The following is a 56,732-nucleotide window of genomic DNA, read 5'->3' as shown; positions in this document are numbered from 1 at the left end:
GCTGCGGTGGGACGCCGACCACGACCGGATCCGCCCGGTCGAGACGCCTGAGGAACTGCTGTCGGTTCCGGCGGTGAAGCTGCTCGCCCGGGCCGGTGAGCAGGACCCGGACACGTTCGTCGAGCTGATCGGCGCGGCGGTGGCGGGGTTGGCCGAGGCCACGCACTCGTCGTACTCGGGCCTGGTGGAGATCTCCGCGGCCGGGGTGACCAAGGCCGCCGGGCTCGACTGGTACTGCGATCGGCTCGGCGTGGCCGCCGCGGACGTGCTGGCCTTCGGCGACATGCCCAACGACGTGCCGATGCTGACTTGGGCCGGGCGCGGCGTGGCCGTGGCCAACGCGCACCCCGCCGTCCTCGCGGTCGCCGACGAGGTGACCGGGGCGAACTCCGAGGACGGCGTGGCGGCGTACCTGGAGAAGATCTTCGGGGCGGACTGACCGACCAGGTCAGAGGTACTGGCCGGTGTTGTGGCCCTCGCCACCGCCCGGTTGGCCGACACCCGGCATTCCGGGCACGACCCCGCCGGGGCCGCTGGGCAGCGCCTGCCGGCCGCCGCGCATCTGCTCCAGCTGCACCCGCGCCGCCATCTGCTGGGCGACGAGGGCCGCCTGGATGCCGTGGAACAGGCCCTCCAGCCAGCCGACGAGCTGGGCGTGCGCGATCCGCAGCTCGCCCTCGCTCGGGGCCTTGTCCTCCGTGAAGGGCAGCGAGATGCGCTCCAGCTCGTCGCGCAGCTCGGGGGCGAGGCCCTCCTTGAGCTCGACGATCGAGCGCTCGTGGATCTCCCGCATCCGGTTGCGGCTGGCGTCGTCCAGCGGGGCGGCCTTGACCTCCTCCAGCAACTGCTTGATCATGCTGCCGATCCGCATCACCTTGGCCGGCTGCTCGACCAGGCGGGTCGGGTCCTCACCCTGCCCCTCATCGGTCTGCATGGTGCCGATCGGCCGGCCGTCCGGACCGACCACCACCACGGTGCCGGAGTGGCCGGAGTCGTCGGGGCCGGGCTGGTCGTTCTGCTCAGCGGAGCGCGCTTCGGTCATGGGGTCCATCTTTACCCAGTCGACCCGAACCATGCCGCCCGGGACCGACTCCCTGGACCGAACCACCCGGGCGGGGCGCGCTACCGTCGCGCCATGCCTGCCGATCCCCGCGCCGTACTGACCCGGCCCGCGCCGGAGCCGGACGTGACGGTGGCCTACGGCGACCACCCGGACCAGGTCGCCGACCTGCGCCTCCCGACCGGTGCCGGCCCGGCCCGGCCGCTTGTCGTCGTGGTGCACGGTGGTTTCTGGCGGGCGGAGTACGACCGCCGGCACACGGGGCGGCTTGCCGCCGCGCTCGCGGCCGACGGCTATCCGGTGGCGCAGTTGGAGTACCGGCGTACCGGGCAGCGGGGCGGCGGCTGGCCAGGCACGTTCACCGACGCGCTGGCCGGGATCGCGGCGCTGCCGGAGCTGGCCGCCGAGGCCCTGCCCGGCCGGGTGCGCCGGACCGCGCCGATCCTCATCGGTCACTCCGCCGGCGGCCACCTGGCGTTGTACGCGGCGGCCACCGCGCCGTCGACGGTGGGTGGGGTGCTGGCCCTGGCCCCGGTGGCCGATCTTGCCGAGGCGTACCGGCTGGATCTGGACTCCGGTGCGGTGGCCGCGCTGCTCGGCGGCGGCCCGGCGGACTTCCCGGACCGGTACGCGGCAACCGATCCACGATCATTGGTACCGATAAGGACACGGACAGTAGTCGTGCACGGCTCGGGGGATCAACAGGTACCGGTGACGATGAGCAGGGAATTCGTCGTGGCAGCTCGTGCCGCAGGATCCGATATCGCCCTTGTTGAGCTGCCCGGATGTGAGCATTTCGGGCTGATCGACCCGGAGTCTTCGGCGTGGCCGCAGGTGCTCGATGTGTTGCGGTCCTTGCACGATGATCACTAGCCATTGACGCAGCGTCGCGAAGCAGGTAGAACGCCGGAGGGGCGTGTCCTGCCCTGCAACGCTCCTGGAAGGAACTCGGTGTCGCAGATGAATCGCAGGCGGGCGCTCCAACTGATGGCCGCGCTCGGTACGACCGGGTTCGCCGCCGCGTGCGGCTCCGACACCGAGGACAAGCCGACCGCTCCCAAGAGCTCGATCAAGATCGGTCTGATCGCGCCGAAGGCCGGCGGCTTCAAGTCCATCGGTGACGACATCACCAACGGCTTCCAGCTCTTCCTCGACCTGCACGGCCAGCAACTGGGCGGGCATCCCGTCGAGCTGCTGACCGCCGACGAGGGCGACAACGCCAACACCGGCAAGGCCGCCGTCGAGAAGCTGCTCAAGCAGAACGTGCTGGCGCTGACCGGCGTGGTCAACTCGGCGGTGATGGTAAACATCCGCGACACCGTGGAGGAGGCCCGGGTCCCGCTCATCGGCTCGAACGCCTCGCCGAGCACCCTGCAGAGCGTCGTCTACATCTGGCGTACGTCGTACGTGCTGGACGAGGCCGGTCGGGCGCTGGGCCGGTACCTGCGCGACCAGCTACCGGCGAACGGCCGGGTCGCGATCATCGTGCCGGAGAACGTGGGCAGTCCGGACGTCGTGCGGGGCTTCAAGCAGGAGTTCCCCCCCGGCGACCCGCGCATCGCCAACCCGGTGACCACCACCAGCCCGACGCCGAACCCGGGCAAGGCCACCTACCAGGCGGACATCGAGAAGGCGCTGCGCAAGGACCCGACCGCCGTCTTCTGCTTCTTCGCGGGCGCGGCCGCCGTGGAGTTCATCAAGCAACTGCGCGACCAGTTCGACGGCCCCATCTACGCGCCGGGCTTCCTCACCGAGGGCAGCGTGCTGGAGAGCCTGGGACGGGACGCGCTGGGCATCCAGACCGCTCTCAACTACTCGGCCGACCTCAACAACACGTCGAACCGGGTCTTCGCCTCCGCCTACCGCAAGAAGCACCAGACCACGCCGACGACGTACGCGATGGCGTCGTACGACGCGGCTCAGGTCCTCGACCAGGCGATCCAGCTGACCGGTGGTTCGCCCACCCCGCAGCAGGTCAACCTGGCGCTGGGCCGGATCGGCCAGATCGACAGCCCGCGCGGCATCTGGCAGTTCAACCAGCCGCGTACGCCGCAGCAGAAGTGGTACCTGCGGGAGGTCCAGCGCGACGGTCAGGTCATGTCGAACGTGCTGATCAACGAGCTGGCCACGCTCGGCTGAACCGCCGACCAGAAGCAGCAGCAGGGGCCGGCCTCCGACGGGAGGCTGGCCCCTGCCGTACGCGGCAGTGTTCGGGTCAGTGCCGCAGTTCGGCGATGCAGCACTTCACGCTGCCGCCGCCCTTCTTGAGCTCGGCCAGCTCGACCGGCACCGGGGTGTAGCCGGCGGCCTTGAGCTTGCCGGCCAGCCGGGTGGCCTCGCTGTTGAGCACCACGTTCGCGCCGTCGCTCACCAGGTTCAACCCGAAGGCCATGGCGTCCTCGTCGTCGGCGATCACCGCGTCCGGGAAGAGCTGGGTGAGCACCCGCTGGCTGGCCGCCGAGAACGCGCCCGGGAAGTAGACGACGTTCGCGTCGTCGAGCGCGGCGAGCGCCACGTCCAGGTGGTAGAAGCGGGGGTCGATCAGCCGCAGCGACACCACCGGCCGGCCCAGCACCTCCTGCGCCTCGGCGTGCGCCGCGATCTCGGTACGGAAGCCGTGCCCGGCCAGGATGAGCCCGCCGTGCGCCTCCGGCACGTACGCGAAGTCACCCTCGCCCTCGTTGGTCTCGCTCGGCGCGACGAACCGCCAGCCCTGCTCCGCGTAGAACGCGTGGTGCGCGGCGGCCTCACCGGCCCGCTGCTCGTGCTTGAACCGGGCGCCGTAGACGCTGCCGTCGACCACGAAGGCGCCGTTGGCGGCGTACACCATGTCGGGCAGTCCGGGCTCCGGCGTGAGCAGGTGCACCTCGTGGCCGAGGCCGACAAGCGTCTCGCGCAGGCGGTCCCACTGCTTGACGGCCAGTTCCCGGTCCACCGGGGTGGTGACGTCCATCCACGGATTGATCGCGTACTCGACCGCGAATTGCTCGGGCGAGCACATGAGATATGTCCGCTTTCGCGAGACTCGCTGCTGGTTCACGGTCACCAAGAGTAGGTACCGTTGAACTTTGGTAACAGCCACAACCATTGCTTCCCAGAGGCGGAACGTTGCAGATAGACGCCGTTGACCAGCGGATCATTGCGTTGCTCGTCGCCGACGCCCGCGCGTCGTACGCCGACATCGGCACCCGGGTGTCACTCTCCGCCCCGGCGGTCAAGCGCCGGGTGGACCGACTACGCGCCACCGGCGTGATCAGGGGATTCACCGCCGTCGTGGACCCGGCCGCCGTGGGCTGGACCACCGAAGCGTTCGTCGAGCTGTTCTGCGCCGGCCGGACCACCCCCGCGCAGATCGGCGTGGCCGCCCGTCGGCACCCGGAGGTGGTGGGCGCGTACACCGTCTCCGGCGAGGCGGACGCGCTTGTGCACCTGCGGGCCGCCGACATCGCCCACCTGGAGGCGGCGCTGGAACGGCTGCGCGCCGAGTCGTTCGTGACGTCCACCCGCAGCACCATCGTGCTGTCCCGGCTGGTCGAGTCCCCCGGCGTCGGGCCGTCCACCCGAGCTTGACCTCAAGCGCAGTTGAGGTGTTGGACTCGTGGCGGCCTGGTACGACACGAGGGGGACTTCATGCGGGCGATCTGGTTACGTGAGTTCGGCGGCCCCGAGGCCCTGGTGCCCGGCCCGACGCCCGACCCGGCGCCCGGCCCCGGCCAAGTGCTCATCGACGTCGCCCATGCCAACATCACCTTCGTCGAGACGCAGCAGCGCTCGGGACGTCCCGGACCGTTCCGGGTCACCCCACCGCTGATCCCCGGCAACGGCGTCGGCGGGGTGATCGCCGCCGTCGGGCCGGACGTCGACCCGGCCCGCATCGGGCAACGGGTGGTAAGCGCCACCGGCGGCTCCGGCGGGTACGCCGAACGGGTCGTGGTGGACGCGGCCGCGCCGATCGAGGTGCCGGCCGGGCTGGCCCTGGACGCTGCCGTGGCGCTGCTGGCCGACGGGCGTACCGCCGCGATGCTCGTCGACGCGGTAGACGTCCGCCCCGGTGACCGCGTGCTGGTCGAGGCAGCCGCGGGCGGTGTGGGTAGCCTGCTCGTCCAACTCGCGGCGCGGGCTGGCGCACGGGTGATCGGCGCGGCCGGGGGGCCACGCAAGGTGGAACTGTTGCCCGACCTGGGCGCCGAGATGGCAGTCGACTACCTGCTGCCCGGCTGGGCCGACGGGATCCGGGACACGCTGGGTGGGGTCGACGTCGTCCTCGACGGCGTCGGCGGGTCCATCGCCCGGACGGCGTTCGAGCTGCTCGACCCGGGCGGCCGCATGGTCAGCTTCGGGTTGGCCAGCGGCGAGTGGTCCCCGGTGCCACCGGAGGCAGCCGCCGCACGCCAGGTCACGCTGGTCCGGCCGGACGTGCCGCCCGCGCGGCTGCGGGCGCACACCCTCCAGGCGCTGGCGGACGCGGCGGCCGGCCAGCTCCGGCCGCTGATCGGCCAGCGCTTCCCGCTGGAACGCGCCGCCGACGCGCACGCCGCCATCGAGGCGCGCGCGACGGTCGGCAAGACCCTGCTGGACGTGGCCTAGAGCCCTACAGGTACATGCCGGTGCGAGGCTCCGACTCGTCGCGCCGGACCGGCTTGTCACCCTCACCGAAGAACCGCTTGCCACCGAACTCGCCGTGCAGGCGGTCGTCCAGCTCGTCGGCGAGGCCGGTCATCACCTGCACCGCAAGCATGAGGTGGGTGGCCTGGAAGTTGCGGCCGAAGACCGGGATGGAGGCCCAGACCGTGTCGTCCGCGCAGTAGAGGCGACCGATCGGCATCCGGTTGGTCAGCTCCGACAGCTTGACGTAGAGCCGTTCGGTCGGCTCCACCTCGGTGAGCACCGGAGAGAAGACGTCCACCAGGGGCGGGTTGTCGCGCACCCGCACGAAGACCATCGCCGAGCCGGCCCGGATGGTGATGTCACCGTCCGAGTCGATCTGCAACCGCTCGGCGTCGGACTTCAGCATCGTGGACACCACCGTGCGGACGCGGTCCGCCAGATCGAGCACGTCGTCCCGCTCGGTCTGCGCGGCGGCCGCCTCGGCCAGCGCCTCCTCCAGGTCACCCTCGACGTCGGAGTCCGGCCCGAACTCGCTACGCGCGGTCCCCAGCGGCTCCACCGTCAACGGCTCACCCTCGGCGTCGTTGACCACGTACACGAGGAAGGCCGGGTGCGGGGCGCCGTACACGTCGCGCAACGTGCGGGACAGCAGCGGGGCGATCCGGGCGGCCTCCGCCGTCGTACCGTCCAGCCCGAACGAGCCGCCGGAGCCGGCCACCACACCGGGCGGTGACCAGCCCAGCGCCACCATGTCCGCCACCGCGGCACGGTCCAGCCGGTAGCCCTGCGGCAGGGCGGCGTTGCCGACGGCCCGAGCGGAGAGCCCGCCGTCGCCGTTCACCTCGACGCTTATCGAGTAGACGGCATCCCCCGTGCCCGAGGCGGTGGGGTCGAGGGTCAGTTCGAGGTGCGCGCCGGCGGGCAGCTCCCGCAGCCGCAGGGCGAGCATCCGGGCGAACTCCCGCCACGCCTCCGTCACCTTGGCGCGCAGGTCGGTGGTGCTGGGCTCGTCGAGCAGGATCGACTCCGCCGGCTCGGATGCGCCGTCGGGCTCACCGTCCGGCGCCGAGGGGTGGTCAGCCGTCATGATCGCCTCCGTCCGTCACGATCACCCTACCCACGCCGTCCGGGCGTCGAATCAGCCCGGACCGGCATCGGACACCGGCCGGCCGGCAGCCGTCCGTCCGCTCGCCATCGCGACGGCCTGGTCGTGGGACTACCGCCGGGCCGGTCAGGTGGTGGGATCCTCGGGTCAGGTGGTGGGATCGTCGGACGGGGCGGTGGGATCGTCGGGGTCGGCGCCCAGCCGGACCGGCCAGTCGGCAGCGAGGGCGCTGAGCCGGGCCGCAGCGGCCGCCGGGTCGGCACCCCTGCCGACGGCCAACCCGAGCAGGTACGCGGTGACCGGCGCCCCGGGCCGCAGCACCTGGTGGGCGACATCGCGGGCCAGGTCCAGCACCGCCGACACCGGCACCTCGGTCGGGTCCAGACCCACCTCGGCGCAGGCTGCCGTGACCCAGTCGTCAAGCACCGTCATCGCACCCACTCCTCAGCCCGGCGTACGTCCTCGTCAGTGTCGCAGTCGAACCAGGGCGGCGGACCGTCACCGGCCCACGGCACCTCCCGGACGACGAGACCGGCCAACAGCCCCCGTACCGGAGCACCGGCCAGGCTGCCGCCCCGCTCGGTGGCCAGCCGGGCCAGCCCGGCCCGCAGCGCGGCGACTCGCCACACTCCACACAGCGACTGCCGCCGACCGTCCGCGTCGACGAAGCACACCCCGTCGTCGGCCGGATTAAGGTGGGTGAGCAGGTCGCCGATCGCGGCGCGGGTGAGCAGTGGGAGGTCGGCGGCGAGCAACGCGACAAGCGTCGTGTCGGGGTCGAGCAGTGCCAGCCCTGCTGCCGTCGCGGCGACCGGCCCGCCGCCGGGAGGATCCTCGCGGGTGACCCGTACACCGTCCGGAACGTCGTCACCCGGCCCGACCAGCACCCGTGGCGCGGCATCGCCCACGGCGGCCAGCACCCGGTCACGCATCGACAGGCCACCGACCGGAAGCGCGGGCTTGTCCACCCCGCCCATCCGTCGGGCGGCCCCACCCGCGAGCACCACGGCGGCGTACGTCCCCATTCGGTCACGGTAGCTGTAGCGACGGCCGTGCGGCGCGCGCCGCCGGGTGCCCTGAGCTACCTGATGCCCCGGCGTCGGCTTGCGCTGGCGGGTGCCTGGTGACGGCGGCCGTGCGAACGTGCCGGGGTGGGGTGCAGGATGGCGGGATGGGACGGGCGACTGACCGACGGGGCGTGCTGCGGATCGACCTGGACGCGACGGCCGACGGTCGCGCAGCCGTCCGACGGCCGGACACCCTTGCGGTGGAGGAGCCGCTGGAGATCCGAGTCGGCGCGGCCGGCCCCGGCCGCCGGAAGCCCTTGGCGGTCACCATGCGTACCCCTGGTGACGATCTGGACCTGGCGATCGGGTTCCTGCTGACCGAGGGGCTGATCCGGTCGACAGACGATGTGCTGACCGCCCAGCTCTGCGCCGGCGCGGAGACTCCGAACACGTACAACGTGGTGGACGTGGTGCTCGCCCCCGGCGTGCCGGAACCGACCACCGACCCGTCCCGGAACTTCTACACCACCAGTTCCTGTGGGGTGTGCGGCAAGGCGAGCATCGACGCGATCCGGACGCGGTCGCTGTTCGACGTCACGGCTGACCCGCTCACCGTGCCGGCCGCCCTCCTCGCCGAACTGCCCGACCGTTTGCGCGCCGCCCAGCGCGCCTTCGACCGCACCGGCGGGCTGCACGCGGCGGGCCTGTTCAGCCCGACCGGCGAGCTGGTGGTGCTGCGGGAGGACGTGGGCCGGCACAACGCCGTGGACAAGGTGATCGGGTGGGCGGTGCGGGAACGCCGGCTGCCGCTGACCGGGCACCTGCTGCTGGTGTCCGGCCGGGCCAGCTTCGAGCTGACCCAGAAGGCGTGGATGGCCGGCCTGCCGCTGCTGGCGGCGGTGTCCGCGCCGAGCACCCTCGCCGTCGAGCTGGCCGAGGAGGCGGGCATGACGCTTGTCGGCTTCCTGCGCGGCCCGACCATGAACGTCTACGCCGGCCCGCAGAGGATCACTGTCGACCAGCCGGCTTGATCGACTCGGGTTCGCTGATCTTGGGGTGTCCCGGTTGCGGGGATACCCCGAGTTCCATGAAGTGGAGCCGACCGCAGGGGTCGACACGTGGGCGACGGCCGGCGGTGGGCCCGTCAGCGCCGGCCACGTCGACGCCGCTTTCGTGGCCGCACGACGCCGGGCATCCCGACCGACGGCCAGCCGTCCAGCTCGGACGGCGGTACACCGCGCCGGAGCAGGTCGTCCAGGAGCAGGGCCAGCGAGTAGTCGGGGTGCAGGCCCAGCGTGCGCTCCAGCGCGACAGCAGCCAGCGCCCCCTGCCCCGCTCGCCAGGCCGCGAACGCCAACAACGAGCCCGGGGCGGCGGTCAGCTCCGGCTCGGCCCGGCGCAGCACGTCGGTCCAGAGGGCGATGTCCCGGTCACGACCGTCGGTGCGCTCCCAGGCGTGGTCCCGCACCGGCAGGTGACTCAGCAGCAGGCTCAACCAGGCCACCTCGTCGTCGTCGAGCCGCTCACCGCGCCGCTGCCGACGTTGCGCATCGCGGACCGCCGCGACACCGGCGGAGCGCAGTGCCCGCCCGCCGAGCAGGTCGCTCGCGGGTGCCTGCTCGACCAGCTCGACCAGTCGCCGTTCGGCACGCACGGTGGCCGCGCGCAGCGCATCGCGGGCCGGGCCGTCCACCGGCGACACCTGCGCCGCGAGGGCCGCCCGGTCGGGCAGCGCGACCTGACCGGCGAACACAGCAGACGCGGTCACCGGGTTGGCCGTCGGGTCGTAGCGCCGGCCCTCGGGTGGGCAGCAGGCCGCCTCGGTGCACAGGTAGGACCACCACCGGCCGTCGGTCACCCGCAGCGCGTCGAGCACCTCCAGGCCGAGGCCGGTCAGGGCGGCCCGCACCGCGTCCACGCTCGGGGTGACCCGGTCGGGCGGCCCGTAACCCACGACGGTGGCGGCCTCCGCGCCCTGTCGATGGATCACCCCGGCCAGGTGCCGGGCGCGGTCGGCCGGGTCCGTGCCAGGATCGGGCAGGTCGGCGCGGGCGGCGAAGATGATCTGCCGGCCGCGTAGGGCCACCGCGACCACGCTGTCGGCGGGATGGAAGCCGAGCAGGTACGGCACGGCGGCGAGCAGGTCGGCGGGTGAGCGGACGGAGAGCTTCGCACGTTCGGTCGAGGTCATGCCGGCAGCCTGCGGCGAGCCCACCCGGCCGCGCGGCCCCTGTGGATGACACGCGGCTTATCCACAATTACTGAGCGTATTCATGCAGGTGGACGCGTTTCGATGTGCTCACACGGCGTCGCGGTGTCGTCGGCAGCGGCTACCGTGCGCTGATGGACCTGGCGTACCTGCGCGCGCACCCGGCACACCTGCCGACGTTCCGCACCCATCAGCGACTCCGCGAGACGCCTGTCGCCGGGGGAAACATCTGCGCCGCCGCCCGGCTCACCCTGGACGACGGTCACTCGGTCTTCGCCAAGTCCTGGCCGGAGCGGGCCGAGCGTCCGGTGCCCGAGGGCTTCTTCGCCGCCGAGGCCGCCGGGCTGCGCTGGCTGCGGGAGGCAGACGCGATCGGCGTACCCGAGGTGATCGTGGCGTTGCCCGACCTGCTGGCGCTCGACTGGGTGGAGCCCGGCGAGCCGACGCCGGAGGCGGCCGAACGCTTCGGTCGGGAGCTCGCCGGCCTGCACCGGGCCGGCGCACCGGCCTTCGGTGCGGCCTGGGCCGGCTTCATCGGCGCGATCGAGCAGGACAACACCGCTGACGACGGCCCCTGGTCGACCTGGTTCGCCAGGCGTCGACTCGCCCCCTACCTGCGGCTGTCTGTCGACGGCGGCGCGCTCGGCAGCGCCGATGCCGCGCTTGTCGAGCAGGTGATCGACCGGGTCGGCGAGTTCGGCGGAGACGAGCCACCGGCACGGGTCCACGGCGACCTGTGGCCGGGCAACGTGCTGTGGGGCGTCGACGAGCGGGCCTGGCTGGTCGACCCGGCGGCGCACGGCGGCCACCGCGAAACCGACCTCGCCCAACTGGCGCTCTTCGGCGGCGTCGCGTACCTGGATCGGGTGCTGGCCGCCTACCGGGAGAGTTGGCCGCTGTCCGACGGTTGGCGCGATCGGGTGCCGCTGCACCAGCTGCATCTGCTGCTCGTGCACACCGTGCTGTTCGGGGCGGGCTACCGCGATGCGGTCGTCGAACTCGCCCGAGCCGCCCTGGGCAGCGTCGAGCGCGCTACGGTCGACCGGTGACTGTCGCCCCGCGGACCGACGGCGTCCTCGTCGACCGGTACGGCCGTGTCGCGCGGGACCTGCGCGTGTCCCTCACCGACAAGTGCAACCTGCGCTGCACGTACTGCATGCCGGCCGAGGGGCTGCCCTGGTTGGCCGGCCCCGAGCTGCTCACCGACGAGGAGATCGTCCGGCTGGTCCGGGTGGCCGTCGAACGGCTCGGCGTGACCGAGGTGCGGTTCACCGGCGGGGAGCCGCTGATCCGACCCGGGTTGCTGGGCATCGTGACCGCGGTCGCCGCGCTCGACCCCCGCCCACGGATCTCGCTCACCACGAACGGCATCGGTCTGGACCGGCTGGCACCCGCACTGCGTACGGCCGGCCTGGACCGGGTGAACGTCTCGCTGGACACGCTGGACACCGCCCGGTTCACCCAGCTCACCCGCCGTCCCCGCCTCGACGCGGTGCTGGCGGGGCTCGCCGGGGCGGCCGCCGCCGGGCTCCATCCCGTGAAGATCAACTCGGTGTTGATGCGCGGCGTCAACGAGGACGAGGCACCCGCGCTGCTCCGCTTCGCGCTCGACCACGGCTACCAACTGCGGATCATCGAGCAGATGCCGCTGGACGCGCAGCACGGCTGGGACCGGAGCACGATGGTCACCGCCGAGGAGATCCTGGCCTCCCTGCGTACCCAATTCGATCTCGGTCCCGACCCGACCGAGCGCGGCGCGGCGCCCGCCGAGACCTGGCTGGTCGACGGCGGCCCGGCCCGGGTCGGTGTGATCGCCAGCGTGACCCGGCCCTTCTGCGGCGACTGCGACCGCACCCGGCTGACCGCCGACGGCCAGATCCGCGCCTGCCTGTTCGCCACCGAGGAGTCCGACCTGCGGGCGGCGCTGCGCGGCGGCGCGACCGACGACGAGGTGGCGCAGCGGTGGCGCACCGCGATGTGGGGCAAGCGCGCGGGGCACGGCATCGACGACCCCACCTTCCTTCAGCCGACCCGTCCGATGTCCGCGATCGGGGGTTGACCCGTGGAGCCGAGACCGCTTACCGTCCGCTACTTCGCCGGTGCGCGCGCCGCCGCCGGCCTCGCCGAGGAGGCCACTCCCGCCGGCCGGTCACTCGACGACCTCACCACCGAGTTGGCCCAGCGGCACGGCGACCGGCTCGCCGCCGTGCTGCGGGTGGCCAGTTTTCTCGTGGACGGCGTCGCCTGTCATGATCGTCGGGCACCCCTGCCGGGCGGGGCCACGATCGATGTCCTGCCCCCGTTCGCGGGCGGCTGAGGGGGGCGCACAATGTTGGCGGTTCTGGGGTTCATGGGCGTCCTGGCGCTGGTCACCGGTCTCATCCACCTCTACCTGTGGAAGCGCCTCATCCGGGACACCACCACGCCGGGTCGCTGGCGACGGACCGGCGGGATCGTCGCCCTGGTTCTGGCGGTCCTCGTACCGGCCACCCTCGTCGGCACGCAGGCCGGCCTCTACTGGCTCGCCTGGCCCGGCTACCTGTGGCTCGCGGTGATGTTCTACCTGCTGGTCACGCTCGTCGTGCTGGAAGTGCCGATGCTCGTCGCCCGGCTCGTGCTGCGCCGCCGGGTGACCGCCGCCGAGCCGACCACCGCCGCGCCCGAGCCGGCGCTGGTCGGGGCCGCCGGTCCCGCCGATCCGCCGGCCACCGGCGCCGTCACGGCGCCGGACCACGACCCGGCCCGCCGGCTGCTGCTGGCCCGCGGCGCCGCCATCTTCGCCGGCCTCACCGCCACCGGCATCACGGGGTACGGCGTCCGCACGGCACTCGGCCCGCCCCAACTCGACCGGGTGCAGATCCCGCTGAGCAAACTCCCGCGCAGCATGGACGGCCTCCGCATCGCCACCGTCTCGGACATCCACCTCGGCCCGCTGCGCGGGCGTGCGCACACCGAGCGGATCGTCGCCGCGATCAACCGTCTCGACGCGGACCTGGTCGCGGTCGTCGGTGACCTCGTCGACGGCTCGGTCGCCGAGCTGGGCCCGGCCGCCGCGCCGCTGCGTGACCTGCGCTCCCGGTACGGCAACTTCTTCGTCACTGGCAACCACGAGTACTACTCCGGGGTGGAGGAGTGGGTCCAGGAGGTGGACCGTCTCGGCCTGCGGGTGCTGCAGAACCGTCGGCAGGAGATCCAGGCCCGGGGCGGTGTGCTCGACCTGGCCGGCGTGAACGACCTGGACGCGGACCCGGCGGGCACCGGCCTCGCCGCCGGGCCGGACTTCGCCGCCGCCCTCGGTGACCGCGATCCGAGCCGCCCGGTCGTCCTGCTCGCGCACCAGCCCCTCGCCGCGAAGCAGGCGGCCCGCTACGGCGTGGACCTGCAACTCTCCGGGCACACCCACGGTGGGCAGGTGGTGCCGTTCAACCTGGTCGTCGGCCTGGCACAGCCGGTGGTCAGCGGCCTCGGCGAGGTCGACGGCACGAAGGTCTACGTGACAAACGGCGCCGGTTTCTGGGGCCCGCCCGTGCGGGTGGGCGCCAAGCCGCAGATCAGCCTCGTCGAGTTGCGCTCGGCATAGCGGACGTCACGTCCGCGCGTGGCGGAAGGCGGCCCGCGCGGCGGGCGTGACAGGATGCGGCGTGCCCCCGTTCAGCGCCGTACCCCCCGGTGGCCTCCCGCCCTTCGTCGCGGACCTGCACATCCACTCGAAGTACTCGCGCGCGTGCAGCCGTGACCTGACGTTGCCGACCCTCGGGTGGTGGGCGCGACGCAAGGGCATCGCCCTGCTCGGCACCGGCGACTTCACCCACCCCGCCTGGTACGACCATCTCGCCGAGACGCTGCGGCCGGCCGAGCCGGGCCTCTACCGGCTAGACCCGGAGGCGGAGCGCGACATCGCCCGCCGACTGCCGCCGCGACTCGCCGGCACGACCGACGCGGACGCGGTCCGGTTCATGCTGAGCGTGGAGATCTCCACCATCTACAAGCGGGACGACCGGACCCGCAAGGTCCACCACCTGATCTACCTGCCCGACCTGGAGTCGGTGGCCCGGTTCAACACCGCGCTCGGTCGGATCGGCAACCTCGGCTCCGACGGCCGACCGATCCTCGGCCTGGACTCGCGGGACCTGCTGGAGATCACCCTGGAGGCGAGCCCGGACGGCTATCTCGTCCCGGCGCACATCTGGACGCCGTGGTTCTCCGCGTTGGGCTCGAAGTCCGGCTTCGACGCGATCGCCGACTGCTACGCCGACCTGGCCGAGCACATCTTCGCCGTGGAGACCGGCCTCTCGTCCGACCCGGCCATGAACTGGCGCGTCGGCAGCCTGGACGGTTACCAGCTCGTCTCCAACTCGGACGCGCACTCGCCACCGGCCCTGGGCCGGGAGGCGACAGTGCTGACCGCCGAGCGGGACTACTTCGCCGTCCGGGAGGCGCTGCGTACCGGCGACGGGCTGGCCGGCACCATCGAGTTCTTCCCGGAGGAGGGCAAGTACCACGCGGACGGGCACCGACTGTGCGGGGTCAACTGGACCCCGGAGCGCACCCGGACGGCCGGCGGGCGCTGCCCCGAGTGCGGCAAGCCCCTCACCGTGGGCGTCCTCAGCCGGATCGAGGAGCTGGCCGACCGCCCCGAGGGGCACCGGCCGGCGCACGCCCGGGACGTCACCCACCTGGTGCCGCTCGCCGAGATCCTTGGCGAGATCAACAAGGTGGGCGCCCGCTCGAAGAAGGTCGAGGGCCGACTCAACGAGTTGCTCGCCGCACTCGGCCCCGAGCTGGAGATCCTGACCACGACGCCGTTGTCGGACATCGCGCAGGTCGGCGGGGAGCTGCTCGCGGAGGGCATCGGGCGGTTGCGCCGCGGCGACGTACGCCGGGTGCCGGGGTACGACGGCGAGTACGGGGTGATCACCCTGTTCGACCCGGCGGAGCTGGGCACGGGCGCGGGCACGGCACAGGAGACGCTCTTCGACGTACCCGTGCCGGCGCAGCGGCGGCCCGCGGAGCCGGCGGCGAAAGCCACGGTCAAGCGCCCGGCGGCGGCCAAGGCGGAGCCGAAGCGCAAGCCGGCGCCCGCGCCGCCGATCGCGTCGCCGCCGTCACCGCACGAGCCGTTCGAGCCGATGCTCTCCGGGATGGAGGAGGTCGGCACCGGCCTGCTGGACCGCCTGGACGCCATGCAGCGGGTGGCAGCGTCCGCGCCCGGTGGGCCCCTGCTCATCGTGGCCGGTCCGGGCACCGGCAAGACCCGGACGCTCACCCACCGGATCGCGTACCTGTGCGCGGAGCTGAACGTCTTTCCCGAGCACTGCCTCGCGATCACCTTCACCCGACGGGCGGCCGAGGAACTGCGCCACCGCCTCGACGGTCTGCTCGGCCCGGTCGCCGAGGACGTCACAGTGGGCACGTTCCACGCGCTGGGGTTGACCATCCTGCGGGAGAACGCGGACGCGGCGGGCCTGCCGGCCGGGTTCCGGATCGCCGACGACGCCGAGCGGGCGGCGGCTCGCTCGGAGGCGGGCGACGATCTCGCCGCCTACACGGCGCTGCTGCGCAAGCAGGACCTGGTTGACCTGGACGAGCTGGTGAGCCTTCCGGTGGAGCTGCTGCGGGCCGACCGCAAGCTGGTCGAGCGGTACCGGGACCGTTGGCGGTGGATCTTCGTCGACGAGTACCAGGACGTCGACGCGGTGCAGTACGAGCTGCTGCGCCTACTCAGCCCCGCCGACGGCAACCTCTGCGCGATCGGTGACCCGGACCAGGCGATCTACTCGTTCCGGGGCGCCGACGTCGGCTACTTCCTGCGTTTCTCGCAGGACTTCACGGACGCCCGGCTGGTCCGGCTCAACCGCAACTACCGTTCGTCCGCCCCCATCCTGGCCGCCGCCGTGCAGGCCATCGCACCGTCCTCGCTGGTCCGGGGCCGGCGGCTGGACCCGGCGCGACTCGATCCGGAAGCCCCGCTCGTCGGGCGGTACCCGGCGGCGTCCGTCGCCGAGGAGGCCGACTTCGTGGTGCGTACCGTCGACGAGCTGGTCGGCGGCCTGTCCCACCGTTCGCTGGACTCGGGCCGGATCGACGGCCGGTCCACCTCGCTGTCGTTCTCCGACATCGCCGTGCTGTACCGCACCGACGCGCAGGCCGCCCCGATCGTGGACGCCCTGACCAGGGCCAACATCCCGGTGCAGAAGCGCTCGCACGACCGCCTGCGGGACCGGCCCGGCGTGGCGGCCATCGCCCGCGAACTGCGGCACGCCGACGGGCTGGCCGGCTCGCTTGCCGCCCGGGTGCGCCTGGCCGGACAGGTGGTCGCCGAGCGGTTCGCGGTGCCCACCCTGGACGGCGCGGGCAGCACCGTCCGCCCCGACGACGTCCGCTCGGCGGTGGACCTGCTGACCCCGCTGGCCCGCCGCTGCGGCGACGAGCTGGAGACCTTCCTGTCGCAGCTGGCCACCGGCGCGGAGGTGGACGCGCTCGACCCGCGCGCCGAGGCGGTCACCCTGCTCACCCTGCACGCCGCGAAGGGCCTCGAGTTCCCGGTGGTCTTCCTGGTCGGCGTGGAGGACGGGCTGCTGCCGCTGCGCTGGCCGGGCTCGACGCCCGACGAGGACGCGGTAGCCGAGGAACGCCGACTCTTCTTCGTCGGCCTGACCCGGGCCCAGGACCGGCTGTACGTCAGCCACGCCGCCCGCCGGACCCGCCACGGCGTGGAACGCGACTGCGCGCCGTCGCCGTTCCTCGCCACGATCGACCCGGGCCTGTTCGAACGGTTCGGCGATACCGAACCACGCCGCCCCAAGGACCGCCAACTCCGCCTGATCTAACCCCCACCCTTCTCGGTTGATCATGAAGTTGTTGCCGACCACATCGGCGTGTCGTGGCAACAACTTCATGATCGACGCGGTGGTCCGACGGCCACGCGCGGGGGTTTGGGGCGGAGACGAGGGGGTCAGGGTAGGAGGGTGGCTAGCCACGCTCCCGCCAGCAGGGCCGGGCCGACGGGCAGCAACGTGTCGCGGCGGATCTTTCGGGCCGCCAGCAGGCCGAGAACCAGGGCGCCGTGCAGCAGATGCGGCAGGAGCAGCCCGGCCAGCAGGGCGTCGCGACCCAGCCAGCCGAGGGGCAGCCCGAGGACCGCGGCGAGTTTCACGTCCCCGAAGCCCAGCCGGGACCCCGGCAGCAGGGCCAGCAGCACGTGCGCCGCACCGGAGACAGCCGCGCCCACAAGCGTGCCGACCAACCGCCCGGGGGTGCCGGACAGCAGAGCCGCCCCGGTCAGGCCGCCGAGCGCCAGCAGGCCGGCGACCGCGACCAGCGGATCGGGCAACCGCAGGCACGCCAGGTCGACCACGGCCAGCACCAGCCCCACCGCCGCCACCGCGAGGAGGACCGGCAACGCCGGGTCGTCACCGCGGGCGCCGACGAGCCCGGCGAACACCACGGCCGCGACCACCGGGCTGAGCCAACCGCCGCGCCGAGGCCCCGGCCGGCTCGGCGCACTGCCGAAGCGCCGGGCAATCCGGGGTACGGCGATTCCGACCACCGCCCCCAGCAGCGCGGCCGGCACCAGCGCAGCGGCCGACATGGGCCGGACGTTACCGCCGCTCCGCCGTCGACGCGGTCCCCGATCGTGGTCCCGCGCCTTTCCGGCGCGGGCGTTCCGTGCTCACCACCAGGGCCACCCCGGCGACGATGACCGCCCCGCCGAGCAGCACCTGCGGGGTGATCGGCTCGGACACCAGCAGCGCCCCGAGCGCCACCGCGACCGCCGGGTTCACGTACGCGTACGTCGAGACCAGCGAGATCGGCGCGTTCTGCAGCAGCCAGACGTACGCGGTGAAGGCCACCAGCGAGCCGGCCACCATGAGGTAGCCCAACGCCAGCCAGGACCGGGTGCTGACCGTCGTCGGGTGGAACTCCCGCAGCTCGCCCCGGCCGGCGGCGACGACTGCCAGCGCCACCGCGCCGGCCACCATCTCGTACACCGTCGCGACGAACGGGTCGCTGGGCATCCCGATCCGTCCGGACAGGAACGACCCGACCGACCACGCGACGGCCCCCGCCACCACCGTCAGCGCGCCGACCAGCGGCACCGCGTCCGCGCTGCCGGCGGGCAGCACCAGCAGGACCAGCCCGACGAAGCCGAGCGTGACCCCGGCGAACGTCCAGACCCCGGGCCGGTCCCCGGTGGCCGAGCGCAGCAGCACCACGAGCAGCGGCACGGTCGCCACCAGCAGTGCCGCGATTCCGGACGGCAACGCCACCCCGGGCGGCCCGGATTCGGCGAGCACCACCAGGCCGTTGCCACCGGCGAGCAGGAGCACCCCGACCAGCGCGGCGGCACCGAGCTGCCGACGCCGCACGCGGAGCGCGCCCGGCCCGCGGCGCAACCGCAGCACCACCGCCAGCACCAGACCGGCGACGGCGAACCGCAGGGCTGCCGACAGCAACGACGGCAGCGTCTCCACCGCGACCCGGATCGCCAGATAGGTGGAGCCCCACAGCAGGTAGACCACGATCAGCGCGGTCCAGACCAGGGTTGGCGCGGTGGCCGCGCGGCGGCCCGACAGGGCGGCGGCGCTCGGCGGGGATGAGCTCATCGGTGGACCACGCTACGGTGACCTCGGAGTCCGCGTCGCGCATTGGTGGCCGGCCTCTCACCACTTGTGCAGGAGGGCGGCATGACGAACTACGGACCACCCGGTGAGGGCTTCCGCGGCCCGTGGCGTGGGCAGCGGCCCGACGAGACGCCCGGCCGGCCGCCACAGCAGCCCTATCCGCCGGCCCCCGAGCCCTACCCGCCGACGGTGCACTCCTACCCGCCCGCACCCCAGGAGCGCCCCGGGTCCTACGGCGACTCTCCAGCGGGACCCTACGGCGGAGCGCCCTCGTACGACGGTGAGCGCGGGACACCCTACGGTGCTGGTCAGCCGGGTGCGCCCTATGGCGCCGAGCCCGTCGGTGCGCCCTACGGGGGCGGACGGTACGGCGGGGAGGCCGGAGCACCCTACGGTGGCGCGTACCGGCCGGCCGAGGTGAACATGCCGTACGGCGGGGAGCCGTACCGACCCGACGGCGGCCCCTACGGCGGTGACCAGTCCCCGTCACCGAGCAGGCGCGGGCGGGGTCCGCTGATCGCGGTGGTGGCCGTCGTGGTGCTGCTGGCGGTGGCGGGCGGCGCGTACTGGTTCCTCGCTCGCTCTGACGATCCGGCGACCCCGGTGGCCGCGCCGACCGGTTCGGCCGGTGTCGGGGAGCCCAGCGCGGACGTGACCGAGCCGGCCGGGCCGGTGCCGAGCGCCGCCGCGCCGGAGTCGTCGGCCGATCCGCGGTTCGTCAAGGTCGGCCAGTGTGTGCGCAACGACGGGGCGGCCGGTGGCAAGCCCAAGCTGCTGATCAGCGGCTGTGCAGCCAAGTCGTACGAGGTGCTGCGCCGGATCGACGGCGCGACAAGCGGTGAACGCGACGCCGAGGCGAAATGCGCCAAGGTCGAGGGCTACACCAACTGGTACTTCTTCGACAGCGAGCTGGACACCCTCGACTTCGTCCTCTGCCTGAAGCAGCGCTGATGCCTGACGCAGCGCTGACCACCCACCCCTGGGGATGAGATGACGACCTACGGACCATCGGGTTCCGGGCAGCCGGACGACCCGTACCAACGCCCGCCGACCGGCCCGGACGGCACGTCACCTGTCGACGAGACGGTCCCCCAGTGGGGGCCGCCGCCTCCGCAGCCACCGCAGTGGGGTCCCCCGGCGCAGCCCGCACAGTGGGGTCCCCCGGCCCAGCCCGAGCAGTGGGGTCCCCCGGCGCAGCCCGAGCAGTGGGGTCCCCCGGCGCAGCCCGCGCAGTGGGATGCGCCGCCCGGGCCTTTCCCACCCGCCGGGCCCACCCCCGGCCAGCCGGCGCCGTGGGCCCCGCCGCCCACCGGCGGGTACGGGATGCCACCCGCCCCACCGTCGCCCGGCGGGTACGGGATGCCACCGGCCCCGCCGGCGAAGAGGAGCGGCGGGAAGATCGCCCTCATCGTCGTGCTGGTGGTCCTGCTCCTGGTCTGCCCCTGTCTCGGCCTCGCCGGCTGGGCGCTGTGGAGGGCCGCCGACAGCGACAGTGACTCCGCCGCACCCGCCCCGTCGGTGAGCGCACCCGTCGTCCCCCCGGTCCTGCCCAGCGATCTTCCGAGTCCCAACCTGCCGTCCCCGGACGAGGAGGAGTTCGCCAAGGGGGACTGCGTGGTCAACGACGGCAGCGAGGACAACGCGGCCCTGCGCAAGGTGCCATGTGGCCCGAACACCTACCAGGTGCTGCTGCGCATCCCCGCGACCGCCGACGGAAACCGGTGCAAGACGCTCGCGCCGCAGGCGACCGCGAACTACGTGCACGACAACACGATCGACGTGCTCGACTACGTGCTGTGCCTGAAGAAGCGGTAATCGCTTCCGCAAACTAGGGCTGTCTAGCGTGGACGCTAGACAGCCCTAGTTTTGTCTCGACGGCCTCGACACGCCGGTAGCCTCATCTATCCATGTCTAGCTTCGCAGCTAGAGGGCCCGATATTGTGCGATGCGTGGATCCGGTCCGCAATCCGTACGCCCCGGGCGCCGGCCAGCGCCCGCCCGAACTCGCGGGACGGGGGCGGGAGCTGGACGTCTTCGACATCGTGCTGGAGCGCATCGCCCGGGGGCGGCCCGAGCGCAGCCTCATGCTCACCGGCCTGCGCGGCGTCGGCAAGACCGTCCTGCTCAACACCCTGCGTTCCCAGGCCATCAACCGACTCTGGGGCAGCGGCAAGATCGAGGCCCGCCCGGACCAGTCACTGCGCCGCCCGGTCGCCGCCGCGTTGCACATGGCGGTCCGCGAACTCGCACCCCGGCACCGCGCCCCGGATCGGATCGACGCCTTCCTCGGGGTGCTCAAGGCGTTCGCCCAGCGATCCGCGCCGACCGGCCGCGCCGGGGCCGCATCGAAGCTGCGCGACCGCTGGCAACCCGGCATCGACGTGCCCGCCGCCACCGGCCGAGCGGACTCCGGCGACATCGAGATCGACCTGGTCGAGCTGTTCAGCGATGCCGCCGCTGTGGCCAGCGACGTGGGCACCGGCATCGCGGTCTTCATCGACGAGATGCAGGACGTGGGGCCGGAGGACGTCTCGGCTCTCTGCGCCGCCTGCCACGAGCTGTCCCAGATCGGTGCGCCGCTGATCGTCGTCGGCGCCGGGCTGCCGCACCTACCGGCGGTGCTCAGCGCCGCCAAGTCGTACTCGGAGCGGCTCTTCCGTTACCAGCGCATCGACCGGCTGGACCGGATCGCCGCCGACCAGGCGCTCTGCGCGCCGGCCGAGCGCGAGGAGGTGGAGTACGAGCAGAAGGCACTCGACCTGCTCTACGAGAAGTCCGGAGGCTACCCCTACTTCGTCCAGGCGTACGGGAAGGCGACCTGGGACCACGCGCCACGGTCACCGATCACCGCCGCCGACGTGCGGGTCGCCGCACCCGAGGCCGAGGCCGAGCTGGCGGTCGGCTTCTTCGGCTCCCGGTTCGAGCGGGCCACCCCGGCCGAGCGCGAGTACATGCGGGTCATGGCCACGCTGTCGCTCGTGGAGGGCGACTCCGGCGGTGCGGTCCGCGACGACATGGACGCCGCGGTGCCCACCGCCGAGATCGCCCGCGCCCTCGGCCGGAAGCCGGCCAGCCTCTCCCCGGCCCGCGACGCGCTGATCAAGAAGGGGCTCATCTACTCGGGCGAGCGGGGCACGGTGGCCTTCACCGTTCCGCACTTCGGCAGGTACCTGCGTACCCAGCCAACCTGAGCGCCGCGCCCGCCGACGGTCAGACCCTGGACCAGGGCGCCGGGAAGACCACCTCGCCACGCGGCGGTGGCCCCTCCTCGCTGGTGGACGGCGGCAGCACCAGCCCCTGCCAGGGCTCCCCAAGCCCGGCCCACGGGCTGGTGAGACCCAGCTCGGCGGCCGGCCCGAAGCCGAAACGGCGATAGAAGGCCGGGTCACCGAGGACCACGACCAGCCGTTCGCCCAGCTCGGTGGCGGCGTCCAGAGCGGCCTGCACCACCGCGCTGCCGTGACCGACCCGCTGTCGGTGCGGCGCGACAGCCACCGGCCCGAGCGCCAGGGCCGGCGCGACAGCACCCCGATCGGGTCGGACCCGCACCCGGGTGAGCAGCGCGTATCCGACGACCTCGCCGCCGTACTCGGCGACCATGGCCAGCTCGGGCAGCCAGGCGTCGGTGCCGCGCAGGTCGTCGACCAGCCCGACCTCCGGCGGCGTCGGCACGTCCGGGCGAGCGAACGCCGAGGCCATGACCCGACGCACCGACCCGGTGTCGGCCGGGCCTTCGGGGCGGAGCCGCAGCGTCGTCATCCGCGCGACGTTACCCGTGACGGCCCGTCCATCAGCGATGGTCGCTCGAATCGGCGTGGCGAACGTGCACACCGACCGATACGGATCCGGCGGTTGCCGGGGTAGCAAACGCCGCGACGGGGTATGACTGATCCATGACGCCCGTACGCTCCCTTGCCCGCGCCATGCTGAGCGGCATCTTCGTGGTCAGCGGGTACCGCAACCTCCGCAACCCGCACCGACTGGCCGAGGCCGCCAAGCCGGTGACCGACAAGGTCGCGCCGATGCTCAAGAAGGCGCACCCGAGCTTTCCCACCGAGACCGAGACGTTGATCCGGCTCAACGCGGCGGTGCAGGTCGGCGCCGGGCTGCTGCTGGCCACCGGACGATTCAGCCGGCCCGCCGCGCTGGTCCTCGCCGGCACGCTGGTGCCGGTGACCGTCGCCGGGCATCCGTTCTGGAAGAACGACGACCCCATCGCCAAGAACAACAACGAGATCCACACCCTGAAGAATCTCGGGCTCTTCGGTGGCCTCCTGCTCGCCGCCGCCGACACCGGCGGCAAGCCGGGCATCCGCTGGCGTACGGGTCACCGCATCGGCCACTCTCGACGTTCCATGCAGCGCGCCGTCCGCACCGCCCGCCGCGAGGCCCGGATCGCCGTTCGCTCGGCGGCCACCGCGCGTCGACTCCCCGGCTGACCTGCCTCGATGCGCTTCGGTGTCACCCCCATCCCCCGCTAAGGCCGCGAATTACCTGAACCACCCGGTAGGCGTTAACGCGGTGGAAATGTCAAAAACATGTGTGGGATCGGACACGGTCGCATAACGCGGGAGGCACTGACGTGAGGCGCCGTTCTAGGCTCCGTGCAGGACCTGGACGGGTAGGACGACCTTGGTACGGGGGTGGCCACGCCATGCCGACGGCTGTCGGTAGACGGGCGGACCGCCTCGCCCCAGTTCAACGCATGACGCGGGGGATCGATCGCAGGAACGTCGTACGGGGCGCCATCGTGGCCGCCGTCGCCTATGCCGCATGGCTCGCCATCGGTGAGTTCGGGCGACCGTACAACTTCTTCGATATGAAGATCTACCATGGTGCGGTGGTGTGGTGGGCGAGCGGTCACGAGCTCTATGAGTTCATCGCGCCCGGCACCACCCTTGGCTTCACCTACCCGCCGTTCGCCGGGCTCATGATGCTGCCCATGGCGCAGCTGCCGATCGACGTGGCGGGAATCATCAACGCCCTCGCCAGCATCGCGGCGTTGGCACTGGTGCTGGCCGGTTTGCTCCGCCCCATCGTGGACCGGTTGGGGTGGCCACTGTGGTTCACCGTGGCCCTGGCGGTGCCACTCGCGCTCGCCATCGAGCCCAGCCGGGAAACGTTGGGCTACGGCCAGGTCAACCTCCTGCTGTTCGCGCTGATCATGGCGGATCTGATCGGGCTGCGGTGGCGCTCGCGCAGGGGCACCCACTACGCCGCGACCGACGGCCCGCTGCTGCGTTTCGTCTACGGTGGCGCCTGGGCGGGCGCCGGCATCGGCCTGGCCACGGCGGTCAAGCTCACTCCGGCGTTGTTCATCGCCTACCTGCTGATCACCCGTCAGTGGCGGGTGGCGGCCACCGCGATCGGCACCGCGATCGGCGTGACAATCGGGACCTTCGCGATCGTCGGCGACGAGTCGCGCACGTACTTCGGCAGCGTGCTCTGGCAGACCGAGCGGGTCGGCGCGGCCGACATGACGCCGAACCAGTCGCTCGCCGGCCTGCTGGCCCGGCTGTACGACTCGATCGAGACTCCCGGGTTGCTCTGGCTCGCCTTCTCGGTGCTCATCCTGGCGGTGGGCCTGTCCCGGGCGGCCAGTTCACGCGCCGACGGTGACGAGCTGACCGCGTTCACCCTGGTCGGTCTGACCGCCAACGTGATCAGCCCGATCTCCTGGACGCACCACCTCGTGTGGGTGATCCCGGCGATCATCGTGCTGGCCGACGCGGCCGTCCGTCGACGGGAGGCCAGCAGGGGTCTGGCGCAGCGCACCGGTCAGGGTGCCGCATTCGGTGGCCTGAGCGGGCTCACCGGTCTTCGCCCGCCCATCTGGTATCCCACGCTCACCGGGTTCCGGCACGGCGTCGCCGCCATCGGCCTCTACCTGCTCTTCCTGATCTCCCCCATCTGGCCGTACGAGCACCAACTGCCGGAGGTGTCGCACTATCAGGACGGTCTGTTCGGCGCGCTCATGGAGAACTCGCTGGCCCTCGCCCTGATCGTGCTGGTCGCGGCGCTGCCCTGGCGCCCCGGCGCCGAGCCGGCGTTCTACGGCGAACGGCTCGCCCGGGCCGTGGTGGTCAACGGCCGCCGCTGAGCGGTCAGGGGCAGTTCACCCATTCCTCGCCGCCATCGGCGAAGACCTGGCGCTTCCAGATCGGCAACCGGGCCTTGGCCTCATCGACCAGCCGGGCACAGGCGGCGAAGGCGGCGGCGCGGTGGGCCGTGCTCACCGCGGCGACCAGTGCCACGTCGCCGATGGTCAGCGGCCCGACCCGGTGCGAGACCGCCACCGCGTAGACGTCGGGATCGGCGGCGATCTCGGCGGCCACCTCGCGCAGCACCTGTGCGGCGCTCGGGTGCCCCTCGTACTCCAGGCTCACCACCGGACGCCCGTGGTCGTGGTCGCGTACGACGCCCTGGAAGGAGACGACGGCGCCGGCCCGCCGGTCGGCGACGGCCGCCTCGTGCGCGGCGAGGTCGAGAGGCTGGTCGGTGACCTCGACCACGGTGATCGTCGGCGCGGTCATGAGGTCCGCTCCCCGGACAGCAGCGGCAACGGCACGATCGGCACCCGGTCACCCTGTGCTCCGTTGGTGCCCGGTCGGATGACGGCGAACCCATCGGCGCCCGCGAGGCCGCGCAGCATCGCCGAACCGACGTGCCGCACCGGGTACGCCGTGCCGGCGGCCCGGTCCAGACGGACAAGCGCCAGATGGGTGTGATCGCCGCGCCCCGGCACCGCCTCGGCAAGCGTGGCGTGGGGCAACACCGGCATCGAGCGACCCTGGAGGCCGGCGAGCAGCGGCGCGACGAGTGACACCAGCGCGACGATGGCGGACTGCGGGTTGCCCGGCAGGCCTGCGACGAAGCGGACCCGACCGTCGTGACCAGCCAGCCGGGCGAGCAGCATCGGGAAGCCCGGTCGGACCGCCACCGTGTTGACCACGTAGTCCGCGCCCAACGCCTCCAGGGTCGGATGCAGGTGGTCGACCGGGCCGTGCATCGTGCCGCCGGTGGTGCAGACCAGGTCGGCGTTTGTCAGCGCCGCGCGCACCGCGGCCACGTGCGCGGGCAGCGTGTCGGCCACCGGGCCCACCACGTCCGACGGGCGGACGTGGCAGCCGTACCGGCGCAGCCACGCGGGCACCGCCGGACCCAGCGCGTCGCGCACACGGCCCGCCCCGGGCGGGCCGGCCGTGAGCAGCTCATCGCCGAAGATCAGCAGCGCGGCGCGCGGCGCCCGCCGGACCCGTAGCGTGTCGTGCCCGCAGGAGGCGGCCAGGCCGATCACCGCCGGGTCGACAGGCGTGCCGACCGGCAGAAGCTCCTCATCGGCGTACGCCTCCTCGCCCGGCTGCCGCCACTCCGGCGTCGGCCGGGGAGTGCCGCTGACCAGGCCATCGGCGACGGTGGACTCCTCGATGCGCAGCACGGCGGTGGTGCCCGCGGGCACCATGGCCCCGGTCGCGATCTCGACTGTCGTGCCGTCCTCGACGAGTGGCGTAGGGGTGTTGCCGGCCAGCACCCGGCCGACGACGCGCCACGGTCCGGTGCCGCGCACCGCCCAGCCGTCCACGCTGGAGGTGGGGAAGGCGGGCAGGTCGGTGCGGGTGGTCAGCGGCTCGGCCAGGGTCAGCCCGTCGGTGTCGACAAGCGGACGGGCGACGGCGGGCAGCGCGGCGGCCAGCCCCACCGCGTACACCCGGGACCGCGCCTCCTCCCAGCCTGCCGGCGGGGGCGCGGCGACCCGGTCCGCGGTTGGTGCGGTTTCCGTGCTCACCGACCGAGCCTATCGGGACGGACCGACGTCCGCCGGGCCTGGGCGCGGACCGGCCGGTGGTCGCCGGCGCGGACCGGTCAGTGGTCGCCGCCGCGAAGCTGGTCGACGGTGTGCCCGAGAATCGGCCCGAGCACAGCCAAGCCGTCCCGGGCGCCACCTGTCGAGCCGGGCAGGTTGACCACCAGCATCCGGCCGGCCACCCCGGCCAGCCCTCGGGACAGGACCGAGGTGGGCACCCGCTCACGACTGTGTGACCGGATCGCCTCGGCGATGCCGGGGATCTCGTAGTCCAGCAGAGCCCGGGTCACGTCCGGCGTCCGGTCGGACGGGGTGACCCCGGTGCCGCCGCTGGTCAGCACCACGTCGACGCCGTCGCTGAGGGCGGCGCGCAGGGCGGCGCCGACCGGGTCGCCGTCGGGCACCACCACCGGCTCGTCGACCTGACAGCCCCACTCGCGCAGGCCGGCGACGAGCAGCGGGCCGCTGGTGTCGGCGTAGACACCGGCCGCGGCCCGGTTGGACGCGACGATCACCCGGGCCCGGATCACTGCCGATCCTCCGGCCGGACCCACTCGCCGGTCTTGCCGCCCTCCTTGCGCAGCACCCGGACCGCCTCCACCGAGGCCGCCGGATCAACCGCCTTGACCATGTCGATCAGGGCCAGGCCGGCGACCGCGACAGCGGTGAGCGCCTCCATCTCCACCCCCGTCCGGTCCGCCGTGCGGGCGGTGGCGGTGATCTCCACGGTGTCCTCGGTGAGCCGCAGGTCGACTGTGACACCGTGCAGGGCGATCGGGTGGCAGAGCGGGATCAGCTCCGGCGTGCGCTTGGCCCCCATGATGCCGGCGAGCCGGCCGACGGCCAGCGCGTCACCCTTGGGCAACCCGTCGCGATGCAGCAGGTCGACGACCTCGGGCGTGGTGCGCAGACGGCCCGACGCGACGGCCAGTCGCCCGGTCACCGGCTTGGCGGAGACATCGACCATGCGGGCCGCGCCGGCACGGTCGACGTGGCTGAGCTGCGCGGGTTCGGTCACGACCGTGAGCCTATCGGTGCGGTACGACGCACAGGGGCTCGGAAGGGGCGCGGCCCGGCACTCGCCGGGTGCGACAGCGCTCACCGGGCCGCGCCCCTTTCCTCGCCGGACCCGCCGCCGAAGTCGCTGGGGGGACCTGGCGGCGGGCGCGTGTCGACGACCCGGTTCTGCCCACGGGCAGAACCTCCCCCGTTCGCCGATACGTTCCAGAAGCTACCGGGCCCGGCGATAAGAAATCGATAAGCGACGTTCGCGCAGGTCAGCACCCCGCATCGACGACACTGGCACCCAGTTCGGCGAGGCGGCGCTCGACATCGAGGCGTTCCGGTACGCCCATCCGACGGAAGATCGCCAACGCCCGCTCCCAGTGCCGCCGGGCCTCGGCCGGGTCGATGGCCTTGAAATGCTCCGCGAGGCCCGCCAGTGCACGCCCCTGCTCGTGCGGGTGTGCGATCCGCGTCGCCAACCGCAGGGCCTCGCGGTGCATCTCGGCTGCCGCACGGTCCCGCCCGCGTGCCCGCAGCGTGCGGCCCAGTTCGTTCAACGCCGCGGCCTCGACATGCCGCTCGCCCGAACCGACCGCGAGGGTCCGAGCCAACTCGTGCTCCTGCTTGGCCTCCGCCAAGCGACCAAGACCGCGGTAGGCGATGCCAAGGTCGAGGCGTACCTCTGCCTCGCCGTAGCGGTGGCCGGTGCGGTCGCGAAGCGCCAGCGAGGCCCTGAGGATCCTGATCGCCTGATGGAAATCTCCCATTCGGGTGCGTACCGATCCGATATGGCTGAGAGCGTTGAGCACGTGGAACTCGTTCGAGTTGGTTCGGGCCCAGGCCAGGTGACGCCGGTGAATCCATAGCGCCTCTTCGTAACGGCCCAGTGACGTGAGGGCGATACCAACGTTCGGTAACGCGTTCGGCGCTCCTGCGTTGCCGTAGCCCCGGTAGTCACGCAGATGTTCCATACCGAGTGCCACCGCCTCGGTCAGATTGCCGCTCCAGTAGTGGACCGGGGCAAGATTGGCCTGGTAGCGAGCCGTGTTCAGCACGTCCCGGGATTCCTTGGAAAGCTCGACCGCGCGGGTCAGGTGTTTCAGGGCTTCCCGATTGTCGCCGGTCCGGACGTAAGCGGAGGCCAGGTAATTCTGCATCAGCGCCGTCGACTCGGCGTTGCCCGTCGCCTCTGCCGCTGCCAGCCCCTGCTGGTGGGTCACGATGATGTCCTCGAAGTATCCGCGGATGTAGCAGAATCGCCACAGGGCACGAGCCAGCCGCCAGGCGTGCTCGTGGAAGCCCGCCACATGTGCCGACGCCACCATCGTCACCAGGTCCGCCCGCTCGGCTTCCAACCACTCGGCGCTCGGCTCGCCAAGAGCCTCCAGCAATTCAGGCCGACCGAACGGGAGATGACTGACCTGGCTTTCGATGACAACGGGCTCGATAATCTCAGCAATCCGCAGTGCCGCTGCCAGGGTGAAGTCGAGCAGTTGGGCCAGGGCTGACCGGCGGTCCTGCGCCGAATCGACGTACAGGCATAGCTCGACGGAGTACTGGCGCATGAGGTCGTGCAATCCGTATTGCCTGGAGTTCAGATCCTCCACCAGGTGCCTGTCGGTGAGGTCGTCGAGAGCCGCGTGAGCTTCCGCCACCGTCAGCCCGGTCAGTGCCGCGACCGCCGTTGGGCTGAACCGGCTACCGGGGTACAGACCCAGAAAGCGAAAGACCCGCTTGGTCGACTCGGGGAGAGGTTCGTAGGAGGCGGCGAACACACCGGTGACTGTGCTGTTCTCCCCGGCCAGATGAGGGAGAACCGACGCCGCGCCGGCCATCTGTGCCGCGAGATCCGCCAACCGCCAACCACGTCGGTGCGCCAGCCGGGCGCCGGCCAGCCGAATCGCCAGGGGAAGATGGCCGCACCGCCGGACCACCTCGACCGCTGCTTCCGGCTCGGCGTCGACCCGTTCCCGCCCCACACTCGCGGCCAACAGGTCGACGCCCTCCCCGGACGACATGACCGGCAGGGACTGCGACGCGCCGAGGTCCGGGTGGGTGAGTCGGCGTCGAGACGTCACCAGCACGACGGCGGTGGGCTCGATCGGCAGAAGCGGCTGGATCTGGTCGCTGCTGGCGGCGTTGTCCAGGATGATCACCGACCTCCGGCGGGCCAGTTCGCGTCGCCAGAGTTCCGTCCTGTCGTCGAGGTCAACCGGCACCCGCTCAGGCGGCACCCCAAGCTGGCGAAGCAGGACGACAAGAGCCGACGCCGGTCCAATCAGGTCCTTCTCGCCATGCCCCCGCAGGTCGACGTACAAACGGGCATCCGGGTACCGGTCGCTCAGCCGGCGGGCCAGGTGCACGGCAAGTGTTGTCTTGCCGCTGCCGGCCATTCCGTCGATGACGTGCACGGCCGGTACGCGATCCTCGACACGCCGCGTCTCCGCCAACAGCCTGGCCACGACGGCCTCCCGACCAACGAAGTCGGTGACCGAACGAGGCAGATGATCCACCGCTGCGACTGTGGGCATCTGCTTCGTCGTCGGGTCACCCACCGGTCCTGGTGGGGACCCAGCAAGGCGCCCAGCCGTGCCTTTGCTCAGGCCGGTGACGACGGGTTTCCGGCTCGGCGCCTCGGTGAGGATCCTGCGCCGCAACTTCTCGAGGTTGGCCCCCGGGCGCACCCCCAGCTCCGTCATCAGATGCCTGCGAATCTCGTCGTACGCGACAAGCGCCTCCGCGTTGTCACCGCGCTCGTGCAGGGCCCGCATGAGAAGGAGGTATGTCGGCTCTCGGAGCGGATGAAGGGCAGTCACCGCGCGCAGTGACGGAATTGCGAGATCATCCCGCCCGGATCGCAGATGAACCTCGGCGAGGAGTTCCACGGCCAGAAGACGCTCCTCCTCCGCAGCGACGGTTCGAGCCGTCAGGACGGGCCCAAGCGGGATGCCGGCGAGCATGGGACCCTGCCACCGCACCAAAGCGCGGCCCAGCAGTTCCGACGCACGCGACAGGTCGCCAGCGCCCAGAGCATCCCGGCCAGCGTAAAGCTCGTCCTGGAAGCGGAAGACGTCGATCACATCCGGCCGCAAGGCGAGGCGATAGCCGTTCCCCTGCCGCACGAGAGTCGCGTCCGCGAGCGCTAACGTCTCGAACTCCCGGCGAAGATTGGCCGCATAGGTCCGCACATTCGCCACAGCGGAACGCGGAGGACGGTCGGCCCACAGCTCGTCTATGAGGCCGGACAACGTCACCAACTGGCCTGGCTGGACCGCGAGCATCGCGAAGATTACCCGTTGTTTGGGCGTACCCAGGTGCAACTTGTGGTCGGCAAGCAGCACCTCCAGGCCACCCAGCAGGTTGATCTCCACCGGCCCTCCGAATTCGCGTCTATCGGTGTCTAGCTGATCACACTGGGGAAGGTTAACGGTGGTCAGAATGCAGGCCAACCCCCCAACGAGACACCCCAAATCCACACCGACCAGGCGACGGAGAGCAGATTCTGTCCGACCGGATTGACCCTGAGCCCAAACTGACGGATGAGGCCAGGCGCACATCCTGGCCACACTAGGGAGGAGGCGACAACGCCGATAGCCTCTCCGCAGCGCGCAAGCTGCGGATCGCCAGTGCAGCACGACCGCGCTCCGCTCAGGTGGCATGGACAGACCGTCACAAAGGCCGCTGGCTTGGCTAATGTTGCGTATACCGACATTTATCGCTACTAAAACTGCCCAACTCCTCTTAGGCTCCCATCACGAGAACGGATCCGGAATACGGAAACGGCCGGACGAGTGGAGGGAGCATGCAATGCGCGGCAGCGACTGGTTCTGACATCGAAGTAGCACTGAGCGGTAAGCTCCTGTCGTCAACAGGTAACTGTGGGCGACGACAGGAGCTTCATGAGCCAGGTGTCACCGCAGAGTCCCCGGGCAGATCGGTCGCTTCTGCTGCTCGTCGGTCTCATCGTCGTCATGGCAATCGTTCCCACAGTCATCGCTGGGGCCAACGTGTTGACCCGTCGCCCCGTCTCGGTAGGCGACGGTGCGACATTCGTAGCGCTGACCTTCATGACTGCGCTTGGCACGATCGTCATGGCACCTATCCGAATTCGCTCGACCACACACGGCATCACCTGGGTCGAGACGGCGATCGTGATAGGGCTTGCCGTGGCACCACCCGCCTGGGTGGTACTGGCGACCGGGGCTGGCGTCGGTATCGCATCAGCCATCATGAAGCTGCCGATGATCAAGGCGGCCTTCGGAGTCAGCAAGAACATTCTGGTGGCCGGCGGGGCGGGCCTCACCACGTTGGCCATCCCCTGGCAGTGGCCGTTTACCGGCGTGCTCGAGCTGGCCACTCTGCTCGGGGCGATCTACCTGGTCGCGGCACTGCTCGACGATCTGCTGGCCATCCCGGTGATCGCTCTCGCCACCGGCACGCGGGTGTCCCGTCAATTCCTGAACAACCTTGACCTGCGGATCGCCGGCTTCGGCGTGCGATTCGTCGTTGCTGTCTGCACGCTGCTCATCCTCCGCGAGGATCCCCGACTGCTGCTTGCCGTCCCGCCACTGATGTTGAGCCTGCACCTGGCCTACTCCGCGCGCATCCGCGGCCGCACCGAGCAGCAGGCATGGCAGCGGCTCGCCCGCACCACCGACGCGCTCAACGTGGTCGACCTGGACAACGTGCTGACCACCGCCGTCACCCAGGCCGCCGAGCTGTTCTCCGCCGACGAGGTCGAGATCGAGCTGCGCGACGGCGGGCGCACCGTTCGGGGCGGGACCGCCGGCATCACCTTCGACGGACCGACCGGCACGTCCACCGAGGTAGACGGCACCATCGTGCCCACCCCGCTGGAAGGCCACGACCGCTCCGTCGACATCGGCATCCTGCGACTGCGCTTCCGCGGGCCGGTGCAGCTCTCCGAGCGGGAGCAGTACACGCTGCGCACCTTCGCCTCGGCGCTCTGCACTGCCGTTCGCAACGCCCAGGCGTACGCGGAACTTGCCCGCGTGGCCGACGAGCACGCGTACGCCGCCACACACGACGCGCTCACCGACCTCGCGAACCGACGGCACCTGCTCGACCAGGGCACCGTGCAGCTGAGTGCCCGGCACGCGGACGGGGTGACCGCACTGGTGCTGATCGACCTCAACCACTTCAAGGAGGTCAACGACACCCTCGGCCACGCCGCCGGCGACCAGGTGCTGGTCCAGGTCGCCGATCGGCTGCGACACGCCGCCCAGTCCAGCGATCTGGTGGCACGCCTCGGCGGTGACGAGTTCGCCGTACTCCTGCGGGGTCTGCCGGCCCCCGCGGTGGCCGCGCACCGGGCCGAGACGCTGCTCGCCGCCCTGCACGAGCCGTTCGAGCTGGACGGCATGCGTATCAGCGTCGAGGCCAGCGGCGGGATCTCCGTCGCGCCGGCCAGCGGCGGCATGGCCGAGCTGCTGCGTCGCGCGGACGTGGCGATGTACCAGGCGAAGCGGGCCGGGCAGCGAATCTCCACGTACGCCCCGACCCGGGACACCGCCGACCTGGGTCGTCTCACCCTCGGCGGTGACCTGCCCCGTGCCGTGGCCGACCACGAGTTCATCGTCAACTTCCAACCGATCGTCGACCTGGGCACCGGCGAGGTGACAAGCGCGGAGGCACTGGCCCGTTGGCACCACCCCACGCACGGGCTGATCGATCCGCTGCGCTTCCTGGAGGCGGTGGAGCGTTCGGGAATGCTGCCGGCCTTCGCCGAGGCGATCCTCGACCAGGCACTGATCGCCGCGGTCAACTGGCGCGAGGCCGGCTTCGACGTGCCGGTCGCGGTAAACGTGTCGCCACGCAGCCTGCTCGACGCACGCTTCCCGGGCTCGGTGCTGGCCCGGCTGCGCGCCCACGACCTACCTCCGGACCGGCTGGTGCTGGAGCTGACCGAGACGTTGACGCTCAGCCAACTCGACGTGGTCGACCGGGTGCTCAGCCGGCTCCGCGACGAGGGCGTCCGGTTGGCGCTGGACGACTTCGGCACCGGCTACTCATCCCTCTCCCTGCTCTCCCGGATCCCTGTGCACGAACTGAAGATCGACCGCAGCTTCGTGACGACCATGGGAAGCTCCGCCGAGGCTGCCGCAGTCATCCGCTCCACCCTCGACCTGGGCCGCAGCCTGAACCTGACGGTTGTCGCCGAGGGCGTGGAGAGCGAGCCACAGCGACGCGCCCTCTGGGAGCTGGGCTGCGTTGCCGGCCAGGGCCACCTGTTCGCCCGGCCGATGCCCGCCGGCACCCTGCTCGCCACGTTGCAGCGCGGGTCGGGCGGCCAACCCGGCACCCTGGCACCGCCGCTGCACGACACCGGCGCGGTGGTCCGGCTGAGCCAGACCCGCCGCCAGGCCGGCCGCTCCCGCCCCGACCGCCTTCCCCACCTCCCCGCCTGACAGCACGCCGCCCGGCAAGGCGTCAGCGCTTCTCGCACCAGCACCGGCGAAGGCAGCCCCGCACCGGCACCACCGCCGCTCAGGCGAGCACCGACACGGAGGGCAGAGTCGCCGCCGGTGCGACCGAGGCCGACCGGAGCCCTGCGGACAACCGGGTGAGCAGCGACGTCTGCCAGACTGACGCCCGTGATCGCCGACGCCCCGACCGCCCGCCGCCGTTGGCGGACGCTCGACACCGCTGCCGGCGGCCTCACCCTCGACCTGGGCCTCTACGCCGTCTCGACCCTCTTCGCGGCGATCACCGCGATCACGTCGACCCTGCTCCCGCACCGCGCCTGGGGAACGGTCGCGGCCGCCGGCTACCTGGCCGCCACGCTGGCGGTGATCGTCCAACTCCTCCTACGTCGGCGCAGCCCGGCGTCCCGACTGGTCGGCCTGCCGGCACGCTGGGCGGTGACCGGTTTCGCGTGGGCGAGCACCGCGCTGCTCCCACTGCTCTGGCAGAGCGTCGAGCGGGCCACCGGACGCACCGACCGCGCACAGGAGGAGGTACTGGTCGTCGAGCAGGCCGGCATCCGCCTGCTGGAGCACGGCACGCCGTACCTCGGCCGAGACGCGATCGCCGCCCTGCCCGCCGGGGAACAACTTCTCGGATACACGCCGTACCAACCGGGCATGGCGCTGTTCGGCCTGCCCCGGGCACTCGCCGACACCTGGTGGACCGACGCACGGGTGTGGTTCGCGGTGGGCACCGCGCTGGCACTCGCCCTGGCCGTGGCCGCCCTGCGCACGCCCGGCACCAGCGGCGGGGCTCCTCTGGCGGCGCACCGGTCCGACGCCGCGCTACTGCGGGGCGTGCAGGCCGCCACCGTCCTGCCGATCTGTGCCCTCACCCTCGCCACCGGCGGCGACGACATGCCCGTACTCGCGCTCTGCCTGCTGGCTCTCGCACTCGCCGCCGCCGGCCGGCCCGGCCGGGCCGGGCTCGCGGTCGGGCTGGCCGGCGCGCTGAAGCTGTTCGCCTGGCCGATCGCCCTGGTCCTGATCGTCTGGGGTCTGACCCGGCGAGCCGGCGCCCGGGTCGCGGCCGGCGCTGTCGGGTTGCCCGTCGCCGCCCTGCTCCCGGCCCTGCTTGTCGACCGCGACGCGCTGACCGAGAACGTCCTGCGCTTCCCGCTCGGCCACGGCCTGGTCACCAGCCCCGCGCAGTCCCCGTTCCCCGGTCACCTGATCGCCACCATGCTGCCCGGTGGCCGGCTGATCGCCGCCACCCTCCTGGTCGCGGCCGGAGCGGCAATCGCCGTCCGACTCGTGCTCCGCCCGCCGGGCACCGCCGCCGCCACCGCGCTGATCAGCGGGTACGGGCTACTCGCGGCGATCGCCCTGATGCCCTCCACCCGATTCGGGTACCTGCTGTACCCGCTGGCCCTGCTCGCCTGGGCACCCGCCCTGCACCGCCCGGACACCGCACCGACCACCCCGACGCCCGACCATCTGCCCGGTCGGGCCACATCGGTCTAACCGGCGGGCGGAACGCCGCCGCACGGCGTACACCTGAAAGCATGACCACGTACCGCGATCGCGCCGAGGCGGGCCGGGTGCTCGCCGAGCGGCTCACCGCCCTCGTCGGCGAACCGGATGCCGTCGTCCTCGGCCTCGTCCGCGGCGGCGTACCGGTGGCCCGGGTCGTCGCCGAACGACTCGGCGCCCCACTCGACGTGCTTGTCGTCCGCAAGCTCGGCATGCCCTGGGCCCGGGAGGTCGCCTTCGGCGCGCTCGGCCCGGGCGGTGTGCAGGTGCTCAACGACGCGATCGCCAGCCGCCTCAGCAGCGACGACATCGCCGAGGTCAGCCATCGCGAACAGGTCGAGTTGGAGCGGCGCGAGCGGCTCTACCGGGGCGGTCGCCCACCGTTGGACCTCACCGGGCGCGTGGCCGTGATCGTCGACGACGGTCTGGCCACCGGCGCCACCGCCCGCGCCGCCGTCGAGGTCGTCCGCCGGCTCGGCGCCCGCCGGGTGGTGGTGGCCGTGCCGGTCGGCGCGCAGGAGGCGTACGAGCTGCTGGCGGCCGAGGCCGACCAGGTCGTCTGTGCCCAGCGCCCACCTGACTTCGGCGCGGTGAGCGTCTACTACGACGACTTCCACGAGGTCTCCGACGACGAGGTCGTCGACGCGCTCACAGCAACCGCTTAGCTCGACCAGGTACCGTCAGGTGATGGATAGCCTCACCTGCCCCAAGTGTCACGGTGTAATGCGTCAATACGAACGCAGCAATGTCCTCATCGACCAGTGCGGGGAGTGCCGGGGTATCTTCCTCGACCGCGGCGAGTTGGAAAAGCTGTTCGAGGCAGAGGCCAACTGGAGTCGCCAGCAGGCCGGCGGCCCGCCGCAGCAGCCGGGTGGCTACCCGCCGCCCGTCCAGCAGCCGGGTGGCTACCCGCCGCCGCACGCCCCGGCGCAGCACCAGCCCGGCTACGGCGCGGTCCCCCCGCCGCCGCCCCCGCCGCCCGTTCACGGCTACCCGCCGGCGCCTGCCTACGGTCAGCAGCACCAGGGCTACCACGGGCACTACCGGCACAAGAAGCGCAAGGGTTTCCTCGACGAGATGTTCGGCTGAGCCCTCGCAGCGGAGTCATCCCCGGGCGGCATGCCTCTGAGTCAGGGCTGTGACTCAGAGGCATGTTTCCCCGCGGCGGCCCGGCGTCCCGATCCGGGGCACACACCCACCCGGGTCGATGGTCGGCGGTCGGGACGCGTCATGCGAGGCTGCATCGCATGACCGAGATCCAGCAGGACCAGGCTCTCGCCGAGGCGTACGACGGCATCACCGCCGTGGTCGACGACCTGGACGACGCGCACCTGCAACGAGCCACCCGCTGCCAGGGCTGGCTCGTCGCGGACCTGCTGCTGCATGTGCTCGGCGACGCCCAGCGGGCACTCGTGGCCCTGGCCAGCCCCGTTGGCGGTCCCGCCGATACCGACGACGTGTCCTACTGGCGCGGCTTCCCGGGCGGCGATGACGGGGCCGCCCGGCACGCCTGGTGGGTCCGCCGGTCGGCGTCCGCCTTCGACCGGCCGACGGACATCGTCCGGGTCTGGAAGGAGACCGCCCCGGCGGCGGTCCGAGCCGCCGCGGCGGCAGACCCCGAGGGGTACGTCACCACGCAGGGGCACGTGCTCCGCGTACCGGATCTCCTGGCCACCCTGACCACCGAGGCTGTGGTGCACCACCTGGACCTGACGCCCGAACTGCCGGACGCGCCGCCACCCGGCCCACTGGCGGTACGGGTCGCGGTTTCCACGATGGACGGCCTGCTGAGCGACGACGCGGTCCGCCCCGCCCAATGGGACGACACCGAGTTCCTCCTGAAGGCCACCGGCAGAATCGCGCTGACCGACCGGGACCGACTGGAGTTGGGCGAGGCGGCGGGCTGGTTTCCGCTGCTGGGGTGACCCGATCGGGTACGCCTCAGCCGATGGCCATGTCGACGAAGCGGGACAGGTGCAGTTGGGCCGCAACCGTCACCGTGTCCGTCGGCCCATTCCGATGCTTGGCAACAATGAAATCCGCCTCGCCCGCCCGCGGCGACTCCTTGTCGTAGTAGTCGTCGCGGTGCAGCAGGATGACCACGTCGGCATCTTGCTCGATCGAGTTGTGGGTGGCGATGCCGTTGGCGATGAAGTTGTGCTTCTCAAGCACGGTCGCGTCGAACACCTCCTGCTCACCGATCGACTCGATGGACACGATCGAGTCCCAGAAGATGTCGTTGGTGGCGTGCAGGTCCAGGTCCGCCGCGTCGAGAACGCCAGCGATGGCCGCCAGTCGGGAGCGGCTGGGCGCATGCTCCCAGAGGGTGCTGCCGCAGAACTCGGTGCCGATGGCCTTCGCAAACTCGCGGTGGGACATCCCCTGCTCGACCAGGATCTCCTTGACCCGGGCCCACACCTCGCGTGGCACTGTGTCGACGTTTGTGTTGCTCTCCGTCGCCTCCAACGAGGCAAGGAGAGCGGTACAGCCCTCTGACCGCTGCCCGTGGACGCCAATTTCGCGTAGGAACCTCAACTGGTCGTCGCGGCCGGAGACGTCGAGCGTGTACTGCGGACGATGACCCACCACCGGTACGACCTTCAGCCGGGCCGTGACGCCATACCTCAGGAGCAGTCGAGAGATGTCCTCAAGCAATCGTCGGCTCGTGGATGCGAAATAAATGCGTCCACCGCGACCTGACGTGTTGACGGTCACCGACCCGTCCGTCGACCACAGGTGACGCAGGAATGTAGTGATCTGCTCCTTGGGTAGGCTGAAGAGAGGCGGGGGGAGAAATTTCTCGTGTGACCTGAGGCCGAAGAGCCCCAAGCTGTCCAGCCACTCCGCGATCGGGTTACGCCGACCACGCGCCAGTCGGTACGGAGTGGGCAGGCGGAGCGTGGTCGCTCTGGCCGCCGGATAGTCGTCACGCACGGCGCTGATCCCGAAATGCTTCGCCGCGTCCGTCACCGCCTGGAGGTTCAGCTCATCGCAACTCGCGTACCGGATCGGCTGCCGTCGCACGAAGGAACCATCGCCGAGGAGATGCGCCAACATGACGACTTCGGCCTCGTCCCACGGGCGGACGACCATGGGAGGCGGCAGGTGTCGCGGCGTAGCGATGCGGTCTCCCGGCGAGAGTTCACCCAGGGGCACCCATCCGGTGAATGCTAGGAACGGGTGGTTGGCTGTGGCGTCAATTCGCTTGCCCGAGGCGAGGGTCAGACGGAAGACCTCGCGGGTGCCACTAGGAAAGACGTGGGTCATGGTGCGCGGGGTGTAGCGAAGGCCTTCATCCAGTGCCCAGACCGGGACGTCCTTCGCGCTGTTGGCGAGCAGCTCACCGAGCGTGATCTCGCTATTGTCATCCGCCCGTATCAGCCGGGTATCAGCCGTGAGGCACCCAGATTCCCGCAAATCGGACAGCTGGGGGCGCTTGTCGGTGCGTTGCTCGGGACCACGGTTCAGCTGACTGACCGCGATGACCGGGCACTCGACCTCCTTGGCGAGCAGCTTCAGGCCACGGGAGAGGTCGGCGACCTCCTGCTGCCGGCTCTCGGTGCGCTTCGGCGAGGTCATCAGCTGGAGATAGTCGACCACGATCATCTTGAGGTCGTGTCGCTGCTTGAGCCGGCGGGCCTTCGCCCGGATCTCCATCAGGTTCATGCTCGGGGTGTCGTCGACGAACAGCGGCGCCTCGCTGATCTCACCCATGCACCGGGCCAGCTTGGTCCAGTCGTCGTCGGAGAGTTGCCCGCTGCGCAGCACGTGCAGCGGCACCCGCGCCTCGGCCGAGAGCAGTCGCATGACGATCTCGACCTTGCTCATTTCCAGCGAGAAGATGGCGGCAGCCTGGTTGGCGCGAATAGCGGCATTTCGGGCAAAATCCATACTAGCGGTCGATTTGCCCAAACCAGGCCTGCCCGCCACGATGATCAACTGTCCGGCGTGCAGGCCGTTGAGCAGCCGGTCCAGGTCGGTGAAGCCGGTCGGCACACCTGTCATCATGCCGCCCTGCGCACCCACCGCCTCGATCTCGTCGAGTGTCGGCTGGAGCATGTCGGCCAGGATGGCGAAGTCCTCGCTGACCCGCCGTTCGGTGACGTCGTAGACGGCCTGCTGCGCGAGGTCCACGATGTCGTCGACGTCGCGGCTGCCGCCGTTGGCGGTGCCGTAGCCCAGTTGCACGATCTTGGTGCCGGCCTCGACCAGCCGCCGCAGCACCGCCCGCTCGCTGACGATCCGCGCGTAGTACGCGGCGTTCGCGGCGGTCGGCACGCTGGCGATGAGGGTGTGCAGGTAGGGGGCGCCACCGATGCGGGCCAGATCGCCCGAGTCGGTGAGGGCGGCGGCCACGGTGATCGGGTCGGCCGGCTCACCCCGGCCGTAGATGTCCAGGATGACGTCGAAGATGGTGGCGTGCACCGGCCGGTAGAAATCGTTGGTCTTGAGGATCTCGACGACGTCGGCGATGGCGTCCTTGGACAGCAGCATGCCGCCGAGGACGCACTGCTCGGCCGCGACATCCTGGGGTGGGGTCTTGTCGAACTGGCCGTCGCGTTGCACGGGCGGCTGGCCGCCGCCGGGCCGTGACTCCGCCCGCCTGTCGTCGGTGACCGACACGGGTCCCCCCTCCACTGCGTCGGATCCGGTCTCAGCTCTACCGCCGAGGTACGACAGTTCTCCTCGACCAGGCCGGTCGATCGGGGGCCATCGCGCCGGCGGTCGAGGGCCAACCATACGGACCCCGAGGTCAGCGACTCAACAAGCCCGGTGGACGAGCCTCGGGACAACCTGTGGACACCGGTGGACGAGCATGTGCGCAGGGTGTGCACAGGCTGTGGACAACGGTTGGGGAATTCTCGGCCACAAGCCTCTGAGCTGCGGAAACGTGGTCCCCAGCCTGTGGAGGAGAATATTTCGGTCGGTTCTGTGACACGATCTTCCCGTACTATCTCCAGCGAACGGCTACACCTGGACAGCGGATTACGCTTTCGGTTCAGAAGGGTCACACTCCGGCCGTGAGTTACCGGGACTGGGGACGCGGGGAGGGCAGCCCGCGCGAGCGCCCGCCGACCGCCTCGTGGGGTGAGCCCATGCTGCCCTCGCCGGTCGACCCGTACGACGAGGACGCGCGCTATCGCACCTCCAGCCGGCGGCGCGCACTCGACCGTGGGCAGGACGAACCGGTCGACGCCTACCTGCCGCGGTGGGCGCTGGAATCGGGGGTTCGGCACGCCGACGGCGGTGGCCGGCACGCCGCGCCCGACGAGGACGAGCCCGAGGTCGAACCGGAGCGTCCGAGTTCCGGGGGCGGCTGGCGGAGCAGCGAGACGACGGGTTCCCGACGGCGTGCCATCGAGACGGGTCGGCGCGAGCAACCGGCGATCGGCGCGGGCCCCGATTCGGACCACACCCGGGAGTGGACGCTCGACCGACCGCAGGAGCAGGGGTACGCGGGTCGTCGTCGCGCCGACGCGGCGGAGGAGGAGCCGGTCTCCGGCGCGGCCCCGGACCGTCGTCCCCGCCGCGCGCCGGCCGGTCGTCCGCAGGTGATCTGGTCCGGTGGGGACCTGGAGGCCGACCCGGCCGACGGGGTGGCTCGTCCGGAGCCGAGCCGAGCGACGCGGCGTAGCCGGCGGGCAGCAGAGGAATCCTGGACGCGTCCGGCGGTGGATCCGTGGGGACGTGGGTCGGAGCCGGCCGCGGAGCCGGAGTCGTCGTACGCGCCGGCGGTGGATCCGTGGGACGCCTCGGGTGTGCACGCCTGGCCGCCGGCCGGCCCGGATGGCACCGACCTGAGCGAGCAGTGGTCGCAGGCGGAGAGTTTCGGTGGCTGGGAGCGGTCGGACCGCACCGGCCAGTGGGAGCGCTCGGCCGTGGAGGACGACCGGTGGGACCGGACGCTCCCACCCCGTTCCGACCGGTTCACGGCGGCCGAGGGGTGGCCCAGTCGGGACAATGGTTTCTGGTCCGGTACGCGGTTGTCGGGTGACGATCCGCGCTGGATGGATACGACGACGTCGGCACCTCGGTCGCCAGTGGTGGGTTACACGGCCCCGCGACCGCGCAGCGCTCCCGTACCCCCGGATGGCGCGCGGCGTCGGGCGGACCGTTCGCCGGTCGGCACGGCGTCGGTGCGGCGTCGGGTCGAGTCGGTGGCGACGGGCGCGTGGGCGCGTCGTCTGGAGGACGACCTGCTCGACCCGGATCCCGGCGGGTCGATCCGGCCGCTGCTCTACACCGCCGCCTGCTACCTGGTGCCGTCGGTGTTGATCTTCCTGTGGTTGCTGACGTTGGACGGGCAGGCGCCCGCCGGTTGTGTCACCGATATCAGCGGGGGTGGCTGCGACTCGGCGCGGTCGCGCGCGTTGGAGTCGCTGTTGGCTGGCTCGCCGCGTTTCGGTTTGGCGTTGGTGAGCAGTCTGGTGGTGGCGGCGCTGCTGCGGCGGGTCGGTACGACGTGGCGGTCGGCGACCATCGCGCTGGCCGCCGCGGTGGTCGGCGGCGGCCTCTCCACGGTGCTGATCAGCGCGGTGACCGGTCAACCGATCGGCTGACGGCGACCCGGTCGGCGCGGGGCGTACGCGCGAGGGCCCGCACCGATCGCTCGGTGCGGGCCCTCGTCGTGGTGCGGCTGGTCGTCAGCCCTGAACGACGTTCAGGTTGAACGACGCCGTGACCTCGGGGTGCAGCTTGATCTTCACCGGGTAGGTGCCTGTCGACTTGATGTGACCGGGCACCTCCAGCCGGCGACGGTCGAGGACCGGACCGCCGGCGCCCTTGACGGCGTCCACGATCTCGGCCGAGGTGACCGAGCCGAAGAGCCGACCGCCGTCGCCGGCGCGGGCCTTCAGGTTGACCTTGAGACCCTCGAGCTGACCCTTGACCTCGTTCGCGTGGTCGAGGTCGCGGATCTCGCGGGCCGAACGGGCCCGCTTGATGACCGTGACCTGCTTTTCCGCGCCCTTGGTCCAGGCGATCGCGAAGCCCTGCGGCAGCAGGTAGTTACGGCCGAAGCCGTCCTTGACCTCGACGATGTCGCCCGGGGCACCGAGGCCGGACACTTCCTGAGTCAGGATGATCTTCATATCGGTGCCTCCTCTCAGCGGGCCGTGGCGGTGTACGGCAGGAGCGCCATCTCGCGGGCGTTCTTGACCGCGCGGGCGATCTGCCGCTGCTGCTGCGAGGTCACGCCGGTGACCCGCCGAGCGCGGATCTTGCCGCGGTCGGAGATGAACTTGCGCAGCAGCGCCGTGTCCTTGTAATCGATATAGGTGATCCCGTCCTTGTCGAGCGGGTTCACCTTCTTCTTAGGCTTGCGAAGTGCCGCAGCCTTGGCCATTGACCTTGCTCCTGGTTTGCGATCGCGGGCGCTCGGCGCCATTAGAACGGAGGCTCCTCGTCGAAGTTGCCGCCCGAACCGGCACGCGCGGGAGAGGGTGCGGCCGAAGCCCAGGGGTCGTCGAAGTTGCCTCCGCCGCCACCCTGGCCACCACCACCGCCGCCACCACCGAAGCCGCCGCCACCGCCGCCGGAGCGGGACATCTTCTGCACCTTCGCCGTGGCGTAGCGCAGCGACGGGCCGATCTCGTCGACCTCAAGCTCGATGACGGTGCGCTTCTCACCCTCGCGGGTCTCGTACGACCGCTGACGCAGCCGACCCGAGACGATCACGCGGGCGCCCCGCTGCAGCGACTCGGCGACGTGCTCCGCCGCCTGACGCCACACGGTGCAAGCCAGGAAGAGCGGCTCGCCGTCCTTCCACTCATTGGTGGTCTTGTCCATGAAACGGGGCGTCGAAGCGACCCGGAACTTGGCGACCGCCGCACCGGACGGGGTGAATCGCAACTCGGGATCATCGGTCAGATTGCCGATGACCGTGATGGTGGTGTCTCCTGCCATGACCATCTCCTCGCGCACTCAGCGTCTCGTCGTACAGGCTCGCAGAGCCGTACGACAGAGTCGCGGAGGCTGATCCGGGCGAACCGGGTTGAATGCCGGACTGAATGCTTAGCGCATCTCCGGCCGGATGACCTTGGTGCGCAGCACGGACTCGTTCAGCCGGAGCTGACGGTCCAGCTCGGCCACGGCAGCAGGCGTGGCCTGCAGGTCGACGACGGCGTAGATGCCCTCGGCCTTTTTGTTGATCTCGAACGCGAGGCGCCTGCGGCCCCACACGTCCGTCTTCTCAACCGAGCCACCCGCGGTCCGAATCACGTTCAGGTACGTGTCGAGCGACGGGGCGACGGTGCGTTCCTCGAGGCTGGGATCGAGGATCACCATGATCTCGTAATGACGCAAGACGTGCTCACCTCCTGTGGGCTAAGCGGCCACGGTCCTTCCGTGGCAGGAGGTCGTGCGTCGCTGCCCGCACGTGCCGGGGGAACCCGGCCGGACGCGGACAACCTGACCAGGATACCCGGTCCGGACGATCATGCCCGGGGCGGTCGGGTAGACCCGCCGCGCATGGCGACGGGGGCCCGCCACCCGACCGTTACTGGTCGGTGGCGAGCCCCCGTCAACGAGGCCGCGGAGCGTCCCGTCCGCATTCCTTGGGTGGGACCTGGGGAGGAACGACCACACCGATGAGGTTGGACCGGAGACGCCCCGCGGAGCTTTATCGTGTTGTTATCTGACGATACAACGACTCTCGTGCCTTCTTGGGGCAAAAGGCGGAATTTTCCGAGATTCTGCAACGGCGAAGATCTGCCGCGTCGAGGGGTCGCCCCCGCGGCGCCGGGCCGCGCTGCGGGGGTGACCTCGTCGGTGGGCCGACGAGCGCCGACTGCCATGCGCGGCATGCCCGCCACGCGCGGCCCCGGGCTCTGCTCGCCGGGTTCCATCCCATCAACGATCGTCGAGCGGCCGTGGTGACGCGAGGGTGACGACACCGCGCCGACCGTCACCGCAGCCGTCGGGGCCGCGACGTAGGCTCGCTGCCATGCGTATCGGAGCCCACGTCGATTCGACCGACCCGCTGGCGGAGGCGGCCGCCCGGTCCGCCGACACCGTGCAGTTCTTCCTCTCCGACCCGCAGGGGTGGAAGGCTCCCAAGCCGCGGGAGGACGCCGAACAGCTGCGGGCCGCCGAGGTCGACCTCTACGTGCACGCGCCGTACGTCATCAACGTGGCGACCCTCAACAACCGCATCCGGATCCCCAGCCGCAAGCTGCTGCTGGGCCACGCGACCGCGGCGGCAGCGATCGGCGCCCGGGGCCTGATCGTCCACGGCGGGCACGTCAACGCCGGCGACGACCTGGCGGTCGGCTTCGACAACTGGCGCAAGACCTTCGCGTACGCGGCCGACTCCGGCGGCTTCGGCGTCCCGGTCCTCATCGAGAACACCGCCGGCGGCGACAATGCCTGCGCCCGCCGACTGGACGCGCTGGCCCGTCTCTGGGACGCCATCGGCGACCACGAGGTCGGATTCTGCCTCGACACGTGTCACGCGTACGCCGGTGGCGAGGAGTTGCTCGGCCTGGTCGACCGGGTGAAGGCGATCACCGGTCGGATCGATCTGGTGCACGCCAACAACTCCAAGGGCGCGTTCAACTCCGGCCAGGACCGGCACGACAACCTGGACGGCGGGACGATCGACCCGGAGCTGGTGGTGGCCGTGATCCGAGCCGCCGGAGCACCGGTGGTCGTCGAGACTCCAGGCGGCGTCTCCGGCCAGGCGGCCGACATCGACTTCCTCCGCCAGCAGCTCGGGACGGAGCGCCCGGCCGCATGACCACCGGACAGCCCGGGAACGCCCGGCCCACGCCGACCGACGACGCCCCGAGCCGACCGGCGCCGACGCGCGCCGAGGACGACGCCGCCAAGGCCAGCGGCCCGAAGGACAGCGCGAAAGCCGACGCCGCGAAGACCGACGGCCCGAAGGACGGCGCGAAAGCCGACGCCGCGAAGGCCGACGGCACGAAGACCGACACCGCGAAGGCCGACGGCACGAAGGCCGACGGCACGAAGGACGTTGCCAAGGGTGGCGTGGTCACGGACGCCGACGAGGCCGAGGGTACGAAGGCGGAGGACGCCGACGGTTCGCAGAAGGCCGACGGCGACCCGAAGCCGGTCGAGGCCGAACGCTGGGAGGCGTTCGTGTCGGCGCCGGAGCCGCGACCGAGCCGACTCAGCCGAGCTGTCCGCGCCGTCGGCCGGTTCCTCGCCCACGAGTGGACCCTGGCCACCCTCGCCGCGCTGGCGCTGGCCGTGCTGATGACCTGGCCGACGCTGCGCTACCCGCGGTACACGCTTCCCCAGGACTACTGGGACCCGAGCCTGCAGTCCTGGCAGATGGCGTGGTCCGGGCACATCCTGCTGGCCGATCCGGCGCGACTGTGGCAGTCCAACACGTTCTTCCCGGAGCTGTGGAGCTTCGCGTTCTCCGACACGCTGCTCGGCTACGCCCCCGCCGGGATGCTCGGCAGCGGCCCCCAGGACGCGGTGCTGCGCTACAACATCATGTTCGTGCTGGCGCACGCGCTCGCCACCCTCGGGGCGTACGCGCTGGCCCGACAGCTCGGCGCCGGTCGGATCGGCGCCGCCGTGGCCGGCGTCGGGTACACCTACGCGCCGTGGCTGCTGGCCCAGGCCGGGCACCTGCACGTGCTCTCCAACGGCGGCATCCCGCTGGCTCTCGCGATGCTCGCGCGGGGGCACGGCTGGTCCCTGCGGTACGGCTACCGGCCGGAGCAGCGGCACGACGGCTGGGTGTACGCCGGCTGGCTGGTGGCGGCCTGGCAGGTCAGCCTCGGCTTCGGCATCGGCCTGCCGTTCGCGTACTTCCTGGCCGGCGCGGTGCTCGTCGTAGCGGTGCTGTTCGGAGTTCGCCGGCTGAGGTCCGGCCGGGCGCTGCCGTTCGGTCGCCGGCTCCTCGTGGCCGACGTGCTGGGCGGGGTGCTCTTCGCCGGAGTGGGCCTGCTGATGGCGTTCCCGTACTTCAAGGTGACCGAGCTGCACCCGTACGCCGAGCGGACGATCCGCGACGTCAGCATCTTCTCGCCGCCGGCGTCCGGCTTCGTGACCGCGCCCGCCGAATCCCGCATCTGGGGCGCGTTGCACGAGGGTGCCCGCGCGGCGCTGCCGGGGAATCCGGAGATGACGCTGCTGCCGGGCTTCGTGCTCTACGCGCTGGCCGCCGGTGGGTTGTTCTTCTCGGTCTGGCGGCTGCGGCACCGGTTGCTGCTGCTCGTCGGGGTGCTGGTGACGATGGTTTTCGCGATGGGCACCCGCTTCTTCGACGGCACGTTCACCTACGTGCCGCTCTTCGAGCACGCGCCGGGGTGGAACGCGCTGCGTACCCCGGGCCGGTTGATGCTCTGGACGACGTTGCTGCTCGCGTTGCTCGCGGCGGGCGCGATCACCGCTCTCACCGACCGGGTCCGTGAGCTGGCCGCCCAGCGGATCCCGTCCTGGCCGGGGCCGTGGCTGCGGATGGCCACCCTGCTGCCGCTGCTGCTGGTCACCATCGAGGGCCTGAATGCCACCCCGCATCCGGTGGTCCCGGCCCAGCCGGCGGCGATGCGCTCGGCGGAGGGACCGTTGCTGGTGCTGCCCAGCAACCAGAGCATCGACCAGCACGTGATGCTCTGGTCGACCAGTGGGTTCCCGGACGTGGTGAACGGCGGCAGTGGCTTCACGCCTCGGCAGCTCGACGACGTCCGCCGGGTCAGCCAGTCGTTCCCCGACCAGACGAGCGTCGACTACCTGCGGACGCTCGGCGTCCGCACGGTGGTGCTGCTGCGTGGCCAGGTGCCCGGCACGCCATGGGAGATCACCATCGATGCACCGGTCGAGTCGCTCGGCATCACACGCCAGGACGTCGGCGACGCCGTCGTCTACCGACTCTGACGCCCTGTCTCACGTTGTGGTGATCGCGGGCTCGGGTTCGGGCTCGCTTGTCACTGCTGGGCGGCGCCAGCGATCCAGCCAGGACGCGTCTGGTGCGCCGTCGAGCACGCCGCCGTCCGGGTCGTCGGCGTAGGTGGCCCGTACGGCGTCCTGCTCGGGGTGCAGGATCTCCTTGACGACGAACACGCAGAGCACCACCACGGTGGCCAGCCGCAGCGTCGAGGCCAGCACGAACACGCCCTCCGGGAAGACCGGCTTGCTGGTCGCCGCGCCGAGCAGCTCACCGTAGAAGGCGACGAAGTAGCAGACCTCGGCGAGCTGCCAGGCCAGGAAGGCACCCCACTTGGGACGGGCCAGCACCACAAGCGGCAGCATCCAGAGCACGAACTGCTGGGACCAGACCTTGCTGAAGATGAGGAACGCCGCGACGACCAGGAAGGCGAGCTGGGCGAGCCGAGGCCGGCGCGGCGCCCGCAGCGCCAGCACGGCCACGCCGAGGCAGGCCAGCCCGAACAGGGCGTACGAGATGGTGTTGAGGGCCGGAATGTTGGCGTTCAACCAGTCGAACGGGCCCTGCTGGCCGGGGTCGTTGCCGACCTTGCCGTCGAGGTAGCGCCCGATGTACCAGAGCGTGCCCCAGTCGATCGGCCGGGTGGTGTTCAGCTCGAAGAACCGGCCCCAGTTGTCCGGGTTGGCGCGGTAAGCCGGCAGGTTCACCAGGACCACTGCCACCGCCGCCGCGCCGAGGGCGGTGAGCGCGGCGCGGAGCCGGTTGGCTCGCAGCGCCAGGACGAGGATCGGCCCCAGCAGGAACAGCGGCCAGAGTTTCGCCGCGCCGGCCAGGCCGAGCAGCACACCGGCCACCGCTGGTCGTCGTCGGGCCCAGGCCAGCAGACCGAACGCTGCCAACCCGATGGCGAGCAGGTCCCAGTTGACGGTGGCGGTGAGCACCAGCGCCGGGGCGAGCGCGAACAACGCGGCGTCCCAGGGTCGTCGGCGGCGCAACGCCAGGATCACCGCCACGGTCGCCACGGCGAGGGCACCCAGCACGAGCGCGTTGAGGTTGTAGAACCACTGGCCCTGGTTGATGCTCGGGTCGCCGTCGCCGATGGCGTGCACCGGCAGACCCAGCGCCCCCATGAAGTAGCCGGTCAGCACCGGGTATTCCACCGGGTGGTCCCGGTAGGGCACCTTGCCCTCGTTGAGGCCTTCGGCGTAGTAGAGGGCGAGCACATCGGTGTAGCAGAAGCGGGTGTACTGGACGTTCTTCTGCCAGGCGCCGTCCTGGCACGGGGATTTCTGCACCCAGTGCAGTGCGAGCGTGAGGCAGGCAAGCGCCAGGACGATCCGGACGACCGTCCAGAATCGGCGCTCGTGGCCGGCCGGCCGGTCCAGTGCGGTGGCGTGGTCGCCCAGCGGCCCGCCGATGGCACCGGACAGGCCGCGGACGAACCCGTCGGAGCGGGACGGGTGGTCGGTGGTGCCGGCGTCGTCGATGCCGGGCGTCGACTGGGTGCTCATGAAAAGGCATCCTGCCGTACGACGGGGGTTCTCGTCCTGTCCCGACGCCGAGATCGGGGGTACGGAAACGCCGCCGCCGGCCGGACAGGTCGTCCAGCCGGCGGCGGCGTACGTGCGGTGCGGGTCAGTCCCGAGTGGCCGGTGGCAGGCTGGGCAGCAGCCCACCACCGTTTCCGCCGTTCCCTGGGCCGCCGGGGCCACCCGGACCGCCGGGATTGTTGCCGCCGGGGTTGTTGCCGCCGGGGTTGCCGTCGGTACGCGGGCAGAACGGGTTGGTGAGCGGGTCACAGGGCTGTCCACCCGGCCCACCCGGCCCACCCGGCTGACCGGGCGGGGGCGGAGGCGGAGGCGCGGCCTCACCGTTACCGGCGGTCGGGTCGCCGATGTTCGCCGCGGGCGGGAAGTCGAGCTTCTCCTTGCCCTTCAGCGCCTCGTTCATGAACCGTTCCCAGATGTCACCGGGGAGGTTGCCACCACTGACCTTGCGCTTGTCCTTCAGGATGAGTGGCTTCCGGGGGCCGACGTTGCCCACCCAGACCGCGGTGGCCAACTGTGGCGTGTAGCCGATCATCCAGGCGTCACCGTTGTCGGAGCTGTCGCCCTTGAGTTCCCAGGTGCCGGTCTTGGAGGCCGCCTTGCGGCCGTCGTCGAGCTGGTGGTGGACCGCGGCCGGGTAGTCCTTCAGCACCGACGTCACGTCGGCGACCACGTCCTTGTCGATCTTCTTCTTCGAGTCCAGCTTCTCGCTGTAGACCTTGTCCCACTTGCCGGTGTTGGGGTTCTGCTTCTCCACCGAGTAGAGGAAGTGCGCCTTGTTGTAGACGCCCCCGTTGGCGAAGGTGGCCACACCGTTGGCGTGGTCCAGCACCGTGATCGGGTACTGGCCGTAGCCGACCACGTTGAAGAACGGCTCCGGCGTGATGTCCTTCGGGTCCGTCTTGGTCAGGTCGTACGCCTTCGCCGGGTTGGTGTCGGTGCGCCACATGGTGGTGACGCCGGCCTGCTTGGCCATGTCGATGACCTTGTCCGCGCCGATGTCCTGGGTGACGTAGTAGAACGGCACGTTCAGCGACTTGAGCGTGGACACCCGCAGCGTGCAGGAGTTGTGGCAGGACGGGTCGTCATCGCCGGCGTTGCTGACCTTGAACCCGGTGCCCTCCGGCTTGAAGGCCTTGCCCTTCCACCGGGACTCGAGCGCCTTCTTGGCATTGAGGGCGGCGGCCAGGGTGTAGATCTTGAAGCTCGAGCCGGGTGAGTGGCCACCGCTTATCGCCCCGCTGGAGTCGGTGTTCTTGCCGGCGTAGTCGGTGCCGGTGCCGTTGTCGCCCCCGTAGTAGGCCACCACCCGGCCGTTCTCGGGATTGATGGCGACCACCGCGGCCATGAGGTTCTTCGGCTGGTCGGCCAACTCGGAGCCCTTGGCCTTGCGCTGGGCCGTCTCGACGGCGGCCGCCTGCATCTTGGTGTCGATAGTGGTGCGGATGCGGTAACCGCCGGCCATCAACGCCTGGGAACACAGGGGCTTGGTGTCCGTGACCTGCTCGTCCTTGTCGACACAGATGCCCTTGTCCCGCATCTCTTCGCGGACGTAGTTGATGACGTTGCCGTACGGCGTGTCGACGCCGTAGTCGAGCCCGACGCCGCCCCCCTTCTTCGGGTTCTTGAGGGACTTCGTCGGATATGCGGTGGGCCGCTCGGCCGCAGGCAGCCAGCCCTCCTTGACCATGCCGTCGATCACGTAGTTCCAGCGGTCCTGGGCATCGGTCGGGTTGATCGCCGGGTCGAACCCCTTGTGGGTCGAGCTGGGCTCGGGCTGCTTGATCAGAGCGGCGAGCACCGCGCCCTCGGCCGGCGTCAGCTCCGACACCGACTTGCCGAAGTAGGTGTCGGCCGCCGCCTGGATGCCGTAGGCACCCCGCCCGAAGTAGATGACGTTCAGGTAGTGCTGCATGATCTGCGGCTTGGTGTACTCGTCGTTCAGCTTGGAGGCGAAGATCGCCTCCTTCACCTTGCGCCCGTAGGTGTCTTCCTTGAGGTTCTCGATGGCGTTGCGGGCGTACTGCTGGGTGATCGTCGAGGCGCCCTGCTTGTCACCGCCGGAGACGTTGTTCCACGCGGCCCGGACGATGCCCTTGTAGTCCACACCGGAGTGCCGGTAGAAGTTGCGGTCCTCGGCGGCGGCCACCGCGTGCTGCACGTACTCCGGGATCTGGTCGATGGTGACAAGCGTGCGGTTCTGCGAGCCGACCTTGGCGATGATCGTCTTGTTGTCGAACGCGTACAGGGTGGTCGCCTGCGGCGGGGTGATCTCGTCCGGCATGACGACGTTCGTCGAGTAGTAGGTGAACCCGACCACGCCAATACCGGCGAGCATGATGAAGACGGCGAAGCCGGCGATCACCAGGTTCATCCGTTTGCGCTTCTTGGCCCGGGCCGCCCCGGCCGGGTCACCCGCGCCGCGGCCACCTCGGCCACCTCGACCCGGCCCGTTCGGCCCAGCCGGCCCTCCGGGGCCACCAGGCCCGCCGGAGACCGGGGAGACGCTCGCCCGCGCGACCGCGGCACGGCCTCCCACGGACGCGGAGCCGACGCTGGCCCGGCCGGCCGAGGCCGCGCCGACGGCAGCGGCGCCGACACGTGCCCGGCCGGCGGGCGCGCCCGGCGCCGGCGACACCGGGACGGATGCCCGGCCCGCACCGGCGTGTCCCGCGGCCGCACCGGGTGCCGGCGACACGGGCACCGAGGCCCGGCCGCTCCGGCCCGGGGTGGCCGAACCCACCGACGCGGAACCGGCGGCGGCACCGCCGCGCGGCGGGACGGATGCCGAACCACCCACCGACGCACGACCGCCGGCGGCCGGCGGTGTCACCGAGGCGCGGCCGGGGGGTGCCGCGGGCTGCTCCGCGGCGGACCAGCCGCCGGCTCGAGAGTCACCACCTGGTCGGCGGTACGCGTCGTCCGCACCCGGTCCGGGGTCGCCGTTCGGGCCCGGGTACTGGGCCCGTCCGCGCGCAGAACTGGGATCGCCGTACGAGTTCATTCCTCACACCCTGCCGGTCGCGGTGGGGCGCGACTGCGCCGCCACCGGGTTGCCGTGAGTTGCTTCACCCGGGACGCCGGCACGAGGGTGCCGGATCGCCAAGGTCATTGCCGTATCAATCGGGCTAATCGGACCAACGAGTGGTCGGCCGTCCCGGGTCATGTGCACGGCCCCGGAGCCGGTCGAACCACCTGAGATCACCGTTGCGCCTCTCGCCTCCGCCGACCTGCGCCCTCGGCGCCCGCCGCGTCCTGCTCGCTGCCGGCGACACCGTCGCCATCGCCCGTGAGACCGTCCCGGCCGAGCAGGTACTGCTCGACGAGATGGTTCCAGTCACAGCCGAGGCACACCTCCACCACGAAGACCTGGAACTCACGTAGCGTCATCGCCAGCACGGGCAGCTCGGCCAGTGTCCGGGCCTGTCCGGCGGACTGCTTGAGTTCGTCCCCGTAAATGTAGTGGACGAGAGTCAGATTCTCGCTCCGACAGATGGGGCAGCGGCGGTCGGTCGGTTCGCCGTGGAACCGGGCAGCGTTCTTCAGGTACGGCGACGCGTCGCACACGTCGTACGTGCCGACCCGGCCGGCGAGGAGCTCACGCAGCACTGCTCGCTTCTGAAGCGAGTAGTCGACGACCTGGCGCTGCGTACGCATGCGGAGAAGGGTACGCGGTCCGGCTCGACGAGGCGACCACGGTCACGATCCGTGACGACAGCACCTCGGAACGGGGGTTTGCCCTGGCCCACGCGACCCGCTAACGTGCGATGTATCGGTCCGATACATCGCGGCGGTTACCGCTCCGCGCCGGAGGGTAAAGAGAGGGTGGCTCGTGCTCGAATTCGCCATCCTCGGCCTCCTGCAGGAGTCTCCGATGCACGGCTATGAGCTGCGCAAGGAGCTGACCGCCAAACTCGGCGCGATCCGGGCGGCGATCAGCTACGGCTCGCTCTACCCGACCCTGCGCAGGTTGCAGGCGGCGGGATGGATCACCGAAGCCGCCGAGACGCCCGCCACCGCCGAGGAGGTTCCCGCGCTGACCAGCCGACGAGGTCGGGTGGTCTACAAAATCACCGCGGACGGCAAGGAACGCTTCGCCCAGCTGATCGCTCAGGCCGGGCCCGAGACCTACGACGACACGGGTTTCGGTGTGCACTTCGCGTTCTTCGCCCGGACCGACCAGGCGACCCGCCTGCGCATTCTGGAGGGTCGCCGCCGCAAGATCGAGGAACGTCGCGAAGGGCTTCGTGACGTGCTGGGCCGCGCGGCCGAGCGCCTCGACGCTTACACCCTGGAACTGCAGCGCCACGGCCTGGACGCCTGTGAGCGTGAGGTCCGCTGGCTGGAGGAGCTCATCGCCAACGAGCGCTCCGGCCGAGCCCCGACGGTCCCGCACGTGGGGACGGCCGGTGGCCGACGAGAAGACAACAGCCCGCCTCCACCTGGAGAGACCAGGAAAGAGCGGCCGTGACAGAAAAGAAGGAGGCAGACGCTATGGGCTCCGTCCGCGTCGCCATCGTCGGTGTGGGTAACTGCGCCTCGTCCCTGGTTCAGGGCGTCGAGTACTACCGCAACGCCGACCCGAACGACCGCGTCCCGGGTCTCATGCACGTCACCTTCGGCGACTACCACGTCTCTGACGTTCAGTTCGTCGCGGCGTTCGACGTCGACGCCAAGAAGGTGGGCATGGACCTCGCGGAGGCGATCGTCGCCAGCGAGAACAACACCATCAAGCTCTGCGACGTGCCGCCGACCGGCGTGTCCGTGCAGCGCGGCCCGACCTTCGATGGTCTGGGCCAGTACTACCGCGAGATCATCGAGGAGTCCGACGCCGCCCCCGTCGACGTGACGCAGGCGCTTCGCGACGCGCAGGTCGACGTCGTCGTCTGCTACCTGCCGGTCGGCTCCGAGCAGGCGGCCAAGTTCTACGCCCAGGCCGCGATCGACGCCGGCTGCGCGTTCGTCAACGCCCTGCCGGTCTTCATCGCCTCCGACCCGGAGTGGGCCCAGAAGTTCACCGACGCGGGCCTGCCGATCGTCGGTGACGACATCAAGAGCCAGGTCGGCGCCACCATCGTGCACCGCGCCCTCGCGAAGCTCTTCGAGGACCGCGGTGTCGAGCTGCTGCGCACGTACCAGCTCAACTTCGGCGGCAACATGGACTTCATGAACATGCTGGAGCGCACCCGCCTGGTCTCGAAGAAGATCTCGAAGACCCAGTCGGTGACCTCGCAGATCCCGCACGAGATGAGCAAGAGCGACGTACACATCGGCCCGTCGGACCACGTGCCGTGGCTGGACGACCGCAAGTGGGCGTACATCCGCCTGGAGGGTCGCTCGTTCGGCGACACCCCGCTCAACGCCGAGCTCAAGCTCGAGGTGTGGGACTCGCCGAACTCGGCAGGCGTCATCATCGACGCGGTCCGTGCCGCGAAGATCGCGCTGGACCGGAAGATCGGCGGCCCGATCCTGTCGGCCTCGTCGTACTTCATGAAGTCCCCGCCGGTGCAGTACGCCGACCACGACGCCCACCAGGCCGTCGAGGAGTTCATCGCCGGCGAGGTCGAGCGCTGACCCGCTGAACACCAGCAGCACCGCCGAGGGCCGGGTCCGAAAGGACCCGGCCCTCGGCGCGTTCAGCCCGCCATCTCCAGGTACGGCGACAGCCGCAGCGCCAACTCGTCGACCGAGTCCACCTCACCGTTGACCAGCGCGTCGGTCAACGCCATCCGCTCCTTGGCCGGCATGTTCAGCGTCACCCCCGAGCGGACCAGGAAGATCCGCATCGCCGCCCAGGCGAGCCCCGCATTCCACATGTCGAGCGGGCGCCACACCATCAACCCGTGCAGCAGCGCCGCCGACCTGTCCAGCACGGTGGGGTAGACGGCACGCCCCAGGACCCGGGCGTGTGGACGAGTCGCCGCAGCGACGAGGATGCCGCCGTCCCGCACGCGACTCTGCGGGCCGGTGTGCTCGGACAGGAGGATCAACAGGTCTTCCGGCTCGGGCCAGGGTTGGATCATCGGTCCCCCAACATCTCAAAGAACTCCGCGTCCTCCTCGAAGATCCGCCGGGCGGCCTGGCGGGTCCACTCGTTGCGCTCCTGACGCTCGAGGTACTCCTGGATCGCCACCTCGACGGTCTTGTGCATCGAGCGGTGCTCGGCCTCGGCCAGCTCCTTGAGGCGCTGTTCGACTTCGGGCTTGAGCGTCAGGGTGAAGGCCATACCACTTTTGTATAGCTCCTCCGGTGGCACGTCAACCATGCTCGGCACTGCCTCTACCTCCTCATTCGTTGATTTCGGCCGCCGCTGGCAAGCCGCGCACCGATCAACGGCAGGACGTGAAAGTGAGATGCGGAGGACGGAGTATCGAAATCTGTAACAACCGTCACGTGCCCAGGCTCAGGACCAGGCGTGTCGCAGCGCGACCCCGGCCTCCAGCTCCAGCAGCTTGACCTTGCGGGGCAGACCCCCGCCGAACCCGACCAGCTTGCCGCCCGCGCCGACGATCCGGTGACACGGCACGAGCACCGGAATCGGGTTGCGGTTGCAGGCCACACCCACCGCCCGTGCCGCACCGGGATCACCGACCAGGCGTGCCACCTCGCCGTACGTAAGCGTCTCGCCGTACGGGATGCGGGTCATCTCCCGCCACACCGCCCGCTCGAACGCCGAGCCGCCCGGCTGCGACATCGGCACCGTGAACGCGGTCAGCTCACCGGCGAAGTACGCCCGCAGCTCGGCGACGGCCTGCCGGGCGGCGTCGTCACCGGGCTCGTCGGTCGCCGACTCCACCCGGCCGAAGTGCGCCGCCCGGACGCCCTCCGCCTCGGTGCCGACGGAGAACTCTCCGATCGGCGAGTCGAGAACAGTCCACCTCATCCCGACATTGTCCCGCGCCACGAGGCAAAGTTTCCCTTCCGCCGAGCGTCTGAGCTACGGAGGTGGACGGTGGCGGAGGTCGACGGGGAGTTCACCACGTTCGTGCAGGAACGGGGGGCCGCTCTGCTGCGCGTCGCGTACGCGCTGGCCGGAAATCAGCACGCGGCGGAGGACCTGCTGCAGAACGCGCTGGCCAAGGCGTACGCCCGCTGGCCACGGATCAGGGGAGACGCCGAGCCGTACGTGAAACGCATCCTCTACCACGATCAGGTCTCCGGCTGGCGTCGACGGGCGCGGCGCGCGGAGGTGTCCGTGGCCGAGTTGCCGGAGCGGCCGGCGGACCGCGACGGCGGTCAGGAGGCCGACCTGCGGTTGCTGCTGCTGGAGGCACTGCGGGCGCTGCCGCCCCGGCAGCGCGCCGTGCTGACCCTGCGCTACCTGGAGGACCTGAGCGTCGAGCAGACCGCCAGGCTGCTCGGCTGCCGCGCCGGCACGGTCGCCAGCCAGAGCGCCCGGGCACTGGCACGGCTCCGACACCTGGTGCCGGGTCTGGACGAGCTGACCGACCGCCCGGAGGTGACGCGATGACCACGCATCTGGACGAGACGCTGCGCCGGGCGGTACGCGACCTCGCCGACGGTGCCGCGCCCGCTCCGGGCCTCGCCGTCCGGGCGATCGGCCGGGGTCGCCGGCTGCGCCGCCGGCGGCGGATGACCGTCGGCGCGGCCGCTCTGGTCGCGGTCGTCGCGACGGCCGTGCCGTTCGTGCTGCTCCGGCCCCGGTCGGCCCCGCTCCCCGCGACGCCACCCGTGACCGCCAGCCCATCGCCGTCGCTCCGGCCCGCCCCCGGTGCGAACTGGACCGCCGCGCCGCTGGTGCTGCCCGGCGACTGGGTGGTGACCCGTGCACAGGTCAGCGGCGGGTCGGGCAGCGGCTTTCTGCTGGACCGGAGCCGGGGCCGCTACGTCCCCACCGACCGCTACGACGGGATCTACCCCGCGCCGACCGGCTCGCTGGTCGCCGTCGTCGACGAGAACCGTCCGCGCGAGGTCGGCCTGG

The 56,732-nt window shown here is 71.3% G+C and carries 53 protein-coding genes (2 of these 53 cut by a window edge); 28 read left to right on the top strand and 25 right to left on the bottom strand.

Annotated elements, in window-relative coordinates:
* A protein-coding gene (locus ACGFIE_RS04865) for an HAD family hydrolase (RefSeq protein WP_393291012.1) crosses the window boundary here: on the top strand, positions 1-439 show its 3' portion. The gene continues 374 nt to the left of window position 1, outside the view; 439 of the gene's 813 nt are visible here — the last part of the coding sequence; its start codon lies off the left edge, out of view; the stop codon is at positions 437-439.
* Positions 440-448: 9 nt separating this feature from the next.
* Here ACGFIE_RS04865 and ACGFIE_RS04860 read toward each other — a convergent pair whose 3' ends face one another.
* Positions 449-1,051, bottom strand: coding sequence for a bacterial proteasome activator family protein (locus tag ACGFIE_RS04860; protein ID WP_039905022.1), 603 nt, complete (start codon positions 1,049-1,051; stop codon positions 449-451).
* Between the two features lie 84 nt (positions 1,052-1,135).
* Here ACGFIE_RS04860 and ACGFIE_RS04855 point away from each other — a divergent pair, with 84 nt between their 5' ends.
* The gene (locus tag ACGFIE_RS04855; RefSeq protein WP_393291009.1) at positions 1,136-1,933 is read left to right on the top strand and encodes an alpha/beta hydrolase family protein; all 798 of its coding nucleotides are present in this window, start codon (positions 1,136-1,138) and stop codon (positions 1,931-1,933) included.
* 78 nt (positions 1,934-2,011) lie between these two features.
* Positions 2,012-3,199, top strand: coding sequence for an ABC transporter substrate-binding protein (locus ACGFIE_RS04850; protein WP_393291007.1), 1,188 nt, complete (start codon positions 2,012-2,014; stop codon positions 3,197-3,199).
* Positions 3,200-3,275: 76 nt separating this feature from the next.
* Here ACGFIE_RS04850 and ddaH read toward each other — a convergent pair whose 3' ends face one another.
* Positions 3,276-4,109, bottom strand: coding sequence for a dimethylargininase (gene ddaH / locus ACGFIE_RS04845; protein ID WP_363680714.1), 834 nt, complete (start codon positions 4,107-4,109; stop codon positions 3,276-3,278).
* A gap of 59 nt (positions 4,110-4,168) precedes the next feature.
* Between ddaH and ACGFIE_RS04840 the strand changes: the two genes are divergently transcribed.
* Together ACGFIE_RS04840 and ACGFIE_RS04835 are read left to right on the top strand one after the other, a co-directional pair.
* Positions 4,169-4,630 (top strand): Lrp/AsnC family transcriptional regulator, encoded by a 462-nt coding sequence (locus ACGFIE_RS04840; RefSeq protein ID WP_007453771.1) that lies wholly within the window; start codon positions 4,169-4,171, stop codon positions 4,628-4,630.
* 60 nt (positions 4,631-4,690) lie between these two features.
* Positions 4,691-5,647 carry a zinc-binding dehydrogenase gene (locus ACGFIE_RS04835; RefSeq protein ID WP_393291003.1) on the top strand — a complete coding sequence of 319 codons (957 nt, stop codon included), beginning with the start codon at positions 4,691-4,693 and terminating at the stop codon, positions 5,645-5,647.
* Between the two features lie 4 nt (positions 5,648-5,651).
* Here the strand turns inward: ACGFIE_RS04835 and ACGFIE_RS04830 are convergent, their stop codons facing one another.
* The 3 genes from ACGFIE_RS04830 to ACGFIE_RS04820 all read right to left on the bottom strand — a co-directional run bounded on the left by ACGFIE_RS04830 (position 5,652) and on the right by ACGFIE_RS04820 (position 7,798).
* Positions 5,652-6,755: a hypothetical protein gene (locus tag ACGFIE_RS04830; RefSeq protein ID WP_363680716.1), complete on the bottom strand. Its 1,104-nt coding sequence runs from the start codon at positions 6,753-6,755 to the stop codon at positions 5,652-5,654.
* A 165-nt stretch (positions 6,756-6,920) separates the two neighbouring features.
* On the bottom strand, positions 6,921-7,205 hold the full coding sequence (locus ACGFIE_RS04825; protein ID WP_363680718.1) for a DUF6457 domain-containing protein: 285 nt from the start codon (positions 7,203-7,205) through the stop codon (positions 6,921-6,923).
* A complete protein-coding gene (locus ACGFIE_RS04820) occupies positions 7,202-7,798 on the bottom strand; it encodes a molybdenum cofactor guanylyltransferase (RefSeq protein WP_393291001.1) in 597 nt (198 codons plus the stop codon). Before ACGFIE_RS04820 ends, ACGFIE_RS04825 begins: the two co-directional genes overlap by 4 nt.
* 146 nt (positions 7,799-7,944) lie before the next feature.
* Between ACGFIE_RS04820 and fdhD the strand changes: the two genes are divergently transcribed.
* Entirely contained in the window at positions 7,945-8,811 is an 867-nt protein-coding gene (gene fdhD, locus ACGFIE_RS04815; protein ID WP_393290998.1) for a formate dehydrogenase accessory sulfurtransferase FdhD, read from the top strand.
* 113 nt (positions 8,812-8,924) lie between these two features.
* Here fdhD and ACGFIE_RS04810 read toward each other — a convergent pair whose 3' ends face one another.
* Positions 8,925-9,971 carry a DUF4192 domain-containing protein gene (locus ACGFIE_RS04810; protein ID WP_393290995.1) on the bottom strand — a complete coding sequence of 349 codons (1,047 nt, stop codon included), beginning with the start codon at positions 9,969-9,971 and terminating at the stop codon, positions 8,925-8,927.
* Between the two features lie 152 nt (positions 9,972-10,123).
* On the opposite strand from ACGFIE_RS04810, the gene ACGFIE_RS04805 reads away from it, so the two are divergent.
* From ACGFIE_RS04805 to ACGFIE_RS04785, 5 genes are all read left to right on the top strand, one after another.
* Positions 10,124-11,038, top strand: coding sequence for a fructosamine kinase family protein (locus ACGFIE_RS04805; RefSeq protein ID WP_393290992.1), 915 nt, complete (start codon positions 10,124-10,126; stop codon positions 11,036-11,038).
* Complete coding sequence (gene moaA / locus ACGFIE_RS04800) at positions 11,035-12,048, top strand: GTP 3',8-cyclase MoaA (protein WP_363680728.1); 1,014 nt, start codon at positions 11,035-11,037, stop codon at positions 12,046-12,048. The genes ACGFIE_RS04805 and moaA overlap by 4 nt, the downstream gene beginning before the upstream one ends.
* Before the next feature lie 3 nt (positions 12,049-12,051).
* Positions 12,052-12,306, top strand: coding sequence for a MoaD/ThiS family protein (locus ACGFIE_RS04795; protein ID WP_393290989.1), 255 nt, complete (start codon positions 12,052-12,054; stop codon positions 12,304-12,306).
* A gap of 12 nt (positions 12,307-12,318) precedes the next feature.
* Positions 12,319-13,569 carry a metallophosphoesterase gene (locus tag ACGFIE_RS04790; protein ID WP_393290986.1) on the top strand — a complete coding sequence of 417 codons (1,251 nt, stop codon included), beginning with the start codon at positions 12,319-12,321 and terminating at the stop codon, positions 13,567-13,569.
* A 61-nt stretch (positions 13,570-13,630) separates the two neighbouring features.
* Entirely contained in the window at positions 13,631-16,819 is a 3,189-nt protein-coding gene (locus ACGFIE_RS04785; RefSeq protein WP_393290984.1) for a UvrD-helicase domain-containing protein, read from the top strand.
* 125 nt (positions 16,820-16,944) lie between these two features.
* Here the strand turns inward: ACGFIE_RS04785 and ACGFIE_RS04780 are convergent, their stop codons facing one another.
* Complete coding sequence (locus ACGFIE_RS04780; protein ID WP_393290981.1) at positions 16,945-17,580, bottom strand: prepilin peptidase; 636 nt, start codon at positions 17,578-17,580, stop codon at positions 16,945-16,947.
* A gap of 10 nt (positions 17,581-17,590) precedes the next feature.
* Positions 17,591-18,595 carry an EamA family transporter gene (locus ACGFIE_RS04775; protein ID WP_393290979.1) on the bottom strand — a complete coding sequence of 335 codons (1,005 nt, stop codon included), beginning with the start codon at positions 18,593-18,595 and terminating at the stop codon, positions 17,591-17,593.
* Positions 18,596-19,036: 441 nt separating this feature from the next.
* Between ACGFIE_RS04775 and ACGFIE_RS04770 the strand changes: the two genes are divergently transcribed.
* The 3 genes from ACGFIE_RS04770 to ACGFIE_RS04760 all read left to right on the top strand — a co-directional run bounded on the left by ACGFIE_RS04770 (position 19,037) and on the right by ACGFIE_RS04760 (position 21,804).
* Entirely contained in the window at positions 19,037-19,564 is a 528-nt protein-coding gene (locus tag ACGFIE_RS04770) for a hypothetical protein (RefSeq protein WP_393291297.1), read from the top strand.
* Positions 19,565-19,972: 408 nt separating this feature from the next.
* Positions 19,973-20,428 (top strand): hypothetical protein, encoded by a 456-nt coding sequence (locus ACGFIE_RS04765; RefSeq protein WP_393291295.1) that lies wholly within the window; start codon positions 19,973-19,975, stop codon positions 20,426-20,428.
* Between the two features lie 134 nt (positions 20,429-20,562).
* Complete coding sequence (locus ACGFIE_RS04760; protein ID WP_393290976.1) at positions 20,563-21,804, top strand: AAA family ATPase; 1,242 nt, start codon at positions 20,563-20,565, stop codon at positions 21,802-21,804.
* Positions 21,805-21,823: 19 nt separating this feature from the next.
* On the opposite strand, the gene ACGFIE_RS04755 is transcribed toward ACGFIE_RS04760, so the two are convergent.
* On the bottom strand, positions 21,824-22,372 hold the full coding sequence (locus ACGFIE_RS04755; RefSeq protein WP_393290973.1) for a GNAT family N-acetyltransferase: 549 nt from the start codon (positions 22,370-22,372) through the stop codon (positions 21,824-21,826).
* Positions 22,373-22,506: 134 nt separating this feature from the next.
* On the opposite strand from ACGFIE_RS04755, the gene ACGFIE_RS04750 reads away from it, so the two are divergent.
* Both ACGFIE_RS04750 and ACGFIE_RS04745 read left to right on the top strand, forming a co-directional pair.
* On the top strand, positions 22,507-23,052 hold the full coding sequence (locus ACGFIE_RS04750) for a DoxX family protein (protein WP_363680744.1): 546 nt from the start codon (positions 22,507-22,509) through the stop codon (positions 23,050-23,052).
* A 215-nt stretch (positions 23,053-23,267) separates the two neighbouring features.
* Positions 23,268-24,713, top strand: a complete 1,446-nt coding sequence (locus tag ACGFIE_RS04745) for a glycosyltransferase 87 family protein (protein WP_393290970.1) — start codon at positions 23,268-23,270, stop codon at positions 24,711-24,713.
* 4 nt (positions 24,714-24,717) lie between these two features.
* On the opposite strand, the gene ACGFIE_RS04740 is transcribed toward ACGFIE_RS04745, so the two are convergent.
* The 5 genes from ACGFIE_RS04740 to ACGFIE_RS04720 all read right to left on the bottom strand — a co-directional run bounded on the left by ACGFIE_RS04740 (position 24,718) and on the right by ACGFIE_RS04720 (position 30,793).
* A complete protein-coding gene (locus ACGFIE_RS04740) occupies positions 24,718-25,146 on the bottom strand; it encodes a molybdenum cofactor biosynthesis protein MoaE (RefSeq protein ID WP_393290967.1) in 429 nt (142 codons plus the stop codon).
* Entirely contained in the window at positions 25,143-26,399 is a 1,257-nt protein-coding gene (locus ACGFIE_RS04735) for a molybdopterin molybdotransferase MoeA (RefSeq protein ID WP_393290965.1), read from the bottom strand. The genes ACGFIE_RS04740 and ACGFIE_RS04735 overlap by 4 nt, the downstream gene beginning before the upstream one ends.
* Before the next feature lie 77 nt (positions 26,400-26,476).
* Complete coding sequence (locus ACGFIE_RS04730; protein WP_393290962.1) at positions 26,477-26,947, bottom strand: molybdenum cofactor biosynthesis protein B; 471 nt, start codon at positions 26,945-26,947, stop codon at positions 26,477-26,479.
* The gene (gene moaC / locus ACGFIE_RS04725; protein ID WP_393290960.1) at positions 26,944-27,435 is read right to left on the bottom strand and encodes a cyclic pyranopterin monophosphate synthase MoaC; all 492 of its coding nucleotides are present in this window, start codon (positions 27,433-27,435) and stop codon (positions 26,944-26,946) included. The genes ACGFIE_RS04730 and moaC overlap by 4 nt, the downstream gene beginning before the upstream one ends.
* 259 nt (positions 27,436-27,694) lie before the next feature.
* Positions 27,695-30,793, bottom strand: a complete 3,099-nt coding sequence (locus ACGFIE_RS04720) for a BTAD domain-containing putative transcriptional regulator (RefSeq protein WP_393290957.1) — start codon at positions 30,791-30,793, stop codon at positions 27,695-27,697.
* 528 nt (positions 30,794-31,321) lie between these two features.
* Between ACGFIE_RS04720 and ACGFIE_RS04715 the strand changes: the two genes are divergently transcribed.
* The 5 genes from ACGFIE_RS04715 to ACGFIE_RS04695 all read left to right on the top strand — a co-directional run bounded on the left by ACGFIE_RS04715 (position 31,322) and on the right by ACGFIE_RS04695 (position 37,305).
* Positions 31,322-33,850, top strand: coding sequence for a putative bifunctional diguanylate cyclase/phosphodiesterase (locus ACGFIE_RS04715; protein WP_393290954.1), 2,529 nt, complete (start codon positions 31,322-31,324; stop codon positions 33,848-33,850).
* A gap of 186 nt (positions 33,851-34,036) precedes the next feature.
* Entirely contained in the window at positions 34,037-35,371 is a 1,335-nt protein-coding gene (locus ACGFIE_RS04710) for a glycosyltransferase 87 family protein (RefSeq protein WP_393290951.1), read from the top strand.
* Between the two features lie 41 nt (positions 35,372-35,412).
* Positions 35,413-36,045, top strand: coding sequence for a phosphoribosyltransferase family protein (locus tag ACGFIE_RS04705; protein WP_363680760.1), 633 nt, complete (start codon positions 35,413-35,415; stop codon positions 36,043-36,045).
* A 22-nt stretch (positions 36,046-36,067) separates the two neighbouring features.
* The gene (locus tag ACGFIE_RS04700; protein ID WP_393290948.1) at positions 36,068-36,469 is read left to right on the top strand and encodes a zf-TFIIB domain-containing protein; all 402 of its coding nucleotides are present in this window, start codon (positions 36,068-36,070) and stop codon (positions 36,467-36,469) included.
* 158 nt (positions 36,470-36,627) lie between these two features.
* Positions 36,628-37,305 carry a maleylpyruvate isomerase N-terminal domain-containing protein gene (locus ACGFIE_RS04695; protein WP_393290946.1) on the top strand — a complete coding sequence of 226 codons (678 nt, stop codon included), beginning with the start codon at positions 36,628-36,630 and terminating at the stop codon, positions 37,303-37,305.
* A 16-nt stretch (positions 37,306-37,321) separates the two neighbouring features.
* Here ACGFIE_RS04695 and ACGFIE_RS04690 read toward each other — a convergent pair whose 3' ends face one another.
* Positions 37,322-40,018 carry a replicative DNA helicase gene (locus ACGFIE_RS04690; RefSeq protein WP_393290943.1) on the bottom strand — a complete coding sequence of 899 codons (2,697 nt, stop codon included), beginning with the start codon at positions 40,016-40,018 and terminating at the stop codon, positions 37,322-37,324.
* A 383-nt stretch (positions 40,019-40,401) separates the two neighbouring features.
* On the opposite strand from ACGFIE_RS04690, the gene ACGFIE_RS04685 reads away from it, so the two are divergent.
* Entirely contained in the window at positions 40,402-41,940 is a 1,539-nt protein-coding gene (locus ACGFIE_RS04685; RefSeq protein WP_393290941.1) for a hypothetical protein, read from the top strand.
* A gap of 84 nt (positions 41,941-42,024) precedes the next feature.
* Here ACGFIE_RS04685 and rplI read toward each other — a convergent pair whose 3' ends face one another.
* The 4 genes from rplI to rpsF form a co-directional block, all read right to left on the bottom strand.
* Positions 42,025-42,471, bottom strand: coding sequence for a 50S ribosomal protein L9 (rplI, locus tag ACGFIE_RS04680; RefSeq protein ID WP_007453817.1), 447 nt, complete (start codon positions 42,469-42,471; stop codon positions 42,025-42,027).
* Between the two features lie 14 nt (positions 42,472-42,485).
* The gene (rpsR, locus tag ACGFIE_RS04675; protein WP_007073789.1) at positions 42,486-42,725 is read right to left on the bottom strand and encodes a 30S ribosomal protein S18; all 240 of its coding nucleotides are present in this window, start codon (positions 42,723-42,725) and stop codon (positions 42,486-42,488) included.
* A gap of 41 nt (positions 42,726-42,766) precedes the next feature.
* On the bottom strand, positions 42,767-43,303 hold the full coding sequence (locus ACGFIE_RS04670) for a single-stranded DNA-binding protein (protein WP_266247452.1): 537 nt from the start codon (positions 43,301-43,303) through the stop codon (positions 42,767-42,769).
* 90 nt (positions 43,304-43,393) lie between these two features.
* The gene (rpsF, locus tag ACGFIE_RS04665) at positions 43,394-43,684 is read right to left on the bottom strand and encodes a 30S ribosomal protein S6 (protein ID WP_007453836.1); all 291 of its coding nucleotides are present in this window, start codon (positions 43,682-43,684) and stop codon (positions 43,394-43,396) included.
* Positions 43,685-44,324: 640 nt separating this feature from the next.
* On the opposite strand from rpsF, the gene ACGFIE_RS04660 reads away from it, so the two are divergent.
* Together ACGFIE_RS04660 and ACGFIE_RS04655 are read left to right on the top strand one after the other, a co-directional pair.
* Positions 44,325-45,116, top strand: a complete 792-nt coding sequence (locus ACGFIE_RS04660) for a deoxyribonuclease IV (RefSeq protein ID WP_363680770.1) — start codon at positions 44,325-44,327, stop codon at positions 45,114-45,116.
* A complete protein-coding gene (locus ACGFIE_RS04655; RefSeq protein WP_393290937.1) occupies positions 45,113-47,233 on the top strand; it encodes a hypothetical protein in 2,121 nt (706 codons plus the stop codon). The genes ACGFIE_RS04660 and ACGFIE_RS04655 overlap by 4 nt, the downstream gene beginning before the upstream one ends.
* Positions 47,234-47,242: 9 nt before the next feature.
* Here ACGFIE_RS04655 and ACGFIE_RS04650 read toward each other — a convergent pair whose 3' ends face one another.
* From ACGFIE_RS04650 to ACGFIE_RS04640, 3 genes are all read right to left on the bottom strand, one after another.
* On the bottom strand, positions 47,243-48,754 hold the full coding sequence (locus ACGFIE_RS04650) for a glycosyltransferase family 87 protein (RefSeq protein ID WP_393290934.1): 1,512 nt from the start codon (positions 48,752-48,754) through the stop codon (positions 47,243-47,245).
* Positions 48,755-48,878: 124 nt separating this feature from the next.
* Positions 48,879-51,794: a transglycosylase domain-containing protein gene (locus ACGFIE_RS04645; protein ID WP_393290932.1), complete on the bottom strand. Its 2,916-nt coding sequence runs from the start codon at positions 51,792-51,794 to the stop codon at positions 48,879-48,881.
* Between the two features lie 197 nt (positions 51,795-51,991).
* Positions 51,992-52,447 (bottom strand): DUF5318 domain-containing protein, encoded by a 456-nt coding sequence (locus ACGFIE_RS04640; protein WP_393290929.1) that lies wholly within the window; start codon positions 52,445-52,447, stop codon positions 51,992-51,994.
* A gap of 175 nt (positions 52,448-52,622) precedes the next feature.
* Between ACGFIE_RS04640 and ACGFIE_RS04635 the strand changes: the two genes are divergently transcribed.
* On the top strand, positions 52,623-53,261 hold the full coding sequence (locus ACGFIE_RS04635) for a PadR family transcriptional regulator (RefSeq protein ID WP_007453849.1): 639 nt from the start codon (positions 52,623-52,625) through the stop codon (positions 53,259-53,261).
* A 23-nt stretch (positions 53,262-53,284) separates the two neighbouring features.
* Complete coding sequence (locus ACGFIE_RS04630) at positions 53,285-54,364, top strand: inositol-3-phosphate synthase (RefSeq protein ID WP_363680780.1); 1,080 nt, start codon at positions 53,285-53,287, stop codon at positions 54,362-54,364.
* A gap of 62 nt (positions 54,365-54,426) precedes the next feature.
* On the opposite strand, the gene ACGFIE_RS04625 is transcribed toward ACGFIE_RS04630, so the two are convergent.
* From ACGFIE_RS04625 to ACGFIE_RS04615, 3 genes are all read right to left on the bottom strand, one after another.
* Positions 54,427-54,813 (bottom strand): hypothetical protein, encoded by a 387-nt coding sequence (locus ACGFIE_RS04625; RefSeq protein ID WP_393290926.1) that lies wholly within the window; start codon positions 54,811-54,813, stop codon positions 54,427-54,429.
* Positions 54,810-55,016: a ribbon-helix-helix protein, CopG family gene (locus ACGFIE_RS04620; RefSeq protein ID WP_393290923.1), complete on the bottom strand. Its 207-nt coding sequence runs from the start codon at positions 55,014-55,016 to the stop codon at positions 54,810-54,812. Before ACGFIE_RS04620 ends, ACGFIE_RS04625 begins: the two co-directional genes overlap by 4 nt.
* Before the next feature lie 177 nt (positions 55,017-55,193).
* A complete protein-coding gene (locus ACGFIE_RS04615; RefSeq protein ID WP_393290921.1) occupies positions 55,194-55,673 on the bottom strand; it encodes a methylated-DNA--[protein]-cysteine S-methyltransferase in 480 nt (159 codons plus the stop codon).
* A gap of 69 nt (positions 55,674-55,742) precedes the next feature.
* Here ACGFIE_RS04615 and ACGFIE_RS04610 point away from each other — a divergent pair, with 69 nt between their 5' ends.
* On the top strand, positions 55,743-56,261 hold the full coding sequence (locus ACGFIE_RS04610; protein WP_393290919.1) for a SigE family RNA polymerase sigma factor: 519 nt from the start codon (positions 55,743-55,745) through the stop codon (positions 56,259-56,261).
* Positions 56,258-56,732 carry the 5' end (the start) of a TolB family protein gene (locus ACGFIE_RS04605; RefSeq protein WP_393290916.1) on the top strand. Its footprint extends 623 nt past the window's final position, so 475 of the gene's 1,098 nt are visible here — the first part of the coding sequence; it begins with the start codon at positions 56,258-56,260; the stop codon falls past the right edge of the window. Before ACGFIE_RS04610 ends, ACGFIE_RS04605 begins: the two co-directional genes overlap by 4 nt.

This window comes from Micromonospora sp. NPDC049275 (assembly GCF_043197115.1).
In the GTDB taxonomy this organism is placed as follows: Bacteria; Actinomycetota; Actinomycetes; order Mycobacteriales; family Micromonosporaceae; genus Micromonospora.
The sequence above is the reverse complement of the archived record's forward strand: the minus strand, read 5'-3'. Positions and strand labels throughout refer to the sequence as shown.

Coding starts and splice junctions, on each gene's coding strand:
- ACGFIE_RS04860 (WP_039905022.1), bottom strand. CDS start 1,051: ATGGACCCCATGACCGAAGCGCGCTCCGCTGAGCAGAACGACCAGCCC.
- ACGFIE_RS04855 (WP_393291009.1), top strand. CDS start 1,136: ATGCCTGCCGATCCCCGCGCCGTACTGACCCGGCCCGCGCCGGAGCCG.
- ACGFIE_RS04835 (WP_393291003.1), top strand. CDS start 4,691: ATGCGGGCGATCTGGTTACGTGAGTTCGGCGGCCCCGAGGCCCTGGTG.
- ACGFIE_RS04830 (WP_363680716.1), bottom strand. CDS start 6,755: ATGACGGCTGACCACCCCTCGGCGCCGGACGGTGAGCCCGACGGCGCA.
- ACGFIE_RS04825 (WP_363680718.1), bottom strand. CDS start 7,205: ATGACGGTGCTTGACGACTGGGTCACGGCAGCCTGCGCCGAGGTGGGT.
- ACGFIE_RS04820 (WP_393291001.1), bottom strand. CDS start 7,798: ATGGGGACGTACGCCGCCGTGGTGCTCGCGGGTGGGGCCGCCCGACGG.
- fdhD (WP_393290998.1), top strand. CDS start 7,945: ATGGGACGGGCGACTGACCGACGGGGCGTGCTGCGGATCGACCTGGAC.
- ACGFIE_RS04810 (WP_393290995.1), bottom strand. CDS start 9,971: ATGACCTCGACCGAACGTGCGAAGCTCTCCGTCCGCTCACCCGCCGAC.
- ACGFIE_RS04805 (WP_393290992.1), top strand. CDS start 10,124: ATGGACCTGGCGTACCTGCGCGCGCACCCGGCACACCTGCCGACGTTC.
- ACGFIE_RS04790 (WP_393290986.1), top strand. CDS start 12,319: ATGTTGGCGGTTCTGGGGTTCATGGGCGTCCTGGCGCTGGTCACCGGT.
- ACGFIE_RS04780 (WP_393290981.1), bottom strand. CDS start 17,580: ATGTCGGCCGCTGCGCTGGTGCCGGCCGCGCTGCTGGGGGCGGTGGTC.
- ACGFIE_RS04775 (WP_393290979.1), bottom strand. CDS start 18,595: ATGAGCTCATCCCCGCCGAGCGCCGCCGCCCTGTCGGGCCGCCGCGCG.
- ACGFIE_RS04770 (WP_393291297.1), top strand. CDS start 19,037: ATGCCGTACGGCGGGGAGCCGTACCGACCCGACGGCGGCCCCTACGGC.
- ACGFIE_RS04765 (WP_393291295.1), top strand. CDS start 19,973: ATGCCACCGGCCCCGCCGGCGAAGAGGAGCGGCGGGAAGATCGCCCTC.
- ACGFIE_RS04755 (WP_393290973.1), bottom strand. CDS start 22,372: ATGACGACGCTGCGGCTCCGCCCCGAAGGCCCGGCCGACACCGGGTCG.
- ACGFIE_RS04750 (WP_363680744.1), top strand. CDS start 22,507: ATGACGCCCGTACGCTCCCTTGCCCGCGCCATGCTGAGCGGCATCTTC.
- ACGFIE_RS04745 (WP_393290970.1), top strand. CDS start 23,268: ATGCCGACGGCTGTCGGTAGACGGGCGGACCGCCTCGCCCCAGTTCAA.
- ACGFIE_RS04740 (WP_393290967.1), bottom strand. CDS start 25,146: ATGACCGCGCCGACGATCACCGTGGTCGAGGTCACCGACCAGCCTCTC.
- ACGFIE_RS04715 (WP_393290954.1), top strand. CDS start 31,322: ATGAGCCAGGTGTCACCGCAGAGTCCCCGGGCAGATCGGTCGCTTCTG.
- ACGFIE_RS04705 (WP_363680760.1), top strand. CDS start 35,413: ATGACCACGTACCGCGATCGCGCCGAGGCGGGCCGGGTGCTCGCCGAG.
- ACGFIE_RS04700 (WP_393290948.1), top strand. CDS start 36,068: ATGGATAGCCTCACCTGCCCCAAGTGTCACGGTGTAATGCGTCAATAC.
- ACGFIE_RS04695 (WP_393290946.1), top strand. CDS start 36,628: ATGACCGAGATCCAGCAGGACCAGGCTCTCGCCGAGGCGTACGACGGC.
- rplI (WP_007453817.1), bottom strand. CDS start 42,471: ATGAAGATCATCCTGACTCAGGAAGTGTCCGGCCTCGGTGCCCCGGGC.
- rpsR (WP_007073789.1), bottom strand. CDS start 42,725: ATGGCCAAGGCTGCGGCACTTCGCAAGCCTAAGAAGAAGGTGAACCCG.
- ACGFIE_RS04660 (WP_363680770.1), top strand. CDS start 44,325: ATGCGTATCGGAGCCCACGTCGATTCGACCGACCCGCTGGCGGAGGCG.
- ACGFIE_RS04655 (WP_393290937.1), top strand. CDS start 45,113: ATGACCACCGGACAGCCCGGGAACGCCCGGCCCACGCCGACCGACGAC.
- ACGFIE_RS04650 (WP_393290934.1), bottom strand. CDS start 48,754: ATGAGCACCCAGTCGACGCCCGGCATCGACGACGCCGGCACCACCGAC.
- ACGFIE_RS04645 (WP_393290932.1), bottom strand. CDS start 51,794: ATGAACTCGTACGGCGATCCCAGTTCTGCGCGCGGACGGGCCCAGTAC.
- ACGFIE_RS04640 (WP_393290929.1), bottom strand. CDS start 52,447: ATGCGTACGCAGCGCCAGGTCGTCGACTACTCGCTTCAGAAGCGAGCA.
- ACGFIE_RS04630 (WP_363680780.1), top strand. CDS start 53,285: ATGGGCTCCGTCCGCGTCGCCATCGTCGGTGTGGGTAACTGCGCCTCG.
- ACGFIE_RS04625 (WP_393290926.1), bottom strand. CDS start 54,813: ATGATCCAACCCTGGCCCGAGCCGGAAGACCTGTTGATCCTCCTGTCC.
- ACGFIE_RS04620 (WP_393290923.1), bottom strand. CDS start 55,016: ATGGCCTTCACCCTGACGCTCAAGCCCGAAGTCGAACAGCGCCTCAAG.
- ACGFIE_RS04615 (WP_393290921.1), bottom strand. CDS start 55,673: ATGAGGTGGACTGTTCTCGACTCGCCGATCGGAGAGTTCTCCGTCGGC.